Source organism: Hydrogenovibrio halophilus DSM 15072, from assembly GCF_000384235.1.
Classification (GTDB): domain Bacteria; phylum Pseudomonadota; class Gammaproteobacteria; order Thiomicrospirales; family Thiomicrospiraceae; genus Hydrogenovibrio; species Hydrogenovibrio halophilus.
Window position 1 is genome coordinate 1,321,926 of the sequence record NZ_KB913033.1, and the last position, 56,463, is coordinate 1,378,388.

Below are 56,463 nucleotides of genomic sequence, written 5' to 3' on the forward strand. Positions count from 1 at the left end.
GGTTTGGGCTCTGGCTTGGGTTCTGGCTTGGGTTCCGGTTTGGGCTCTGATTTGGGCTCTGATTTGGGCTCTGATTTGGGCTCTGATTTGGGTTCTGATTTGGGTTCTGATTTGGGTTCCGGCTTTGGCTCTGGTTCTGGCTCTGGTTCGGCGGTGTCGGTTGGGGTTTCAAACATGCTGAGTTCGACCGGCACTTCCCGTGCGGCTGTGTGATCGGTTGTCTGCGGTGGCCATGTCGTCCACAGGATCAGCGCCGTGATCATGGCGTAAAGTAAGGCTGTGCCGACAAAGGCTTTGAAGGTCCGGTTCTGCATGGTGAACGCGTCAGGGCGTGTTTTCGGTTAAAAATGTCAGGTTGGACAGGTCGTGCGATTTGAGCAGGTCCACCAGGCGGATAAAGTGGCCGAATTCGGCTTTTTGGTCAACCTTGACCACCAGTGGGGTCTCGGCATCAAGCGGTTGCAGACGGGCGTTGAGATCGTCAAATGGCAAAGGCGTTTCGTCAAAAAACAGCGCGCCCTGGGCATCAATGGCCAGATGCACCGGATCGGTCTCCGGCGGGGTGTAACTTTCGGTGTGCTCCGTTTCGGGCAGTGTGATGTCCAGCGAATCGGTGACAATGAAGCTGGCGGTGGTCAGGACCACGGCCAGCAGCACCAGCATCACATCAATCAGGGGAATGACGTTGATGTCGTCAAAGCGTTTCATGCCGACTCCGTTCCTCTGCGGTCATGGCCTTGAAATGGCCCATTTTGACGTCCACCTGACGCATCAGCAGGTTGTAGGCCATGATGCTGGGAATGGCGACGGCAATGCCGCCGGCGGTGGCTTTGAGCGCCATCGCCAGCCCCACCATGATCTGGCCGGTGTCGATGCTTTGCGACATGCCCAGATCGTAAAAGGTGACCAGAATGCCCAGTACCGTTCCCAGCAGCCCGACATAGGGCGCGTTGGCACCGACCGTTGAAATCAGGGTGAGGTTGCGGGTCAGGTCCACGTGCAGGGTGGCCGGATGGGTGTAGGTGTCCAGCGCCAACTGGCGGTAAAACAGAATGCGTTCCAGTGTGAACCAGGTGGCGATAAACGCCATCAGGCCCAACAGGCTGAACACGACCGGATCAAGGTAGGTTTTGAGCAGTTCCATAGACGTTCGCTTTTTCGCGTTTAGTTAAGAATGATTATTGTAATCAATACCAGTGATGTTTTAAATGTGCCAATGGCCTAAAACCGTTCTTTGAACCAGTTTTTCCATTGTTGCTCCAGACTTTTGCGGCTATTGCAGGGGCTGGCGGAGACCACTTTTGACCAGGCCTGGTGTTGCACCCCCTTTTTTAACCAGGCCTGCGCCATCGGCGAAAGTTCGGTCAGGGTGCCAAGGCTCAGTTGCGCCAGTGTCCAGTCACGCAGGGCCAGCGCGCAGCTTTCAAACGGTCGGCCTTGCAGATACGCCTTAATCACTGTGTCGTGGTCGAATGCGGCGTCTGGTGTGTTTCCGGCCCAGAGCGCGGGCAGCAACGCCGGGTCCAGATCGTTCAAAGGACCGGCCAATTGCCAGCTGAGTTCGCGATAAAAGCGGGTTTGCGCGCTTTGGTGGCTTGGGGTCGCATTGTCGGAAACGGGCCGAACCATCATCACCGAGTGCCGCCCGCTGGCGTGATCCTGTTTTAATCCCAGATGCTGGGGCGCAAACCCATGCCGTTTCCAGAATCGCAGCAATTCGGGGGTGGCGCCGAAACTGGTGCTCAGATAGGCCTTGTTTTGGGCGTCAGCGCTTTGCACAAACCGTTGCAGCAAGGCGCTGCCCAGCCCGTGGTTTTGCCAGTCCGGCGCAATGGCCAATCGCTGAATGCGCCAGCTGTCGGCGGTTTGCCAGTGATCGTCCCAGTTGATCTGGGCCAGTTTTTGCGCGACCAGATGGCCCTGAAAACGGCGACCGGGCTGGTGTGGCGGCAATTGGCCTTCGGGCAATGCCCAGAGCACGCCGAGCACGGTCCGATCCATTTCCAGCGTCCAGAGCGCTTGCTGGGGCAACGACAGCAGTCGCATCAAATCATTGGGGCGGTGCTGGTAATGCGCCTGTCCCAGCAGCGCCATGATCTGGCGTAAGTGGTCGGGCGCTTGCAACAATGTCGGAATCGACCAGGCCTGGTAATGGGGTTCGCATGCCGTGGTTTGGTGACTGGGGTGGCTTGGGTGTGACGGTGCGTCGCTTGGGTTGACGGGGGCGCCCGGCTCGTTTGCGTCGCCAAGGCACAGCAGATCGTTGATCGTCTGTTCCAGCGGGTCGCCGGGCGCCCAGCGTATCGGGGCTTGCAGGCGCTGGTGATATACTCGGTCAAACGTCTGTCGAAGACGCGGCAGCAGTTTGAGCACAAAGCCGCGTCCCGAACCTTCATAGCCTTCGGTGGTGGTGGCCGCGACCACTCTGGGGTAGCGCTGAAACAAGCGCCAGAGCAACGGTTGCGACAGGTGCGCGGCTTCGTCAATCAGCAGCAGATCCGGCGGGGCAGCGTCTGTGTTTGCCAACAGCGCATCCGGCGGCTGGTAATGCAGCCGATGGGTTTGGCCAGTTTGCGGGTGGGGCCAGCTGAGCGTATGCGGACCCGTTTCCGCACAGCCCGGTTGCTGTTGCAAAAATGACCAGGCCTGGTGAATCTGGGCCGGTCTGGCCGCGCTGATCACCAGTCGGGTTTTGCCGCGCTGCCATAATTGCCAGCAGGCCAGCCCCAGCAAAGTTGATTTGCCGCGTCCTCTGGGCGCTTCGATGATCAAGGGCCGTTTGCGGTGGCCGGTGGCCACGGTTTCAATGGTCTGGTACACCCTGGCCTGTTCCGGGGTAAAGCCCTGCTCGGTGAATTTGGCGGGCTGGCGGGCCGGTGCGGTTTGGGTCGATGACAATCCCAAGTCGTGCGGCCAATTGTCCGGCCAGGAAGGCAAACGATTCTGACCGGGCATCTGGGTCAGGGTCAAAGCGCTGGTTGTCGGGGTTTGCAGCCATTGCACAAAACCATGGTTTTCCGGGCCTTGGCCATGACTGATAAAAGGACGCATCGCCGGATTGGGTTCGTTCGAGTCCTGAGGTGGCAATCCCAGCAGACAAACGCCGCCGGCGCGGATCATGCCGCTGACAATGGCCAGGGCTTCGGCCTCAATCCCGTGTTGCAGGTCCAGTACGGCAAAATCGGTTTCCTGCCCCAGTGATTGCTTGAGCTGGGAAGCGGATCGGTGGGTAAGGTATTCGGATTCGTGCGCAGGGGGTGGGCCAATGCGCAGGCCTTTGCCTCCGGCTTCGCGCCAGGGCGTGAGCAAAGCATCGATCACTTCCGAGCGCCATTGGGGCGTGCCCTGAACTCGGATGAGGGCGCGATGACGCCGCTGGTGCAAGCCTTGAAAAAGGGTTTGGCAGCCTTGCAGAAAATCCGTACCATGAAAGTATCCTTGGGAGAATCCTGGGTCAGTGGAAGGGGTTGCAGGCATGGCACAGTCAAACCGGTTGAACAATCGAAGTGGACACTATAGCAAAAATCGTAAAAACACTTGGCAAAACCTGTCAGGCCGGTTCTGGGTGGCTTTGATTGGACTGACTCTGATGGGGTTTTTTGTGAGTACGCAGGCGCAATCCGAAACGCAGAGGCTGGATGCCTGGCAGTTGCAGCAAGCGCAGAACCTTGAGGCCATTGGGCAACAGGCCGCGCAGACCGGGCATCCGGTCATGCTGCTGTTTACCCGTTTGCACGGCGGCGGCTCCGGCACCTTGAAAGAGGAAGCGATTTTGCCGGTGGTGGAAAACGGCCTGCTGGACGGCTACGCAGTGATGCTTGAAGTCACCCTCAACTCCGGGGGAGAGGTGATCGATTTTTATGGCGAGCCGGTCAGCAAACAGACGCTGGCGGACTGGTACAACATCAGCAAATACCCGACCCTGATCACGCTGGACCCCTCCGGTGAGGAAGTCAGTGAGCGCATGGAAACCGCGGGGGCCTATGAGTATGTGCCGCATCGGATCAAGAAAATGGTCAATCAGGGCCTGCAGGCCATGGGCCAGAGCAAGCGCCTGGATTTTTAACCGGGCTTTAAACGGGTGTAAGGGAATTTTATGATGAAGCGCTGGATGGGCATTTTGCTGTTGTGGGCATTGGGGACGACGTTGGCCCTGGCCGAATCCTCGCGGGTTCAGTGGATCATGCTGGAAGGCAGCATCAACCCCGGCTCGGAGTCGTTTCTGCAGGAAGCACTGGGGACTGCGCAGAATGACGCGTTTGATGTGAGTGTGATTCAACTCAATACGCCCGGGGGATTGAGTACCTCAATGCGCGACATGGTGCAGAGCATTGCCAACGCCGATCGGCCGGTTGTGGTATGGGTCGGTCCCAGTGGAGCCCGGGCCACCAGTGCCGGCACCTTTCTGGTGTATGCCAGTCATTTGGCGGCGATGGCACCGGGCACGCATTTGGGATCGGCCACGCCGGTGTCTCTGGGCGAGGGAGAAACCCCTTCGGCCAAACAAACCAAAGCGATGGAAGACGCGGCGGCGCTGATTCGGGGGCTGGCCGAGCAGCGTGGGCGCAATGCCGACTGGGCCGAAAAAGCCATCACCGACGGCGTCAGTCTGACCGCCGAGCAGGCGCTTGAAAAGGGCGTGGTTGAATTGGCCGCCGCGTCACGCGCGCAACTGCTGCAAACACTGGATGGGCAAACGCTGGAGGTGAACGGTCGCAGCGTGACCCTGCACACCGCTCAGGCCCAGGTGGTTGAGCGTACCCCGGATTGGCAGGAGCAGTTTCTGAGTGTGATCACGCATCCGAATGTGGTGTATGTGCTGTTATTGATCGGATTTTATGGTCTGGTCTTTGAATTTCTGAATCCGGGGGTGGTGTTTTCCGGTGTCATCGGCGCGGTGGCGCTGGTGTTGGCGTTGTATGGTCTGAACTGGCTGCCGGTCAATTGGGCGGGGTTGTTGTTGATCGCATTGGGACTGGCGTTTATGGTGGCCGAAGCCTATCAGCCCAGTTTTGGCCTGCTGGGATTGGGCGGTGTGGCCTCGCTGGCGACCGGTTCCGTGTTGTTGCTGGACATTCAGGCGCCCGGCTATGGCATTGATGGCTCCCTGATCGCGGCCATGACCCTGCTTTCGCTTTTGCTGGTGGTGGGCGTGGCCTGGATGGCGGCCAAAGCCTATCAGCGCCAGCAGGTGTCAGGCAAGGAAGGTCTGCTGGGGGACACCGTGGTCGCATTGGAAGATTTTGAACAGGCTGGTTCGGTACTGGCGCAAGGCGAGCATTGGCAGGCGCAATCCGATTCGCCGGTCAAAAAAGGCCAAAAACTGAACGTGACCGGGCTGGATGGGTTAGTGTTAAAGGTGACAACGCAGGCCCGAAACAAATAGGCTTTGAACAGAGTCAATGAGGAGGCGATATGTTGGATTACGGTTGGATTGCATTGATTGTGCTGGTGGTGCTGTTTTTGGCCAGCGCGATTCGGATTCTGCGCGAGTATGAGCGTGGGGTGATTTTCATGCTGGGGCGGTTCTACAAAGTCAAAGGCCCCGGGTTGATTCTGTTGATTCCAGTGATTCAACAGATGGAAAAAGTGGACCTGCGCACCGTGGTGATGGATGTGCCCAGTCAGGATGTGATTTCCCGTGACAACGTGTCGGTGCATGTGAATGCCGTGGTGTATTTTCGGGTGATTGACCCGGAAAAAGCGATCATTCAGGTCGAGTTTTTTCACGATGCGATCAGTCAGTTGGCGCAGACCACCTTGCGTTCGGTGTTGGGTCAGCATGAGTTGGATGAAATGCTGTCCGAGCGCGAACGGCTCAATGCCGACATTCAGGCATCGCTGGATCAACAGACCGATGCCTGGGGGATCAAGGTCAGCAATGTGGAAATCAAGCATGTGGACTTGGACGAGAGCATGATCCGCGCGATTGCCAAGCAGGCCGAAGCCGAGCGTTCCCGCCGGGCCAAGGTGATTCATGCCGAGGGCGAAATGCAGGCCTCGCAAAAACTGCTGGAAGCGGCTGAAATTCTGTCGCAACAGCCGCAGGCATTGCAGTTGCGTTATATGCAAACGCTGACCGAAATCGCCAATGACCGCTCCAACACCATCGTGTTTCCGCTGGACATGATGGAAAACCTGATCAGGCAGTTTAAATCCTGATGGGTCTGCGTTGATGCGATTTTGACCAGGCCTGGTAAAAAAGGCATGTTTTCAAATCCGTGGCGGGCGTGGCGTCATTGGCGGCGTCAGCGTTTTCTGCGCCGTTATGCGATCGGGCACAGTCTGTGGGCGCAGATCATGCGTTTGCCAATGTTTGTCGGCTTGGATGCGGTCGAGCGGGCCCGATTACGGGAACTGGCCAGTGTGTTTGTGCACGACAAGGTATGGCATCCCAAAGAAACGCTGGTTCTGACCGACTGGCACCGGGCCTTGATTGCGGCCCAGGCCTGTTTGCCGGGGCTGAACCTGGACGAGAAACGATTGCAGGGCTGGCGCGACATCATTCTTTATCCGGCGCCTTTCTGGGCCGAACACGAACAGGTGGACGAAGCCGGTGTGGTCACGGCTGAGCGGGCTGTGCTGGATGGCGAGGCCTGGCTGGACGGTCCTCTGGTGCTGGAATGGCAGACGCTTGAGCACGAAGCGCAACGCCGTCATCCGCACCGAAGCGTGGTGATTCATGAAATGGCCCACAAACTGGACATGGGCAATGGTCGCGCCAATGGCATGCCGCCTTTGCACCCGGACCAATCCCGCCCGGAATGGACCGAGACGTTTTCACGCGCGTTTGAGAATTTGCAGACACGGGTCGAACACGGCGCCCGGCATCTGTCCCTGGATGCCTATGCGGCCACAAACCCCGCTGAATTTTTTGCCGTGGCCAGTGAGTTCTTTTTCTGCCAACCGCACGCGTTGCATCAGCACGAACCCGCCGTTTACGCGCAGTTAAGCGCGTTTTATCGTCAGGACCCCCGTCAACGACTGCCCCACCCAGTGTCATTTTGACCTTTCTTGCGTTTGCGCAAGTTTCTCCCAAAAAAAGACTTGTAAATGCCAATAATTAGCATTTACAATGTTTTTCATTGTTCGATTTGGCGCATGAGGCATTGGTCTTGTGCTGGTTGAGACAGTGAAAATACGACAGGAGATAGCCATGAGATTTTCACGCACGGTCACAATGTTGTTGGGGGTGGCGTTGGCCTGGCCGCTGAATATGGCCACCGCGTCCGCGGAAGAAGTCAACGTCTATTCGGCGCGCAAGGAGCAGTTGATCAAGCCGTTGCTGGAGGAGTTCAGCCGGGCAACCGGGATCGAAGTCAACCTGATCACTTCCAAAGCCGATGCGTTGCTCAAGCGTCTGGAGACCGAAGGCGAGAATACCCCGGCGGACGTGCTGATTACCACCGATGCCGGACGTTTGCACCGGGCGAAACAGGCAGGCGTGTTGCAGCCAGCCATCACCGAAGCTTTGCAAAAGCAAGTACCGGCCAACTTGCAGGACAAGGATCATTACTGGTTGGGGCTGACCACGCGGGCACGTGTGATTGTGTACGCCGAGGACCGGGTGGGCCCTTCTGAATTGAGTACCTATGAAGCCCTGGCCGATGACAAATGGCGCAATCGCATTTGCATTCGCTCGTCCAATAACATTTACAACCAGTCACTGGTGGCGTCGATGATCGCGCACAAGGGGGCGGAAGCCACGGAAGAATGGGCCAAAGGCCTGGTGAAGAACTTTGCGCGCAAACCCGCCGGGGGCGACCGCGATCAGGTCAAGGCGGTGGCAGCCGGACAATGCGACATTGCCGTGGTCAATACCTACTATCTGGGTCAGATGATTCACAGTTCCGACCCGGCCCAAAGAGAGGCGGCGGCTCAGATCGACATTTTCTGGCCCAATCAGGATGACCGTGGCGCACACGTGAATGTGAGCGGCATTGCCATTACCAAAGCGGCGGACAACAAAGCCAATGCACTGAAACTGGTCGATTTCATGTTGTCGCCTGAAGCCCAGGCCTGGTATGCCGAAGTCAATCATGAATACCCGGCTGTTGAAGGGGTCGCATGGAGCGACACTCTGAAAGACTGGGGTCAGTTCGAGTCCGATGCCTTGAACCTGAGCCGTCTGGGCGAACTCAATACTCAGGCGCTGCAGATCATGGACCGGGCCGGATGGCGCTGATCGAATGAGTCATTTCTGACCATGCGTCATTTCCTGCGCTTGAATCGCTGGGGTTGGCTGACCCTGGCGCTGGTGATTTTGATGAGCACCCCTCTGTGGGTGCTTTTCAGTTTTGTGTTTGAGCCCACAAATGCCAATTGGACGCATTTGTCTGAGACCCTGTTGCCGCAATATGTGGGCAATTCCATCTGGCTGATGCTGGGGGTGGGCTTCGGTACGTTGCTGCTGGGTGTGCCCACGGCCTGGTTTGTCAGTCAGTACGAATTTCGCGGGCGTCAGGTGTTGCAATGGGCGTTGTTGTTGCCCATGGCCATGCCCGCTTATATCATTGCCTATACCTATACCGGCCTGTTGGCGTTCGAAGGTCCGGTGCAAACCGGTCTGCGCGAATTTGTGCCCTTGGAAGTGATGCGGGCGTTTTTTCCGGAAATACGCTCGCTCGGCGGGGCGATTGTGATGTTTTCGCTGGTGCTTTACCCTTATGTGTACCTGCTCAGCCGTGCAGCCTTTGCCAATCACAGTCAGCAGGCGATGGACGCCAGCCGTCTGTTGGGGGCGGGGCCGGTGCGCAGCTTTTTTCAGGTGGCTTTGCCCATGGCACGTCCGGCGATCATTGCCGGGCTGACGCTGGCGCTGATGGAAACGCTGGCCGATTTTGGCACGGTGGAGCATTTTGGCGTCGCCGCCTTTACCACCGGGATTTACCGCACCTGGACCGGGTTTGGCGATACCGTGACCACCGCGCATCTGTCATTGCTGTTGCTGGCCTTTGTGCTGACGCTGATGGCGGTGGAGCTCTGGTCACGGCGTCAGGCCCGTTACTTTTCCTTGTCGACCCCAAAGTCGGCGGCGCATCTGCCGCGTCTGCAGGGCAAGTCGGCCTGGATGGCTCTGGGCTGGTGTGCGTTACCGGTGGTGTTCGGGTTTCTGGTGCCGGCGGGGCAATTGCTTTATTGGGCCGTGACCACGGCCGAAACCCGACTCAACGCCGAGTTTGCCCAGTTGGTCTGGAACAGTTTCTACCTGGCGCTGATTGCCGGTCTGGTGGTGGTGGCGCTGGCGACCTGGATGGCGTACGCCAAACGCCTGTTTGCGCATCCGCTGGTAAGGGGCACGGTGCGGGTGGCCATGCTGGGTTATGCGGTGCCTGGAACGGTGCTGGCGGTGGCGGTGATGATTCCGTTTGCCTGGATGGACCATCGCATCAATGACTGGATGCAGGCCCAGTTTGGTCTGTCGGTTGGGCTGTTGCTTTCGGGCACGTTGTTTGCCCTGGTGTTTGCCTATGCGTTCCGCTTTCTCTCGGTGGCGCTGCAAACCATGGATGCGGGACTCAGCCGGGTCAAACCCAGCATGGACGAATCGGCGCGCATGCTCGGTGCCGGTTCGGTGGAAATTCTGGGACGGATTCACTTGCCGCTATTGCGCACCAGTTTGCTGACCGCTTTTATTCTGGTGTTTGTCGAGGTCTTGAAAGAATTGCCCATGACCCTGATACTGCGCCCCTTTGATTTTAATACGCTGGCGGTCCGTGCCTATGAAATGGCCGCGGACGAACGTCTGGCCGATGCCGGACTGCCAGCACTTTTGATTGTGATCACCGGGATCATTCCGGTGGTGTACCTCAGTCGCTTGATTGGAAAATCCCATGCATGAACTGATGATTTCTCAGCTGTCGGTCGCCCACGGTGACGACAAGGTTCTGAAAGATGTGAATCTGCGCATCGATCCGGGCCAGATCGGCTGTCTGCTGGGCCCCAGTGGTTGCGGCAAAACCACACTCTTGCGCAGCATCGCCGGATTGCAATCGGTGCAAAGCGGTTCGGTGACGCTGGAGGGCGAAGAACTGACCCGCCCAGGTTTTCAGAAACCGCCGGAAAAACGTCACATCGGCATGGTGTTTCAGGATTTCGCTCTGTTCCCGCACCTGAGCGTGGCCGACAATGTGGCTTATGGCCTGCGTGATCTGAAAGGAAATCAACGCAACCAGAGAGTGCAGGAACTGTTGGCTTTGGTCGGGCTGCCGGACAGTGGCCGGCGTTATCCGCATCAGCTTTCCGGTGGGCAACAGCAACGGGTGGCACTGGCTCGGGCGCTGGCCCCCAAACCCGCTGTGCTGCTGTTGGACGAACCCTTTTCCGGTCTGGACGTGGAGTTGCGGGAATCCCTGGCGCGCGAAGTGCGCCACATTCTCAAATCAGAGGGCATGACCGCGCTGATGGTCACTCACAACCAGAACGAAGCCTTTGCCATGGCCGATCGGGTCGGGGTGATGCAGGAGGGACGTCTGCTGCAATGGGACACGCCCTATAATCTATACCACGAACCGCATCATGCCTTCATTGCCGACTTCATCGGTCAAGGCGTTCTGATTACCGGCTCGGTCTGTGACTGTCATCTGGTCCACACCGAGCTGGGTCTGCTCAAGGCGCATCTGCCGCTGGGGTCCCAACCGGGAGAAGCCGTGTCGGTGCTGGTGCGTCCGGACGACATCCTGCACGACGACGACAGTGACTGGCAGTTGGAAGTGGTCAATCGAGCCTTTCGCGGCTCGCATTTTCTCTACACTTTGAAATTGCCCAATGAAGAACTGGTGCTGTGCATGAGTCAATCGCATCACGATCACCCCATCGGCACCAAAATCGGCATTCGTCTGGAAATGGATCATGCGGTGGTGTTTCACCATCAGCGCAATTTCGAAAACGAGGTGGTGCAGGACCTGACTCTGGTAGATCCGTAGTCTATTTGCCTTCCTGCATCGCCTGCCAGGCAGCCTGGCTCTGCTCTTTGATTTCGTGATTCAAAATACGGTCGTTGTCGCTGTAATCGACCGGCACTTCGATCAGGTGGACGCCACCGGCTTCATAGCAAGCGTCAATGCGTGACTGCAATTCTTCTGCGGTGCTGATGCGATGGCCGTGTGCGCCATAGCTTTGCGCGTATTCAACAAAGTTGGCATTGCCCACATCCAGCCCGAAGTCGTCAAAGCCCATGTTGGCCTGTTTCCATTTGATCATGCCAAAGGCGTTGTCGTTCAGCACAATTACCACCAGATCCAGTTTCAGGCGCACGGCGGTTTCCATTTCCTGAGAATTCATCATAAAGCCGCCATCGCCGCATATGGCCATGACTTTGCGGTCCGGATGCACCAGTTTGGCGGCAATCGCCGAAGGCAGCCCGGCGCCCATGGAGGCCAAGGCGTTGTCGAGCAGCACGGTGTTGTGGTGATAGGCCAGATAGTTGCGGGCAAACCAGATTTTGTAGACGCCATTGTCGAGGGCGATCATGCCGGTGTCGGGCATGTAGCCGCGGATGTCGGCGACCACTCGCTGGGGCAGCATGGGAAAACGGTCGTCGTCGGCGTGTTTGACGATGTCTTTGTCGATGTAGCGTTTGGCTTGCATAAAGCAGTCAAAATCCCAGTGCATCTGGCGTTCGATCCGTTCTTTGATCTGGTAGATGGCATTGCCGATGTCGCCGACCACTTCGGCCTGAGGGAAGTAAACCGGATCGATTTCGGCATTGGTAAAGTTGATGTGAATCACTTTGGCACCGCCGTGCTGCATGAAAAATGGCGGTTTTTCGATCACGTCATGGCCCACATTGATGATCAGATCGGTATCGCGCAGCGCGCAGTGCACGAAATCGTGATCAGACAGAGCGGCACAGCCCAGATACAGGTGATGGCGCTCATCGACCACGCCTTTGCCCATCTGGGTGGTGAAAAACGGAATCCCGGTTTTGTCGATGAACTGACGCAGCATCTTGCCGGCGGTTTTGCGGTTGGCCCCGGCTCCGATCAGAATTAAGGGGCGTTTGGCTTTTTCGATCATTTGCACGGCGGTGCGTACGGCTTTTTCCTCGGCCAGCGGGCGGCGGTGCAGGCCCTGCTCAATCACCTGGGAATCGGTGATTTCGGCGGCGATGTCTTCCGGCAGCTCCATGTGTGTGGCGCCGGGGCGTTCGGTCATGGCAGAACGAAAGGCTTCCCGCACGCGTGAGGGAATGTTGTAGCCACTGTGAATCTGGCAGGTGTATTTGGTGATCGGATGCATCATGTCAACCACATCGATGATCTGAAACTGTCCCTGTTTGCTGGTTTTGATCGGCTTTTGCCCAGTGATCATCACCATCGGCATGCCGCCGAGTTGGGCATAGGCCGCGGCCGTGACCAGATTGGTGGCTCCCGGTCCCAGGGTCGACAGGCACACGCCGGCCATGCCGGTCAAACGCCCATAGGTCGCCGCCATAAAGCCTGCGGCCTGTTCGTGTCGGGTCAGGACCAGCTTGATTGAGGAATCTTTCAGGGAGTTGAGCAGGTCCAGATTTTCTTCACCGGGAATGCCAAAGATGTATTCAACGCCTTCGGCTTCCAGCGCTTGCACAAACAGGTCGGAGGCTTTTTGCAGAGCAGGGTGACTGGGCGATGACATGAGGGCTCCTTGAAACGGTTTTTGAGCATTCGTTAAATTACAATAAAATCCTAACAGGTTTGGCTGGCGTCTGCCATTCAAAGGACGCTCTTTAAATTTTTTCCGGCACAAATTCAGCAAAGTACAGGGGCATGACGATGTGCTGTGTTTCTTCAGGGGAAGAGCCCTGTGTGGCTGCGAGTTTAATGGTTTTGTTCGGCTGGCATTTGTTCTTGTAGGATTGCAGCGATTTCGCGCGCGTGCGTCGACCACTTTTCACTTCCACAGGGATCAGGTCTCCCTGATCGTTGCTTAAAATGAATTCGATTTCTGCTCTGGCATCCTGCCAGGAAAAACTCGGTTCAATGCCCTGGGCCGCAAATTCCTGCTGTACAAAGTTTTCGGCCAGGTACCCTTTGTATTCGTAGCTTTGTTGCTTGATTTCCTTGTAGTGACTGCCCAGCATGTGGTTGAGCAATCCGACATCAAGCATGAGCAGTTTGACTTTGTTCTCTTTTTTGTAGGCGGCCAGGGGCGATCTGGGTATGCCTTCGATCGGATAGTTCAAAAGCACCAGTCGGGTACGATGCAACCAGTGGATCGCACTTTCAAAATCCCCATAACGGGATTTTTTGGGATGCACCCCTTTGAATTTAAAACGCTTGACCGAACCGTCCACAATGGAAGAAAGCTGAGAGGGGATGTTGGTAAACACCGATTCAATCAACTGCGCATTCACTTTGCCAGCATACTTGCCAAAATCCCGGAGGTAGCCTTCGATGAGATTGGCATGAAAAGTGGTGACGTTTTCTATCCGTTCTATCAGGCGATGCGCATCCTTTTGGAACCATAGGCAAACGGCTTCCGGCATGCCGCCCGTAAAATAATAATCGGTGAGTTGATCCAGCAGGGCCTTATGAGCCACTTTGCTGCGCGATTGGGTTTCAAACGCCTTGATTAACATTGGGTCGCCCGACGCCCACAAAAATTCTCGAAAGGTGAGCGGTCGCAAATTGTATTGTGCCACCTTTCCCACTGGGAATGATTTGAGCAAACCAATATTGGAACCACTGGCCGCGACAAACAGGCCAGGGGCTTTTTCGGCAAAATATTTCAGCGATGTTACCGCTCTCTGGCACTCGCCAATTTCATCCAGAATCAACAGGTGGGTTTCAGGGTTGAACAACCGACCGGTAAACAGTTCTATGTTTGTGATGATGTCTTCCGGATCCAACGAGTCGGCAAAGATGTCTCCCAGCCCTGGATTTTCCAGAAAATCCAGATGCAGGACATCTTCAAATTCCCGCCCCAGTAATTCCTTGAGCAGATACGTTTTTCCGGTTTGGCGAGCGCCATCAATCAGCAAAGGTTTGCGAGTGGGTTGCTCTTTCCAGGCAATCAGTTGATCAAGCAGCTGTCGTTTCATGGTTTATTGGCCGTGACTTAAACGATTAATGCGATCATTTTACACTTTTACGCGCGTAAAAAAGTGAATATATGCATTTTTGTGCGCTTTTTTAGGTTTTCTTGGGAGCGGTTGTTTTCGATTTTGATTGAGACGCGGTTCGGCTTGGCGTAAGATAAATTCATCATAGACGGTCAAGTTGACTGCCTTGTTATGGAATGAAGGACAACGAATGTATCAGTTTCCGGGCAAGCGCCCGATCAATCGCAATTTGCTGGCGTTTCGTTTTCCGCTCAATGCGATTCTGTCGATTTTGCACCGTATTTCGGGTGTGTCCATGGTCGTGTTTGGGTTGCTCGCCTTTGTCTGGGGCGTGGCGCTGGTGTTGCAACCGCCGCGTTTTGAGGCGTTGATGGCGCTGGCGACGACGCCTTTGGCCAAAATCGGCTGGAGCCTGCTGGCATTGAGCCTGTGGTGGCATTGGCTGACCGGATTGCGGCATTTATTGCTCGAGCACAATGCGTTTGGCCTGCAAACCAACGCGCAAATGGGGCAGCGCTCGGCGGTAGGCACGATGGGCGCATTTGCGGTGGGCACGGTGCTGATTCTGTGGGGAGTCTGGGTATGAGCCGATTGTTGACGGGGCTCAAGGCCCATTTGTGGCAGCGTTTGAGCGCGTTCTGGCTGCTGATGTATTTTCCACTGGCCGGACTGTATCTGGCCAATCAAACGATTACCCAGCATGCGCAGTTGATGGCCGTACTGGCACAGCCTTTGTTTTGGGTGGCGACGCTGATCACCCTGGGGTTGATTGCGGTGCATGCCTGGGTGGGTGTGCGTGATATTCTGCTGGATTATCTGCCGCGCTCAAGCGTGGGCGTGGCGTTGTTGGCGCTGGGAGCCGGGCTGGGTGTCTGGCTTGGTTTTGCGATTTACACGGCCTGGTCGGTATTGGTGCAGGCTTAACCTTTTGAATGGGCATTTGGGAGCGCTATGACAACGCAAACGGACAATGAATCATCGCGCTTGAGTGACCCGGGTCAGTGGGACCTGTATCATTTTGATGCGGTGATTGTGGGCGCTGGCGGCGCCGGGCTGCGTTCGGCCCTGCAGTTGGCGCAAAGCGAGCAGAAAGTGGCGGTGGTGTCCAAGGTGTTTCCGACGCGTTCGCACACTGTGGCCGCGCAAGGCGGCATCAACGCCGCGCTGGGCAATGTCAGCGACGACAACTGGCACTGGCACATGTACGACACCGTCAAAGGCAGCGATTATCTGGGCGACCAGGACGCGATTGAATTCATGTGTCGCGAGGCGACCGAAATCGTCCGGGAACTCGAGCATTTCGGGGTGCCGTTTTCGCGCACCGACGCCGGTAAAATCTACCAACGTCCCTTTGGCGGACAAAGTCAGGACTTTGGCGCGTCTCAGGCCACGCGCACCTGCGCCGCCGCCGACCGCACCGGCCACGCCATTTTGCACACCCTGTATCAGCAGAACCTGCGCGCTGGTACCACCTTTTTCAACGAAGCCTTTGCCATCGATCTGGTCAAGGACACCACCGGTCAGATAGCAGGCCTGGTGATTTTGGACATTGCCAGCGGAGAGACCCGACTGTTGCGGGCGCGTTCGGTGGTGTTGGCCACCGGCGGGGCCTGTCAGTTGTTTGAAACCAACACCAATGCCAAAATCAATACCGGCGACGGGCTGTCCATGGTGCTGCGTGCCGGGTTGCCGTTGCAGGACATGGAGTTCTGGCAGTTTCACCCCACCGGCGTGGCGGGCAAAGGCATGTTGCTGTCCGAAGCCGCGCGGGGCGAGGGCGGTTTGCTCCGCAATGGCGATGGCAAAGCCTTTATGGTGGACTATGCGCCCAATGTCAAAGACCTGGCTTCGCGTGACGTGGTCGCCCGGGCGATTGCGGTGGAGGTCAAGGAAGGCCGTGGCTGCGGGCTGAAAAAAGATCATGTGCTGCTGGATCTGACCCATCTGGACGAGGAGGTGATCAAAAAGCGCCTGCCCGGCATTCGTGACATCGCGCTCACCTTTCTGGGGCTGGACATGTGTGACAGCCCGATTCCGGTGTATCCGACCGCGCACTATATGATGGGCGGCATCCCTACCAATTTTCACGGTCAGGTTTTGACCCAGACGGCGGCGGGCGAACCCACGCCGGTTGACGGGCTTTATGCGATTGGCGAATGCGCCTGCGTGTCGGTGCATGGGGCCAATCGTCTGGGCGGTAATTCATTGCTGGACATCGTGGTGTTCGGTCGTGCGGCGGCGCGGCATCTGCAAGCCACACTGGCCGAGCACAAGGCCAGCGACTTTTTTGACCCGGAACTGGAACTGACGCCCGTGGTGCAGCGTCTGGCGCATTGGACGCAAGCGGTTCAGGCGGAAAAACCCGACGCAAACGAGCCATCCGATGATGACAGCATCGCCGCGATTCGTCGGGATTTGCAGGCGGTGATGCAGCGTGACTGCGGCGTGTTTCGGACCGAACAGACCTTGTCCGAGTTGTGCGATACCTTGAACAACTTGCAGCAACGTCTGCACCGGGTCACGCTTCAGGACGCCGGGCTGGCGTTCAACCTGGAGCGGCTGGAAGCGATGGAACTGGAAAACCTGATGACGCTGGCGTTTGCCACCGCGCATTCGGCCAGAGCCCGTACCGAAAGCCGCGGCGCCCATTCGCGCATGGATTACCCGGAGCGAAATGACCAGGCCTGGTTAAAACACAGTCTGTATTTTCGGCAAGACCATGCCCTGACCTACAAACCGGTCAACCTGACACCGCTGACGGTGGACGGGTTTGAACCCAAAGCCCGCGTTTATTAACCGAGATCGCCTATGCAATTTTCCATTTATCGTTACCAGCCCCAGACGGATGCCGAGCCCTTTATGCAGACCTTTGAGCTGGACGAGGCGCAGGTCACCGACGACATGATGCTGCTCGGGGCGCTGGAGTTGCTGCGCGAACAGGACCCGACCCTGACTTTCCGCAGCTCCTGCAAAGAAGGCGTGTGCGGTTCCGATGGCATGAATGTGAACGGGCAGAACGTTTTAAGCTGCATCACCCGGGTCAGAACCCTGAAAGCGCCGGTGGTGATCCGCCCCATGCCCGGTCTGCCGGTGATCCGCGATCTGGTGATCGACATGGATTTGTTTTACCAGCAGTACGAAGCGGTCGATCCCTACTTGCAGCCGACCCAGCCCAATCAGACCATCGATCTCGATCACGAGTTGCTGCAAAGCCCGGAAGAACGTGAGCGTCTGGACGGCAGTTACGAATGCATCCTGTGTGGCTGTTGTGCCACCAGTTGCCCGTCTTTCTGGTGGAACCCGGATCAGTTTCACGGCCCGGCGGCTCTGTTGGCGGCACGGCGTTTTGTGGTCGACAGCCGCGACATCACCACCCGCGACCGGCTGGAAAAACTCGACGACGTTTACAAAACCTTCCGCTGTCGCAATATCCAGAACTGCACCGCCAGTTGTCCCAAAGGCCTCAACCCCAGCCAGGCCATCAACGAGCTCAAATCCCTGATGCTCAAAAAGCAAGTGGACTGAGGGATGGCGCTCAGCCATTTGGAACGGATCAAAATGCTCAAGCTGGCCTGTCGGCGCGGCAATGCCGAGACCGAAGCCCTGTTGCTCGCCTACTGGCAGGATTTGCGCCAACAGGCCCAGACAGGCGCTCTCAGCCACCCAGCCCTGGACAAAACCCTGACCCAGTTCGAACAACTGCTGCAAACCAATGATCAGGATTTAATGCAATGGTGCCTGCGTCCCGACACCGCTCCCGACGACTGGCAAGACTTGATTGAAAAGATCAGGGCGGTGTATTTGACCGATCGTTGAAGTAGCGTTTGGCTTCAGTTCGTACTCTTGGGGCGAGCAGCAGGGTGGCGGTCATGGTGGGGATGGCCATCAGGCCGTAAAAACCGATGAGGAAGTAGAATACGATTTCAATCGACAGCACCGCGCCCAGAAAGACTGTGGTCAGGTAAAAGTATTTAAAAATGGCCGCTTTGTCTGCGCCGAACAGATAACCAAAACATTTGTGACCGTAGTACCAGAAGGTAAACACGGTGGTGAGGCTCAAAACCACCACCATCAGCGACACGCCCATGGTGCCGAATACGCCGATGCCTTCGCCAAATGCGCTCAGGGTCAGGTCAATGCCACTGAGTTCGGTGTCGGGGGTGAGCACGCCGGTGGCCAGGATCACCAGTGCGGTGGCGGTGCAGATGATCAGGGTATCGATCACCGGCCCCAAGCTGGCGACCAGTCCTTCGCGGATCGGTTCGTCGGTTTTGGCCGCGCCGTGCGCCATCACTTCGGTGCCGATCCCGGCTTCATTGGAAAAGGCGCCGCGACTGATGCCAACGATCATCACCCCCAACAGCCCGCCATACATCGCATCGGGTGACCAGGCCTGGTCAAAAATGGTCATGACAATGCCCGGTAACTCGCCCACAAATTGCGCCAGCACACTGACCGTCATCAGCAGATACAGCGCCACCATGGCCGGCACCAATGTGACCGCCACTCTGGCCAGTCGTTGCAGCCCGCCCCAGATCACGCTGGCGACCAGTCCCACCAGCATCAGGCCCAGAAGGCTTTGCCAGATCAGGTCCGGTTGCGAAGACGGTGCGAGCGGGAGTTGGCTGGTAATGACCTGGCTCAGCTGATTGATCTGAAAAGCGGGCAGGGTGCCGAGCAAACCGGCGATGGCAAAAAACACCGCCAGCGGTTTCCATTGGCGTCCCAACCCCTGTTCGATGACGTACATGGGGCCGCCTTGCAGTTGCCCATTGGAGTCATGACCGCGGTACATGACCGCCAGAGAGCCGGTAAAGAATTTGGTGGAAATGCCCACCAGTGCCGACAGCCACATCCAGAAAATCGCGCCCGGGCCGCCGGCCGACAAAGCCAGAGCGACCCCGGCCAGATTGCCCAGCCCCAGTGTCCCGGCCAAAGCCGCTGACAGGGCCTGACGATGGGAAATGTCCCCCGCGGCATTGGGGCGGTCATAGCGCCCGGTGAGCACCGCCAGTGAATGGCGCGCATAACGGAACGGATAGAAACGCCCCTGCAAGGTCAGCCAGAGGCCACCACCGACCAGCAGCACCAGCATGGGCGGGCCCCAGATAAAGCCAACGGCGTCTTGCAGAAATTGTGACAGGGTTTGCATGGCATGGCCTGAATGATGAGTGATTCAAGCCTGTATGCTAACGGTTTTTGCCGTTCGTTGGAATGCGAACGTGGGTTAAGTGTGATGTCTTTGAACGTCAGATCACCTTGAACTGGCGCGAATAGTTTTCCACGTCTTTGGACATCTGGTTCAAGCGCTCGCCCGATTCGTTGACCGACTCATTGCCTTTGACCACCTGATTGGCTTCGTGTGTGATCTGTTCGACCTTGTCGCCGATCATGGAGACCGCCTGTTCGTGCTCTTTCAAAAAGCTCTGAATCTGTTCGATGGCGCGGGTCACATCCTGCGATTTGCTTTCCAGATCCGCGACCGCATCGCCTGCCGTGTGAGCCAGATCCACGCCCTGTTGCATCTGCTCAATGCTGGTTTGCATGTCGTCGCCCACTTTGCCGATCATGGTCTGAATGTGACCGATCACTTTGGAAATTTCTTCGGTGGATTGCGAGGTACGCTGCGACAGGCCACGCACTTCGTCGGCCACCACCGCAAAGCCTCGACCGTGTTCGCCGGCGCGGGCCGCTTCGATCGCCGCATTCAACGCCAGCAGGTTGGTCTGTTCGGCAATGTCTTCGATGGTGTTCACAATGCCGCCCACATCCTGCGACATGGTTTTGAGCTGATCAAAGTTTTCGGTGGCGTTGGACACGCGCTGGGCCATTTCGTTTAAACTGTCGGCCGACTTGTGCACGGTCCGTGAGCTTTCCACGGCCGCGTTGCGGGAATCTTCGGCCAGATGATGCACCTGATCGGATTGATCCGAAATCTGCTCCATGGCCCGGGTCAGTTCTTCCACCGCCACGGCCACGTTTTCGGTGGCGGCCTTCTGGTTGACCGCCGTCTGGGTGACCGTATCGCTTTGCTCATCCAGATTGCGGGCCGCATCGCTCAGATGCTGGGCATCGTATCCCAGATCATAAATCAGTTCCCGCAAACGGGTCTGCAACTTGGTCAGCGCATTCATCATGCGTCCGGACTCGTCCTGCGCCATCACCGGGGTTTCAAAGTCCAGATCGCCTTCGGCCATGCGCTCGGCCACGGCCACCGAACTTTCCAGCCGTCGGGACAGACCCGTGGCCAGGAACCAGACCGCAATCAGTGACGCGCCGATCAATACCAGCATTGCGCCCTGAACGATCCAGAAATGATGGGTAATGGTGCTGGCCACTTTGCTCAGTGGCACCGACACTTCCAGCGCGCCGCGCACGTCACCCAGCTGCCAGTCGGTTTTGGGCGAATCCGGGTGGCTGTTGTGGCAGGTGACACACGACTGATCGCTCATGATGTCGGCCACCGCATAGCGAAACACCGGCTCGCCCTGCTGTTGTTCAATCTGGTAAAACGGGGTTTCGGGTTCGGCCTTCAAAGCCTCCAGCGCGGTCTGCTCAAACGCATCCAGCCGGGTTTCGTCTTTGGTTCGGAAATTGAACGGGTCCTGGCTGAACAGGCGCAGTTGACCGCCGTTGTCGCCCATATTGCCCAGCGCGCGCATAAAGCTGGCGGGCAGCGGCAAGCTCAGGCCGTCCTGCTCATGGCTGATGCCAACGCCCGCTTTCTGGCCCACCGGAATCACATGCTCTGAATAAAACTGGCGCGCGTTCTGCGCGTTTTGAATACTGGATTTGGCCGCCGCCTTGCCCGCCTCGACAATCACCTGATCACGCAGCGTCAGCCCCTGTTGCCACAGCAACGCCAGCACCAGAAGCCAGATGAGAATCAGTGGGAAAAAGATTTTGGTTTTGAGCGGCAGGGCAGACAGTTTCTGGCCCCAATGCCAGAACCGACCTTTGACACCATTGGGTACCACGCGTCCCTGCTCCAGAGTCACGTCGTTTTCTCGATTCATTCGCGCATACAAACGTTCGGCGGCACGAATTTCCGCTTCGGAAGGTTGTACCCGAAAAGACAGATAACCGTTTTTGATCGGCACAGCGGTGGCTTTGACCCAATAGTAATCGCCATTCTTTCGACGATTTTTGACCAGACCGCGCCAGAATTTCCCAGCCTTCAGTGTCGTCCAGAAATCACGAAACGCCTCTTTGGGCATAAACGGGTGGCGAACCATATTATGCGGGTTGCCCAGCAATTCATCGGACTCATAGCCGGAGGCTTTCTCAAAATCCGGGTTGACCCGGTTGATGGTACCCACCTTGTCTGTGCGGGTAATAATGGCCTTGTGATCGCCTAATTTATATTCGTGTTCGTTTGTGCTTTGGCTCATGGTTTCGTTCCTGCCACTTCGCGGAATTGTCATAAAAACCACACTTTTGTGGTGTTTTTGAAAGCAAAGCAAAGGCCGGGCCAAGTCACAGAAAAATCACATGCGAAAACCTGCGAAGTGTTTTTGACCAGGCCTGGTTAAAAATCAGTGGGCGTGAAATGCTTGATGGTCAGGGGTAGAGGCAATATGTGAAAACTATGGTTTCACATATTGATTAAAAGTGAATCTATAGTTTCACTCCATGTCGTGTTGTTGTAAAATCGTATCCACAATTCAATGAGCAGGCTGGCAATACAGTGGATAAGCGATCAGCAACCTTGTTTCCAAAGCAAAAAGCGATTTTGACGCAACTGGGTGAGAACATTCGGCTGGCGACCAAACGTCGAAAATTGACACAAACGCAGATGTCCGAACGGACCGGCCTGTCGAAACCAACGCTTAGAAAAATTGAGCGCGGTGAAGGTTCTGTGTCCATTGGACATTATCTTCAGGTCTTGGCTGTATTGGGCTTGGCGGACGATCTATCAAAAGTGGCGAGTGACGATGAGTTGGGACGAAAACTACAGGATATTGAACTGCTCAAAGGTCAGTCATCATGAGGCGTAACATTTTTGTCTACGCCCATTGGCAAGGCATGGATGCACCGCACAAGGTCGGTGTGCTCCATGCAGACCTTGTGCGTGGAGACGAGCATTTCAGCTTTGCTTATGATCCGGACTGGTTGGCCTCGCCTTACGCACAACAGATTGATCCGGATCTCAAGCTTTTTCATGGGGAGCAGCACAGTCAGAATGATCGAAATTTCCGTGCATTTCTGGACTCGTGTCCGGATCGCTGGGGGCGTTTGATTATGCAACGCAGAGAGGCCATCCATGCCCGTCAGGAAAGTAGAAAGCCAAAAAAGCTGATGGAAACCGATTACCTGCTTGGTGTGCATGATGTTCATCGAATGGGAGCGTTACGCTTTAAGTTGGACGAGGCTGGCCCTTTTCTGGATGACAGTCGAGAGCTGGCTGCCCCGCCCATGGAATCGTTGCAAGCTTTAGAGAATGCGGCCTCAAAAGTCGAAAAGCCCGGGATCGATACATCACCTGATTATTCAAAATGGCTGAATATGCTGATTTCTCCCGGTTCGTCATTGGGCGGAGCCAGACCGAAAGCCAGTGTGATGGATGATAATAGAGATTTGTGGATTGCCAAGTTTCCCAGTCGTTACGACGACCACGATGTCGCGGCGTGGGAAATGCTGGTGTATAAGCTGGCAATGGCTGCCGGTGTTCAAATGGCGATTTGCAAAATGACGCGTTTGAACAGCGAACAGCATACATTTCTGACACAACGTTTTGATCGCGTTGCTGGGCAGCGCCTGCATTTTTCATCCGCCATGACACAGCTCGGATATTTTGATGGCGAAGCCGGCGCCAGCTATTTGGAATTAGCTGAGTTTTTGATACAGCATGGCGCAAACACCAAGGAAGACTTGGCGCAGTTATGGCGGCGGATTGTCTTTTATATTGCGGTGTCCAACACGGACGACCATCTTAGAAATCACGGCTTTATCCATACCCCAAAAGGCTGGATTCTTTCGCCTGCGTTCGACATAAACCCTGTGGTCGAAGGGGTCGGTCTGCATTTGAATATTGATGATGTGGACAATCGCCTGGATTTTGAACTGGCTTTTTCAGTGATTGATTATTTTCAGTTGAACCAGGCAACGGCAGAAACCATTTATCGACAGGTTATTGACGCCGTTGATCAGTGGCCGACCATTGCCGAAAAGCTAAAAATCAGTCGGCAACAGCAAGAAAGCATGGCCCCCGCGTTTATGGCAGAGCGGTTGTCCCTTTCATAACACGGTTTCAGCACAATATCTACTTGATCTACTTCCATACGTCATCTTCCTCTGATGCAAGCCAGCCTTCAACTTGTTGAGCGCTGTGATTGGAAAACGCCAGGGTTGACCAGAACATCTTGTATCGCTTCAGGTGAAACAACAAGTTGGGGCAATGCGTTTGCCATCTGTTAAATCTGCTTAATTTTTTGGAAAAAAGTGTCCAGCTCTTGGGTGGATGAAATCGTTTTTCCTTCCCCGTTATCCAGTTGTTGAAGACCGACATTAAGCTTTTGGCGTAAGGCGGATAGTTTGATTTCGTTGACCCAATCTTCATGTAATTCTACAAAACGCAGCGCCTCGCGCACCACTTCACTGGCATTGTTATATAGACCGGTTTCCACTTTCGATTTAATGCGGTTTTCGAGTTCTGGTGTCAGAGAAATATTCATAATTCCTTCTCCAAAAATGCAGCGTTTTGCTAAAGAATCACATTAAAAATAAAGATTGTCAATCTTTGTTTTTGGGGTGTTGGCCCAAAAGCTGTAATGTCCCCTTTTGCTCTCAAGCGGACTGCGCTGTAGCGTAGATCGCTTATGCAGATACAGCTGAAGAAACATGGGTGTCCTTTTTCTAATGTTTTTCTAACATAAACTCCGCCACTGCCCGAAAATACTGCCCGCGCTCTAGGCCGCCGCGATTCTTTCAATCCCCTTAAATTCTGAGGAACTGGACAAACTGGCCGCTTCCAGATCGTAAGCCGCTTGCAGGTTGGTCCAAAACTGCGGCGTGGTTCCCAAAGCCAGGCTTAAACGAATCGCCGTATCCGCCGTAACCGAGCGTTTGCCATGCACAATCTCATTAATGCGTCGTGGCGACACCTGCATCGCTTTGGCCAGCTTGTTTTGCGAAATCGCCAAAGGCTCCAAAAACTCTTCCAGCAAAACTTCACCCGGGTGAATGTTTTCGACTCTATCCATCTTGTCCTCCTAGTGGTAATCCACAATTTCAATGTTTTCGACACGGCCATCGTTCCAGACAAAGCACAACCGCCATTGCTGATTGATGCGGATGCTGTGCTGCCCCTGTCTTTCACCGCTCAAGGCTTCCAGCCGGTTGGCCGGAGGCACCAATAAATCCTCCAGGCACATAGCCGCATCCAGCATTCTTAACTTCATTCGCGCTTTGCGCTGAATAGTCTGGGGCAGTTTTTTAGAAAACCGCCCTTTAAACACCTTTTCGGCTTCTTTGTCTTTGAACGTATTGATCATGATTGGAGTATAACGCATCGCGTTATATAACGCAAAGCGTTATGGGTAAGTGCAGAGGTGATGGGACAAGCCGGGGGTTAGGCTAAAATAATCTGGGTGTCCTTTTACTTAAACCAATAGTCGGTCACGGCTTGAGTGGTCAAGCAAGCGGTCTGCTGCTGATCCTGCTCGGTGACCTCACAGCCCAATGCGGAAAACACGTTGAATTCGGCTTGTTTCCAAAGCGGTTCGGAATCGACAATCAAACCGTCCATATCGAATATCACCGCTTGCAGTTGGTCAGCACTCAAACATTCTTCTCCATAATGTGGCTGGGCAGGCCGTCCAAACTGGTTTGGTTTTTCTGTTCCCAGTATTGCTCAATGCCATCCTCGCCTTTTTTGAGCGCCCATTCGTTCAGATGGTCGCGCTCATCGACGTAATCGAAAAATGGCACGCCCATACCGCAAGACGTCTGCACCAAGTCAATGTCCAGCACAAACAACTGGCGCGCGCCCGGCAGCGGCTGAAACAGACGGTAGAGTTCGTCCCACTGCGGGTCCTTGTGATGCACAACTTTGGCGGAGCCATACAAACGCAAAATCAAAGGCGCACCATCGAACGCACAGAACATCAACGTCATACGCGGCTGTTGCTGCACATGGGCGGCGGTTTCATTGCCGCTGCCGGTCACATTCAACCAAACCACCTGATTCGGCGAAAGCACCCGCAACGAATCCATGCCTTTGGGCGAAAGGTTCACGCGGCTGTCTTGGGTCGCCGTGCCGACAAAATAGACTTTCTGCTGTCGGATGAAATCCGTCAGCTTGTCGTTTAATGCCTCAAGTTTTTGTCCCATCATGTCATCCTTTAATCGGCGCGAAAGGAGTTAAGCCCGACGCCATTAAGTTAGGAAACGCCGTCCATTAGCGAAGCCAAAGCCACATCTTCATTATAAACACGATAAAGTGTCAACGGCGGCTCATGCACCGTAATATGAAAAGTGCGGCCTACGCCATCACCCAACCGCGCATAGTGCGGTGACCCAATATTCTGGAGGCTTTTTACCAAAAAGAGCACTTCTAACCAGGCCTGGTCAAAAGTGAGTCATGCTGACAAAGTGCTGGTGTTGTGGTGTTGGGAAGATTCTTTTTTGATTTGTGCCGAACTGAAATATTTGCGTATATTGCCGATTTATTTTACATTCTTCCTAGAAGAAACATGGGTGTCCTTTTTCTGAGTTCTTTTCTCTTAGCAACTAACAGCTAATCAGCTTCCAATTGCTTAACAACATCTAAAATACTAATCTCATATTTAGCCTCTAATTGAGCAACAAATTGTTTATCAACTCCCCAAATGTAAGCCAAATACCCACGAAGGTAAGGATGTCTTTCATCTTCCAGAGAGTGGTTTAGATAACGATGCACTAAACTCTTAATCTCTCTCTTTTTCTTTCTACCTATACCAACACCTCCGTCATTATTTATAACTAAGCCAGTCACATGCCTATTTACTCTCTTCGACAGGAAAGTTGTTTTGTTAGTATTTAACGCAAGTTTAGGGTATTGAAGACTACTTAAGATGGATTCCATCGCATTATGAAGGTTTATCAAACTTTGCTTGTCATTGCTTGAAAAAGTTAAGTCATCGGCATATCTAGTGTACTTAACGCCGGTACTGTCACACTCAGCGGCAATCGTGACATCAAAATCATAAAGAACAGTATTAGAAATGTATGGAGAACTAGGAGCTCCGATACTCAAAACTATCTCTTCCTTTCTGCTTTGTGAGTAAAAGAACAGACGCGACAAATAGTCTTTTTCATCATCATCAAGAGAAACCCTTTTATGTTTTTCAATATGCTCAATAAGGTCTGACGGCTTAATGGATGGAAAAAAGTCTTTAAAATCCATCTTTAACAAATAAGAACTATCCTTGTGAACCAAAGCATTGTCTCTTATGCTTTTACCTTTAACATATGACATGACACAAGGATGTATCGGTAAATTTATCAAAAATTCATATTCGGACACTACTAGGTTTTGAATTTTTTTCAACAACCTAGACGGCTGAGCTATCAGGCGCTTTTTATCACTATTCCGTTTATCAATAGGAAAAGTTTTATACCTATGAGGTGCACTTCGAACAAAGCTCTTAAGAGTTGATTTATGAACCCCTGTTTTCTCTTTAAGAAAATCAATTAAACTCACTGTCCTTCTCCCTTGAGTGCGAATAATCTTTTTCCATCATTTATGTCTGTGTAGAAAGACATCACTTCCATTTCAACAGTGGGTCTATCAAACTTCCCATCTAAAAAAGAGAATCTGATGCGTGACTGCATTTCGCTACTAATGTAATACTTTGTAGAACCAACTTGCTTAACAAATATTAAGTCTATTTTTTCCATCACAAACAACAACCTTTTTAAACTCTTCTGGCTGTGAGGAATTTCCAATGCGTTCAAGTAGTCCACTATTTCTTGAAACGTTAGTGCGTAAAACAAAGCTACTAACTCTTTAATCAGAAATGCTACATGCCCCTTATGATTCCTATCCAGAGCTTCTGATTTATTAATCCCCTCCAAAAAGGCTTTAATGGTTGAAAAAATATCATCCAAAGCGAAATCGTTCTGAGTGTTGTCATCTAAAACTTTAAAGTCAACATCATAGACAAGGACTTTGTCTGGTTGCAATTTTCTAAGAGGCCCCATCTGGATATACGAAATGGCATTTTCTGGGCAATGGGTACTTTCAACAACAACAAAGAACCTTGGAATGATTGAATTATCCATGACGAAAGTCCCCAGCTCTGCTAGTGAACCTGGGCCTTCAAGAATAACAATGATAACTGACGACAGGAGAGATAAGTCTGTCTGAAACTCAATCAAATCGTCATATATGGCATCGTGTAGCCAGTCCTGAAAGGATTCAGGGTAAATCGTAAGAAAAGAAGGCCCTTGAGTAGTTAAAACCCCGTTAAGCTTTTCTCTAAAACTTCTAGGGCCAGCTTCATCTGTTTGAGTTTTAGCTTTACCGCCAAAAAGTAAAATATGATAAGGCTCAAAGAATACTTGAGATTTATCTAAATTCAGAGAATCGATGAACTGATTTCTTGGGTCTATATTTGCGTCTGACACGGTTATGGTATGCACTTTACCTCAACGGCAGCGCTGAAGGCTTTTTAGCCTTCTAGCGACGTAGGAGCGTAATGAAGGCTAAAAAGCCTTCAGCGCAGCCTAATGCCAATCAATAAACTAAAGTCTGGCTAAACACCTGACTAAATGAATTCGTTAACTCATTTAACACGTAAAGAGCACTTAAAAACTTATCACTTAACGTTAAAAAATGCAACCTGAATCACTAGAAGTTGCTCATCCTAACCTTGTTAATAACATTTTCGCTTGACTTTCTGTAGCTAGGCTCCCATTCTTAATAATGCGAACTGAAATAGACCTCTCCGGCAAAAACATCTCCATCCTACAAAATCATTTTTACCTAGAAAAAGGACACCCATATTTCTTTCAAATAACAAGAGGGCACTGGCTGCGGCTGGAACATGTGGTAGAAGTCGTCCCACTGTGGGTTCTCGCTAGGCACAATTTTCGCGGAGCCATAACAAGCGCAAAATCAAAAGCGCGCCATAATAATCGGGGTTGGATCATGTCACAAAAAGGCTTTGCTACTCCCCTTTGTCTTTAAAAACCACCAGGCCTGGTCAAAAGTGGGTTAGGTTGACAGCTCCCCGATGTAGCGCTGGAACTTTTTGGGTTTGATTTGTTGGATGTCGACCAGGATCAGGGCGTCGATGCAGTCGCCGAAGTCGGGGTCGACGCTGAAGTCGATGAAGCGCATGCCGCCTGGTTCGCACAGTTCGGCGTATTGTTTGAACAGGGTCGGTACTTTGACCTGGTATTGTTCCAACAGCCGGTTGAGTTTTTTGTAGGCCTCTTTGTAGTCGTCCTGAAAGTTTTCTTTGGCCAGTTGCTTGACCTCGTCGGAGGCACGGAACGGTCTCTTGCCCACGGCCATGTTGGCATCGTCGCCAAACTGTTCGCTGAAAAAGGCGACGATCAGTTCCTTGGCCACTTGCGGGTAGGCGTCGGACAGGGTGACCGGCCCGTAAAAGTAACGGATCTCGGGGTGGCGTTTGATGTAGGCGCCGATGCCGTACCACAGATAATCCAGACTGCGTTTGCCCCAGTAGCGGGGTTGCACAAAGCTGCGGCCCATTTCCAGTGATTGTGGCAGCCGCTCGATCAATGGCGGGTTGAAGTCAAACAGGCTGGGGGTATAGAGCCCTTCCATGCCCGAGCGTTCCAGAATTTGCGCGCATTCGCCAATGCGATAAGCGCCCACGATTTCCAGTTCCTGATCGTCCCACAATACCAAATGCCGAAATTCGGCATCAAACGCATCCAGATCGTAGGATTCGCCGGTGCCTTCCTCGACGGTGCGAAAGGTCAGTTCGCGCAGTCGACCGATTTCGCGCATCACCGGGGAATCGGCTTCGTAAGCAAACAACACGATTTTTTTGCCATCGGCGGTTTCGCCCAGCAATTCGCCTTTTTTCAGGTCTTCGCGCAGGGCGCGGCGATCCATTGGATGCGCCAGGGTGTTTTCGGTTTCAAACGGGGTTTTGGCCGCCGCCTTTTTGGGATTGGTCAGACGGTACACGTGCTTGCGCATCAGCTTGGCGATTTTTTTGTCGGGCAGGTCGAGCGCGGCAATGGATTTGAACGGAATCAGGCGGCCAATGTGAAACGCAATCTGCTGGTCGTTTTTATTGAACATTTCCTGCACCAGCATCAAGGTGCCCAGCGGTTTGTAGACGGAGGAAAGGCCGTAAAACAGGGCCGAATTGCGCGCATCGATGTTGATGGGCAAAACCGGGGCGCTGGTTTTTTTGGCCAGTTTCAGAAAGCCGCTTTTCCATTCGCCGTCGCGCACGCCATTGGGTCGGATGCGCGAGACTTCGCCCGCCGGAAAGATGATCACCGCTTCTTCGTTTTCCAGCGCCTGAACCATGGCCTTGAATTGCTGTTTGTAGCTGGCTTTGGCCGAGAGGTTGTCCACCGACAGAAACAGCGATTCAAACGGTTCGACTTTGGAAAGCAGTTCGTTGGCGACGATGCGCACGTCCGGGCGCACGCTGCGCACCAGTTTCAGAATCGCCAGTCCGTCGAGCGAGCCGATGGGGTGATTGGCGACAATGACCACACGTCCGTCGGAGGGAATGTTGTCGAGCTGGCGGTGGTTCACCTGGTAGGAAAAGTTAAAATGCTCTAAACTCTTGTCCAAAAACGCAAAGCCGCGCAGGTGCCGGTTCTGTTCGATGAAGCCATTGATCTGGTCTTCGTGGGTGAGTTTTTTCAGAAACCCCAGCAGGGCACCCGAACCGGGCTTTTGTTTGAAGTCGGGGTATTTGTCGAGAATGGTGGCTTCGATGTCGAGCATAAAAATAACCAGGCCTGGTAGTTGCCAATCAATTGGATGATTTTGGATCACGCACATGACCGGCGCGTGACGAATCAATGAGACTTTTATGAATGTGATCAGAAAAGAGGACTCCCATAGATGGAAATGATTACCCTCACGTATTGGGATTTAGCGGGTCTGTCGGTGATCACGTTGCTGGCCGGTGGCTTGTTGTTTTTAAACGGCTTTGACCACACGCGTCAGTTGGCCGTGGCCGCGGTGCGCATGGTGGTGCAGTTGCTGCTGATGGGCGTGTGGCTGAGCTGGGTGTTTTACTCGGAAAGTCTCCTGCTGGTGGTGCTGGTGTCACTCATTATGATGCTGTTTGCCGGTTACGAGATTCTGAAGCGTCAGACCTGGCGCTTTCGCAAACTGGGCTCCTTCTGGGTGGGATTGATGTCGCTGTCGATGACCGCGCTGGTGCTGACGCTGGGCACGCTGACCCTGATCATCGAACCCGACCCCTGGTTTCAGCCGCAGTATGCGATTCCGCTGTTGGGGATGATTCTGGGCAACAGCATGACCGCGATTGGTCTGGGGCTGAATACTTTGACCCAGAATGCGGTGCAGCAAAAAGACGCGATTGAAGCCCAGCTGGCGCTGGGCAAATCGGCCAAGGAATCGATGGCGTTTTTAAAGCGCCAAAGCCTGCACACCGCCTTGATTCCGGTGGTGAACATGCTGGCCGCCGCCGGGGTGGTGTCTCTGCCGGGGATGATGACCGGGCAGATTCTGGCGGGCGTGGACCCGATCGAAGCGGTCAAATACCAGATCATGATCATGTTTCTGGTGGCCACGTCCACCGCCACCGGGGTGATGATCGCGCTCTGGCTGGCACAAAAACGCCTGTTTGACCCGCGTGAACGCTTGCTGACGGCGCATCTGGTCAAAAATCACTGAATCATTTCAACCGTATCTGACCTTTGGCAAAGGACGCAACAGGATTGAGTCTGGGGCGCGTTAGGCGTAAACTAATTCCTGAGTGTTTTACTCAGGAATTGTCGGGAGCCTCATGCCGTTTCAGTCGCGTTTTACCCAATTGCCGTCGGATTTTTATCAGTTCAATGCCCCGGAGCCGATGCAGGATGCGCATCTGGTCGCGGTCAATGAGGCCCTGCGCACGCAACTGGGTCTGACTTTGAAAGATGAAGCGTTGCTGGCTCTGACTTCGGGGCAGCTGACGCATCCGCAATTGGCCGAGCTGGGATTGCGTCCGTTGGCACAGAAATACACCGGGCATCAGTTTGGCTACTACAATCCGCATTTGGGCGATGGGCGCGGGGTGCTGCTGGGCGAGTGGCAAGCGCCGGACGGCAAGGTATGGGATTTGCATCTCAAGGGGGCAGGACGCACCCGGTTTTCGCGCAATGGCGATGGCCGGGCGGTGCTGCGTTCCAGCATCCGTGAATTTCTGGCCTCCGAGGCGCTTTACGGTCTGGGCGTGCCCACCACCCGTGCGCTGGCGATTGCGACCAGTGACGAGATGGTGCAACGTGAAATTCTGGAGCCACGGGCGACCCTGTTGCGGCTGACGCCTACGCACATCCGTTTCGGCCATTTTGAATGGGCGGCGCGACAAAGCGCGACCGCTCGCGATGCGTTGCTGGGCTATGTGATCGATCATTATTTTCCTGAGGCGCAGGGGCAGTCCTTAAAGCACCAGGCCTGGTACTTTCTGCATTCAGTGTGTCAGCGTACCGCGCGTTTGATCGCGCATTGGCAGGCGGTCGGGTTCAATCACGGGGTGATGAATTCCGACAATATGTCGATTTTGGGTGAGACTTTCGATTTCGGGCCCTACGCGTTTTTTGACGATTTTCAGATCGGATTTGTGTGCAATCACTCGGACACGGACGGGCGCTATGCTTACAGCGAACAGCCGCTCATCGGCCATTTCAACTGCGCCTTGCTGGCCGATGCTCTGGGCGCGTATTTGAGTGAGGACGAGCAGAAAAAAGCGCTGGAGAGTTACGTGGACGAATACAACCGCGTGGCGCTGGCACAGATGCTGGTCAAACTGGGACTGGCGGAGCCACCAAAAGAGCGCAATCAGCCCGAAGCCGAGGTGCAGAAAGGCGACCGGGCGCTGGTGGCCGATGTGTTTATTATGATGGATCAGCAGCGTGTGGATCACAGCCTGTTTTTCCGGCGGCTGGCGTGGCTGGGCACCGAACGCGAACCGGAATTGATGGCGCTGCTGGCCGAGCCGGACGCTTTTGCTGACTGGTTTGAATCGCTGCAACAGCGGATCTCTGAGGCAGGTTTGTCCCAGACCGACTGGCAGGCACGGATTCGAGCGGCCAACCCGTCGATTGTGTTGCGCAGCTACATCGCTCAGGAAATCATTGATGCCGCCGAAAAGGGCGATTACGCGCCTTTGACACAATGGACCCAGGCGCTGCAACGCCCGTTTGACGACCATCCCGAACTGGCCGAGTATCAGCAACCGCCCAAGCCAGCCCAAAAAAGCATGGTGCTCAGTTGTTCGTCGTGAGTCAGGCGAGCTAGGTTTCTTTGTGGTGCTGGATTTTTAAAACCAGAATTTTTTCAGACTGGGGTAACCAGCGGTAGTAAATCCGGTAACCGGCTTTGCCAAAAGGCTTGTGTAAGATTCGCATGCCTTTGAGTTGCGGCACCTCTTTGCCCATTTCCGGGAATAAAGCCAGGTGATCGATTGACGTCGTCAAAGTACGGATGGCTTTGCTGGCGTAGACCTCGCTTTCCTCTGCCAAAAAGCCCCGTAAGCGTATCAGGTCCTCACGGGCATGGGCTGTTAAAACGATCCGAACCATTTATGAGTTCAATTCTGGGGCCGGTTTTTCATCTTCGGTGAACCAGGATTCCACCCAAGGTTTGATCTGGTTGTCCCAGTCAAACTGCTCACCGGTTTCTTCAAACGCTTTCCAAGATAGCAGAGCGTCTTTCAGGTCGTCATCCAGATCGTCGCTTTTGGGCAGATAGTGCGCTTCGAGCACATCAAGGTGCATCGTCAACGCTTCTCGTGCATAAAAAGTTTTGGTTCGTCCGGTCAGTTTGGCCATGGTTTCCAACCGTGATTCGATGTCTTCAGGCAGGCGAATGGCAAGCATAAGGGCCTCCTTTTTCAGTAATGAAGATAAACTGCTATACAAAGTATAGCAAGCCAAGGCTGGCGTTTGCTATTTTTTTAACCCGATAACGCCGCCGTGACGATGGCCTGAGCTTCTTTGAGAATTTCATCCAAATGCGCTTGGCCTTTGAAGCTTTCGGCGTAGATTTTGTAGATGTCTTCGGTGCCGGACGGGCGGGCGGCGAACCAGCCGTTTTCGGTGGTGATCTTGAGTCCGCCGATGGCCGCGCCATTGCCCGGTGCGTGGGTCAGTTTGTCCACAATCGGTTCGCCTGCCAGGGTGTTGGCCTTGACCATGCCGGGCGACAGGTTTTTGAGAATGGCTTTCTGTTCGCGGTTGGCGGGGGCATCAATGCGGCTGTAGACCGGGTGGCCGAATTGTTCGGTCAGCGCCTGATAAAGCTGCCCAGGGTCCTTGCCGGTGACCGCGGTGATCTCGGCGGCCAGCAGGTTCATGATAATGCCGTCCTTGTCGGTGCTCCAGACGGTGCCGTCGCGTCGCAAAAAGGACGCCCCGGCGGATTCTTCGCCGCCGAATCCGAATTCGCCCGAGACCAGTCCGTCGACAAACCATTTGAAGCCGACCGGGACTTCGGACAGGATTTTGCCCAGGCTGGCGACCACGCGATCGATCATGGAACTGGAGACCAGGGTTTTGCCGATTTTGACATCGGCGGCCCAGTCTTTGCGGTGGGTCAGCAGGTATTGAATCGCGACCGCCAGATAATGGTTGGGGTTCATCAGGCCGCTTGACGGGGTGACGATGCCGTGGCGGTCCACATCCGGGTCATTGCCAAAGGCGATGTCAAAACGGTCCTTGAGTTCAATCAGCCCAGCCATGGCGAAAGGCGACGAGCAATCCATGCGGATTTTGCCGTCCTTGTCGACGTGCATAAAGCCAAAGGTGGGATCGACGCGGTCGTTGACCACCTCGATGTTGAGGCCGTAATGCTCGGCAATCGGCTGCCAGAAATCCACGGCGGCACCGCCCATCGGATCGACGCCGATGCGAAGCCCGGCCTGTTTGATCGCGGCCATGTCGATCACGTTTTCCAGATCCTTGACATAGGGCATGATCAGATCCGCTTCGGTGACATGGGCGCAAGCCATCGCTTCGCTCAGTGGCATGCGGTTGATCGCGTTCATGTCGGATTGCAGAATCGCATTGGCGCGATTCTGAATCACATCGGTGGCATCGGTGTCGGCCGGACCGCCATTGGGCGGATTGTATTTGAAGCCGCCGTCCTGTGGCGGGTTGTGGGACGGGGTGATGATCACGCCATCGGCCAGATTGTCCGAGATGTCGGCATTGTGGGTGAGGATGGCGTGCGAAATCACCGGCGTGGGCGTATAGCGGCCATTGCCCTGAATGATCACGTCCAGTCCGTTGCCGACAAAAACCTCAATGGCGGTGGCATGTGCCGCTTCGGAGAGTGCATGGGTGTCCATGCCGATGTAGATGGGGCCGGTGATGCCTTGCTGATCCCGGTATTCGACAATCGCCTGGGCGATGGCGGCGATGTGGTTTTCGTTGAACGCACAGGCGCTGGCGCAGCCTCGATGGCCGGAGGTGCCGAAACTGACCGCCTGATCGGGTTGGCTCACGTCCGGGGTCAGGGTGTAGTAGTCGCTGACCAGTTTGGGGATGTTTTCCAGCAGAGAATGCGGGGCCAGTTTGCCAGCCAGTTCGGAGTGCGCCATGTGTGAGTCCTTTTTTGTGCAATGGTTTGGTTTCATCTTAGCGGATTCTTGTGGGGATTTTAAGCGGAGTAAGGGCAGCGGAGGTGACAAGTCGATGAAGCCGTCGTCTGAATCAGTGATTGCTTGTGTTATACTATAACACTTGAATCGACTGACTTAAGTTCAACAGGTTGCCAGGAATTTGCCCCGATTTTAGTATGAACACGGATCGCTGCTATCACCGCTTTCTTCTGACCGGACCGCGCTTTGCGCTGGTGCTGGGGATTCTGGCTGTGTTCTGGCTGGGGCAAACGTTGGCTTTGGTGCATGAAACCGAGCACCCGTTTCATGAGCACAGTGTTGAATGCGATCTGTATCAAGGCCTGTCACAGCCACTGAGCACGGACGGCATCGGTCCGCCGCCGGTGTTTGCTCTGCTGGGGGCGGAAACCGTCTCCGTTACCCCGGTTCTTTCCCGTCTGTTTTCTGAACTCCCCGTTTTTCAAGGCCGTGCGCCGCCGTTTTCCTGAACGTTGTTTCTTTTGTGTTTTTTGTCATTGTCTACCGGCCTGAACCCGAATGGGTTTTTTACCAGGCCTGGTGGTTCTTGCATGTATTGAGTTCTTCGTTTCGCGCCAAGAGCTCGTTATCAATTTTGTTCAGGAAAATAATATGAGCGTATTGAGAAAGAAAGTCTTAGCTCAGGCCATTGCTGTGGTCATGATTCAGGCCGCCGCGAGCAATGCGGCGGTATTAGCCGCGCAAGCCGAGCCAAGCGGACAGGTTGCGTCCAGCCAGACGGAACTGGCCCCTGTGACCGTTTCCGCCTCCCCCATTCATCCGCATCAGGCGTTTGATGTGCCTTCGCAAATCAACGGTCTGGATGGCGATCACAAACGCGCCGAGCAAAGCGGCTCTCTGGGCGACACGCTGGATGGCATTGCCGGGGTCAATAATCTGGGCACCGGCGCACAGTCCGGCAAACCGGTGATTCGAGGCATGTCCGGCAATCGGGTGAAAGTGCTGTCCAACGGTCAGGCCACCGATTTTCAGACCTATGGCGTGCGTCATCCCGCCAACATCGATCCGTTTCTGGCGGAGCGTCTGGAGGTAGTGCGCGGCCCGCAAAGCGTGTTGTATGGTTCCGAAGCGTTGGGCGGTGTGGTCAATGTGCTGTCACCCGCGATTCCGTACGAGCGTGATACCCACGGCGAAGTGATGGGTGAATACAACTCGCAGAACCGTGAAAAAGTGGCCGGGGCCAAGCTCGGCGCTGGGGGCGACAACTTTGGTATTACCGCTGGGTATGTGCAGCGCAAAGCGGACAATATGACCGTGCCGGATGAAAAAGACCGCGCGCTGTTGACCGGAGAGGTGCCGCATACCAACTACGATAACCGTTCGACGCATATTGGCCTGGGGTATGACGACGATTGGGGCTATGTCGAGTTGCGTCACACTCAGTGGATTGCCAAACAGAATTTTGTGGGCATTCACAAGGAAGGTGACCACTTTCATGCCGAGGCCACAGGGCAGCGTTTGCAAAACGACGAAACCCAGTTGAAAACCGGGCTGTATCTGGACGACTGGACCTTGAAGGCCGATTGGAGTCATACCCAAAATCGACGGGAATCGGCACACGATCTGCCGTATGAAACCATGGCCGCCGACAAGGGCACGGACGACTATCTGGACCTTCGGGTCAAACGCGACGATGTGACCCTGGCGCTGGCGCACCCGAAACTGGGCGATTTTGAAGGCGAAGTCGGCGTGAGTCTGACCGAAAAGGCGCAGACGCTGAAATCCGGTCACTTGGCGCCCGGTGCCGATGTCAGCCAGCAGGCGGTGTATCTGTTTGAAGAGGCCGACTACGATCGCTGGCTGGTGCAGTTCGGTGCCCGTTACGATCGCCACGAGGTCAAAGCGCCGATCAATGAGGCCAATCATCATTTTGTCGAAGACGGTTTTTTTGACGACAGCAATAACGAGCGCACCTTTGAGGTCTTTAGCGGCTCCGTGGGCGCGACCTATCAGCTGGCGGACAATTGGGCACTGGCCGGGTCGCTGGCACGCGGCTATCGCGCACCGAGCATTTTTGAACTTTATGCAGGCGGCGAACACGGCGGGGTGCAGGCGTTTCAGATCGGCAACCCGGATTTGAAGGAAGAAACCTCCATCAACACCGACTTGTCGCTGCGTTGGCAGGGTGAACAGGCGCAAGCCAGCGCCACCGTGTATCAGAACTGGGTCGACAATTACATTTATCTGGAGCGCACCGGCAACACCGTGACCGGCGAATCGGGCAATTCTCTGGATGAAATGCAGGCTCAACAGACCGATGCGCAAATCCGAGGGCTGGAGTTGGCCTATCAGCAGCAATTCACCCAGCACTGGTCGGCCGATGCCGCACTGGAAATCATTGATGGGCGCGACACCGACAACAGCCGTGACTTGCCTCTTATTCCCGCCAATAACCTGCGTTTGGGCGGGAAGTTTCACCCAGCCGATGGCGATGCGCTGAAAAATCAGACCTTGTCGCTGGGGGTGAAACTGGTGGCGGCCAAAGACGCTGCCGGACAATACGAACCCTTCTCCCAGTTTGACGACAGTGCTACCGGCACCGCCTCAACCGATGCCTACAGTGTGTGGGATCTGGGGTATCAGGCGGATGTGAAATGGGACAAACGCACGCTGAAACTGGGGGCCAAAGTCGAAAACCTGTTCGACACCGCCTATGTGGACTTCCTGAATACTTACAAAGGCTACTCGCTTAACCCCGGACGGAACTTTCAGTTAAACGCAGCGTTGCAGTTCTAGCCAGCCAGACGTTCCTTTCTGCCCCGGCGTTCTGTCGGGGTGGTTTCTTATACTTGTTTTTTGCTGTTTGGTAGACTACTATCAGGTACGTTAAAACGTACGTTTGGAGTAGGTCATGACAACATTAAACAGCACCGAAGCGCGATCTAACTTGTACGGCTTGATTTCACAAGTGAATGAATCGCACGAACCGATCACCATTACCGGTAAAAAGGGCAATGCGGTTTTGCTTTCCGAATCGGATTGGCAGTCCATCAATGAAACCCTTTTTCTGTTGAGCGTGCCGGGGATGCGTGAGTCGATTTCCGAGGGACTCAAAACGCCATCCAGCGAATGTTCGGAACAACTGGATTGGTAATGACGTGGAAAATCATCTACACCAAACAAGCGCAAAAAGATGCGAAAAAACTTGCGGCCAGCGGCTTGAAGCCAAAAGCGGAAAAGCTGTTAAAGCGGATGACGGATGATCCTTTTTTCACGCCGCCTCGATTCGAGAAACTGGTCGGGGATTTGACGGGTGCTTATTCACGCCGAATCAACATTCAGCATCGAATCGCCTATCAAGTGTTGGACGATGAAAGAATCATCAAAGTGATTCGGTTGTGGACGCAATACGAATAACAGGGCTACGGAAAAGAAGACCCCCTTCCTCTTTGGCTTAACCTTTGTCTGCCCCGGCGTTCTGCCGGGGTGTTTTTTACCAGGTCTGGTAAAAAACACTTCTCTCTCTTGAAAAAAAATCGCCTGACACCATAAAGCTTGACAGCTTTGGAGCAATTCATAAAATGATTAGCACTCTCAGTAGTGGAGTGCTAATTTTTGATGGCGCGGTTGGCTGGTTTTCAGCCGCCGTGCCATTCTGACAAACGTCAGACACTGGACCCTAACGTGATAAATCAGGAGATAAATCGATGAAGATCAAACCATTACATGACCGTGTGGTTGTACGCCAGAAAGAAGAAGAGAAAGAAACTTCTGGAGGCATTTTGCTGCCCGGTTCGGCGCAGGAAAAAGAGAACATGGGCGAAGTGGTTGCTGTGGGGCCTGGCAAAATGGCCGACAATGGCACGCGCATGGAAATGACCGTGAAGGTCGGCGATCAGGTGTTGTTTGGCCAGTTTTCCGGTCAGGAAGTCAAAGACGCCGAAGGCCAGCCCCTGAAAGTGATGCGTGAAGACGACATCATCGCAATCATCGACTAATTACCAGATTTAAGAGAGGACGAATTAAGATGGCAAAAGACGTACGCTTTGGATTGGAATCGCGTGAAAAGATGGTCGAAGGGATCAATGTCCTGGCCGACGCGGTCAAAGTCACGCTGGGGCCAAAAGGCCGTAATGTGGTACTGGAAAAATCGTTCGGTGCCCCGACCATCACCAAGGATGGTGTGACCGTAGCCCGTGAGATCGAACTGGAAGACAAGTTCATGAATATGGGTGCACAGATGGTGAAGGAAGTGTCTTCCAAAACCAACGATGTGGCCGGTGATGGCACCACGACCGCGACCGTTCTGGCGCAGTCGATTGTGCGCGAAGGCATGAAAGCCGTGGCCGCAGGCATGAATCCGATGGATTTGAACCGCGGGATTCACAAGGCGGTGGAAGCCGTGGTCAAAGAAATTCAGAAAATGTCTGTGCCGTGTGATTCCTATGATTCGATTGCTCAGGTGGGCACGATTTCTGCGAACTCCGATTCTGCTGTGGGCAAGATGATCGCCGACGCGATGGACAAGGTCAGCACCGAGGGTGTGATCACCGTGGAAGAAGGGTCTTCACTGCAGGACGAGCTGGTGGTCGTGGAAGGCATGGAGTTCGACCGTGGTTACCTGTCGCCTTACTTTGTGACCGATCAGGAAAAAATGGTCGCGGAACTGGAAAACCCATACATCCTGTTGTTCGACAAGAAAATCTCCAACATCCGTGAACTGCTGCCGACTCTGGAAGCGGTGTCCAAAACCGGTCGTCCGTTGCTGATTGTGGCGGAAGACGTGGACGGCGAAGCGCTGGCCACCCTGGTGATCAACAACATGCGCGGCGTGATGAAAGTGGCGGCGGTCAAAGCGCCCGGCTTTGGTGAGCGTCGCAAAGCCATGTTGCAGGATATGGCGGTGCTGACAGGCGGCAGCGTGATTTCGGAAGAAGTGGGTCTGACTCTGGAAAACGTCGAGCTGGACATGCTGGGCGAAACCAAGTCGGCCGTTGTGGGCAAAGACAGCACCAAGCTGATCGATGGCACCGGTTCCAAGGACGACATCGAAGGCCGTTGCGCGCAGATCAAAGCTCAGATGGAAAATACCACTTCCGAGTACGACAATGAGAAGTTGCAGGAACGTCTGGCCAAGCTGGCTGGCGGTGTCGCCGTCATCAAAATGGGTGCGGCCACTGAAATGGAAATGAAAGAGCGTAAAGACCGTGTGGACGATGCGTTGCATGCGACCCGTGCGGCGGTTCAGGAAGGCATTGTGGCCGGTGGTGGTACCGCGCTGGTACGTGCCCGCGCCAATGTGTCGGTCAAAGGCGACAACGACGACCAGCAGGTTGGCATCGAAATCGCGCTGCGCGCCATGGAAGAACCCATGCGTCAGATCGCGTCCAACTGTGGTCTGGAAGGCTCTGTGATTGTGAACAAGGTGATGGAAGCCAAGCCTGAAATCGGGTTTGATGCCACTTCTGAAACCTATGTGGACATGATCAAGCAGGGCATCATCGATCCGGCCAAAGTGACCCGTTCTGCCTTGCAGAATGCGGCTTCGATTGCCGGGCTGGTGCTGACCACAGGCGCGGCGATTGCCGACCTGCCATCCAAGGACGACGGCGCTGATGCTGCCGGAGGCGGTGGCATGGGCGGAATGGGCGGCATGGGCGGCATGATGTAAGCCCTGGCTCTCAAACGTCTGAGAAAGACCGAACCCGCGTCAACGTTGTTGGCGCGGGTTTTTTTGTTTATTTATGGGTAAGGTGGCTCGTGCTAAAATGCGGTTTTACCCAACAAATTGAAATATGGATGGCTGGATGACACAGGCAAAAATCAAAATCGGGATTGTCGGCGGCACCGGGTTTACCGGCGTTGAATTGCTGCGTATGTTGAGCACGCACGATCAGGTGCAGGTAGATGTGATCACCGCGCGTTCCGAAGCCGGGATGCCGGTGGCGGAGATGTTTCCCAATCTGCGCGGGGTGACCGATCTGGTGTTCCGTGAACCCGAGCTGGAAAGTCTGAGCCAGTGTGATCTGGTGTTTTTTGCAACGCCGCATGGCGTGGCCATGGAGATGGCTCCGGCGCTGGTCGAAGCCGGGGTGCGCGTGATCGATCTGGGCGCGGATTTCCGTCTGGAGGATCTGGACGTCTGGTCGCAGTGGTATGGGATGGAACACAGTGCCGAAATTCTGATGAGACGGGTGGCATACGGCTTGCCGGAATGGTATCGACAGGCCATCAGTCAGGCCAGAGTCATCGCCAATCCGGGCTGTTATCCCACCGCCATTCTGCTGGGGGCGCTGCCGTTTCTCAAAGCAGGCCTGGTCAAAAGCGACGGCATTGTGGCCGATGGCAAATCCGGCGTCAGCGGGGGCGGCCGCGGAGCCAAGGTGGCGATGCTGGGCGCGGAAATGAGCGAAAGCTTCAAGGCCTATGGCATCAGCGGCCATCGTCATCTGCCGGAAATTCAGGAGAAGGCGTCGCAGGTGGCGGAAAAACCGGTGTCTGTGACCTTTGTGCCGCATCTGGTGCCGATGGTACGGGGCATGGAAACGACCCTGTATCTGCCGCTGACCGACCCCGATTCGCCGCAGTCGGAGGTGGCTGCGCTGCAGTCGCTGCTGGAGGCGACCTATGCCGACGAACCGTTTGTGGACGTGATGCCGCCGGACTCTTTGCCGGAAACCCGCAGCGTGCGTGGCTCCAATCTGTGTCGGCTGAGTCTGTCTCGGCCGCAAAACGGGAATACACTGGTGGTGACGTCGGTGATCGACAATCTGGTCAAGGGCGCGGCCGGGCAGGCGATTCAGAATATGAACATTCTGTTTGGCTGGCCCGAAGACAAAGGCCTGCAACAGATCGGGCTGATGCCTTAACCCGGAAATTTACCTTCGGTTTCTTCGATTCATAAATTTGCGCCAATATCGCGCAGGCAATTGTTTTCACAAGGAAATTTCTGAAGGAGCGTCGTATCAACGATTACGACCGACTGAAGAAACGAAGAACTCGACGCCCGAAGGGGTAAGTCGAGCAATATTTCTTGTGGAATCAAGGGGCAAGCGAGATGCTGCATCATTTATGAATTTTCCGGGTTAACGCCGTGTCGCAGGGCGTTTGCCATGCCGGAACTTACCAGGCCTGGTAAAAAGTGACCCGTCTGCAGGGTTTTGTTACAATAAAATGATTCAGAGGCCTTTGTTTCGTGCAAAGGTCTCTCACGCTGGGGTTTGCCAGCGCGAATCACAAAGGAGGCAGATATGTCTGCAATGCCGGAACCTGTAAAATTTACCGACGCCGCGGCCCAGAAGGTCAGTGGCCTGATTGCCGATGAAGGCAACCCGGAGTTGAAACTGCGGGTGTATATCACCGGTGGCGGCTGTTCGGGCTTTCAGTATGGGTTTACCTTTGATGAAGCCCAGGCCGAAGACGACACAGTGGTGGAAAAAGAGGGCGTCAAACTGATGATTGACCCGATGAGTTTCCAGTATCTGATGGGCGCGCGCATTGATTATCTGGAGGATCTTCAGGGCGCGCGTTTTGTGATCGAAAACCCCAACGCTTCCACCACCTGTGGTTGCGGGTCGTCTTTCGGCGTGTGACCAACCGGCCCGTTCATCGGGCAAAACAGTCTATTTCCCATCAACACGGACAGCGCGGCACGCCTGATTCCGTGTTTTTATTTTCGCGTTAGGAAAACCACTATGGATTACATTCCCGGTCTGGCCGGCGTCCCGGCCACTGAATCAGAAATTTCATATATCGACGGCGAAAAAGGGCTTTTGACCTATCGCGGTTACGACATCATGGAACTGGCCGAACACTCGTCGTTTGAAGAGACCACTTTGTTGTTGCTGTTCGGCAAGCTGCCTGCCTACAAGGAACTGTATGATTTTGATGTGAAGCTGCGCAAGGCCAGACGGGTCAAATACAATCTGCGCGAAATCATGAAAAACCTGCCGCCGACCACACACCCGATGCACATGCTGCAGGTGGCAGTGGCGAGTCTGGCCAGTTTTTATCCCAGCACCGAATACATGAAAGGCGGCACCGAAAACCAGGATTACATCAACCAGGTCACGGTCAACATCATCTCGCACATGGGCACGCTGGTGGCGATGTGGGAACACATGCGCAACGGCTTTGATCCGGTCGAACCCCGCACCGATCTGACTTATGCGGAAAACTTTCTGTACATGGTCAACGGGGAAGAGCCGGACAAGGATTGGGCCCGTCTGCTGGATGCCTGTCTGATTCTGCACGCCGAGCACACCATCAATGCCTCCACTTTCACCACCATGGTCACCGGCTCCACGCTGGCCAACCCCTGTTCGGTGATTTCCTCGGCCATTGCGTCCCTGTCCGGGCCTCTGCATGGCGGGGCCAATCAGAAAGTGATCGAAATGCTGGAGGAAATCGGTCATCCCGAAAACGCGCGCGCCTACATCGAGAAGCGTCTGAGCGAGAAAAAAGTGATCTGGGGCATGGGCCACCGCGAATACAAAACCAAGGACCCGCGCGCCACGATCCTGCAGAAGCTGTCTTCCGAATTGCTGGAAAAGAAAAGCGACGAAGGTTCGCTCAGTCATTCGTTTGCCACGGCGATGGAAGTCGAGCGGGTGTGCGAAGAACTGCTCGGGCACAAAGGGGTCTACCCCAATGTGGATTTTTATTCGGGCATTCTGTACAAGGAAATGGGCTTTGATTCCGGCCTGTTTACGCCGATTTTCGCGGTGGCGCGTTCCGCTGGCTGGATGGCGCACTGGCGTGAGCAGTTGCAGAACAACAAGATTTTCCGTCCTACCCAGATTTACACCGGGGCCGGTGAGGCCTGCTATGTGCCCATTGAGCAACGCTGAGGCAGTGCGTCTGCTCTAGTGAAAGGACTTTTAGGGTAGCCACACCCCGCCGAGCACCGCATTGCGCTGAGCGCCGGTGACACTGGCCAGCGCAATCGGGCGCTGGGCCAGCCGTTCCCGGGCCAGCCAGGCCATCATGGTCGCTTCCACGGCTTCGGGCGGTACGCCCAGTTGCTCAGAGGTGCCAATCTCCGTCCCGTCACCGGCCGCCTTTTGCAATCGCTGCATCAGGGTGGCATTGCGGCTGCCGCCGCCCATCACATACATTTTCTTCGGCCATGCGCCACCGTTTTCCTGTTTCAGGGCGTTGCTCAGGCTCTGCACCGTCAGCTGGTTGAGGGTGCTCAACAGCGTCAAAGGCGAAGGCGCGGGGCGGGAATAGGTGTTCAGGCGTTCGGCCACCCACTGGGTATGGAAGGCATCGCGCCCCGTGCTTTTGGGGGCCGGACCGGCAAAATACGGGTCCTGCAGAAAATGTGCCAGCAGGTCCGGGTCGGGTGAGGTACTGGCAGCCAATTGGCCGTCGGCATCGTAGGGTTTTTGAAAATGCTGCTGGCAGAGTTCGTCCATCAGGCCATTGCCGGGACCGGTGTCCCAGCCCAGAACCGGCTGTCCTGGCCGAAACAGACTGATGTTGGCAATGCCGCCGATATTGATCAGTGCGCAACCGGCCGCGCAATCGGTTTCGCTTAATAAGGTTTGATGAAACGCCGGTGCCAGTGGCGCGCCCTCGCCACCCAATGCCATGTCGTCCACGCGGAAGTCGGCCACGGTGGGAATGCCGGTGCGTTTGGCAATGATGGCCGGATGACCGATCTGCAGGCTCATACCGGCTTCCGGGGCGTGAAAAATCGTTTGGCCGTGACTGCCGATGGCAGAGACTCGGTCCGGGTGAAGGGACTGGTTGGCCAGCAGGGCATTGGCCGCCGCCGCAAGCTGTTCTCCCAGAGTGCGCGAAAGTTCGGCAAACTCGGACAGAGCCAGTTGCGGGGCGCGGTTCAGGGCCATCAGTTTGTCGCGCAAGGGTTGGGGATAGGGCAGGCTGACGTGGGCCAGCAGTTGGGGCCGCTCATCAAAACGGACCAGCACCGCATCGGTAGCATCCAGGCTGGTGCCAGTCATCAGGCCGATGTAAAGCGGTTTGTCGTTCATGTCACACTCGCTTTGGGTCACCCCGCATTGATAGATGGCGTCGTGCGGCTGTGTTTCAGTCGAAGCGACGGGCCAGCTGGGTGTGAGGGTTGAGTCGTTCCAGTTGCGCCATCATCAGACCGGCCTGTTGCTGAAAGCGGTGACGGTGTTTTTCCGGCACCGGATTCGCGTCCGGCAGTTTCACTTTCAGCGGGTCCACATGGCGGCCATTTTTTCGGAATTCGTAATGCAGGTGCGGGCCGGTGGCCAGGCCGGACTGGCCGATGTAGCCGATGACATCGCCCTGTTTGACCCAGCTGCCTTTCTTGTATTTGCCAAACCGGGACATGTGGGCATAAACGGTGGTGAAACGGTTGGCGTGTTTGATGTACATCACCCGCCCGTAACTGCGGCTCCATTCCCGTTTGACGATCTGGCCGTCGCCGGTGGCCCGGATCGGCGTGCCGGTGGGTCCACCGTAGTCGACACCGCGATGGGCGCGCCATTTTTTGAGCACCGGGTGATAGCGTTTGGGTTTGTAGCGCGAGGTGATGCGCACATAGTCCACCGGGTTGCGCAGAAAGGCTTTGCGCAGGTTGGCACCGTCCATGTCGTAATAGCCGATGTTCTGTTTGCCCGCCTCGTCCCTTAGCAGAAAGGCGGTGTGGGTGCTGTCACGGCCGGTGTTGATCTGGGCGGCAATGATGTCGCCGTCCCCGATGTATTCGCCGTCAATATAGCGTTTCTCGTAAATCACGCGGAAGGGATCCCCAGAGCGTAATTGACGGATAAAATCGATTTCCCAGGCAAACACGTCCGCCAGATTCATAATGGTCCTGGGACTCAGGTCCTGGGCTTCGGCGCTGAGGTAAAACGAATCGTTGATTTCGCCGGAAGCCGTGGCCAGCCGAATCTCAACCGGGTGCTCGAGCTTTTTCAGCTGAAAAACGCTGTCGGCGTTGTTGTCGGCGCGGGTCAGGCGGTAGGTGATCGCTTTGCTGGGATGGCGTTCGATTTTCTGCACACGGTTGGCCTGGTCCAGCCAGACGTGCAAGGTGTCGCCCTGCCGCAACCGGGTCAGCCAGCCGCTGTTTTCGGTCTGACCGATCTGCCAGCTCAGGCGGGAGGAAAGCCCCAGTTCATCCAGCGCTTCAGACAGGGAGCCGTTGGCGGGAATGGTGACGCTGTGATGGGTCCATTGTTCGGGGCTGGCATCGGTTTGCGACGCTTCGGACGCATTGCTTGTGGCGGCATTGGGCGGCGGCAAAGGCAAGCTGGCGACATGCTGAGTGGTGGCTTGCTCCGTGGCCGAAGCGGCGGCCAGCTGGACCAGAAACAGGAACACCAGCGCCATGAGAAGCGTGAATTGTAAAATTGTTCGTGTGGCCGTCACAATTGTGCTCTCACCTTGTTGATCGTTATTCGATGCCTTGCGATGGTGTGATTCCGACCATCGGCAGGCCCTTGATGCGCCGTTTCTGGCATTCTAGCCGAAACCGGCGCGATGACGCCAGACTAAGCCCCAAAAATTTTCACTCGAATCCGGCAGGTGTGACCCCCGTCATGCGCTTCGCAGCCCAGAAATTCGTGGCGGTTGACCCGACACCAGTTTTCCATGTCTTTGGGCGCACCCGGGTCCGTGGACTGGACCTCAATGACCCAGTCTGGTTGCACGCGGTTTTGGTCGTGGCTTTGGTCGTTTGGATCGGTGTTTTTACAAGCAAGGTTGGTGCCGTTTTTCAATTGACGAATGGTTTGTTGCAACTTGATCACCGGCATTGGGCACTTTAGGCCGCTGACATCCAGAGGAATGGTTTCAGAAGAAGGTGCGTCGATTTTGTCTGTCTCCATTGCCTTGCCGCACCAGTTGGGGGGTGCTTAGGGGGAATTGCCGCCGTGTCACGGCGCAGCCTGTCTGCTATAATACGGGCATTTTTCGCGACAGGCAATCCTGGGAAGCGTTTTGACGCGGTTTTAATGCTGTTTTAACTAGCCCGAATGTTTTATGAATTTGTGCAGAGGTCACGCAGGAACTTGTTTCCACAAGGCAATTTTTGAGGAAGTGCCGTATCGGCGATTACGGCCGACTGAGAAAATATGCCTTGTGGAATCAAGGGGCAAGCGAGATCGGCGCAAATTTATGAAATATTCGGGCCAAGCCTGGTAGGTTTTGCCATTGCTTTCAACCATCGAACATAGGAAACCATTGTGTCAGATCAAGCCAATTCCGCTGCCACGGATGTGACCACGTTTCAGGGACTGATTCAAACCCTGCAGGCCTTCTGGGCATCGCACGGGTGTGTGGTGATGCAGCCTTACGACAATGAAATGGGCGCCGGGACTTTTCATCCGGCCACCTTTTTGCGTTCCATCGGTCCTGAGCCTTGGCGGGCGGCGTATGTGCAGCCCTGCCGGCGGCCAACCGACGGACGTTACGGCGACAATCCCAACCGTCTGCAACATTATTACCAGTTTCAGGTGGTGCTCAAGCCTTCCCCGGAAAACATTCAGGAACTCTATCTGGATTCGTTGCGCGCACTGGGCATTGACCCGCTGGAGCACGACATCCGTTTTGTCGAAGACAACTGGGAATCGCCGACGCTCGGTGCCTGGGGTCTGGGCTGGGAAGTGTGGATGAATGGCATGGAAGTCACGCAGTTCACCTATTTTCAGCAGGTCGGCGGTCTGGAATGCCGCCCGGTCACCGGCGAGATCACCTACGGTCTGGAGCGCATTGCCATGTATCTGCAGAAGGTCAACAGCGTGTACGACCTGACCTGGGTCGACGGGCCTGACAGCAAAGTGACATATGGCGATGTGTTTCACCAGAACGAAGTGGAAATGTCGACCTACAATTTCGAGAAAGCCAATACCGATCACCTTTTCCGTCAATTTGACGAGTGCGAAGCCGTGTTTGCCACGCTGGTGGAAGATCGGTTGCCGCTGCCGGCCTATGAGCAGGTTCTCAAGGCCTCGCATGCGTTCAACCTGCTGGACGCGCGTCATGCGATCAGTGTGACCGAGCGGGCCCGCTTTATCGGCCGGGTTCGGGACATGGCCCGGCAGATTGCGCAGGCCTATTACGACGGTCGCGAGGCTCTGGGCTTCCCATTGGTGAAGTCGGCAAAAAACACGGACAAGGACGCGTGAGATGACGGAAAAACGAGAAGATTTTTTGTTGGAAATCGGCACGGAAGAGCTGCCGCCCAATGCACTGAAAACGCTTTCCGAAGCCCTGGGAAAAGGACTGGAGTCGGCGTTGCAGGACGCCGAGCTGGCGTACGAATCGGCCGAGGTGTTTGCCAGTCCCAGACGCTTGGCCGTGCGCATCAATCAGTGTCAGGTGCGTCAGGCCGACAAACAGGTCGAGCGCAAAGGCCCGGCCAAAAAAGCGGCGTTTGACGATCAGGGTCAGCCGACCAAGGCGGCGGAAGGCTTTGCCCGCAGTTGCGGCTTGTCGGTGAATCAGCTTGAGGAAGTGGATACCCCCAAAGGCGTTTGGCTGGTGGCCCGTCTGACCGAAACCGGCCAGGACACCCCGGCGCTGTTGCCGGCGATGATCGAGTCGGCCGTACAACGTCTGCCCATTCCCAAGCGGATGCGCTGGGGCGACTCCGACGTGAGTTTTGTGCGTCCGGTGCACTGGGTGGTGATGCTCTGGGGCACCGAGACCTTGCCGGTGACACTGTTGGGAAAACAGGCAGGCAACCAGACCTATGGTCACCGTTTTCATGCGCCGGGGGCGATTGCCTTGCCGCAGCCACGTGATTACGAGCTGGCTTTGCGTCATCAGGGCTTTGTGGAACCGGATTTTGCGCACCGCCGCGCCCGGATCGAAACCATGGTCACGGAAGCGGCAGAGACCGAAGGTGGTCGCGCTGAAATCGATCCGGCGCTGTTGAATGAGGTGACGGCGCTGAACGAATGGCCCAGTGCGGTGGTCGGCGACTTTGACACACGCTTTCTGGCGGTGCCGCCGGAAGCGTTGATTTCGGCGATGAAAGGCCATCAGAAATACTTTCACCTGCTCGACGCCGACGACCGGTTGATGGCCAAATTCATTACCATCACCAACATTGAAAGCCGTCGGCCCGAATCGGTTAAGGAAGGCAATGAGCGGGTGATTCGTCCGCGTCTGAGCGACGCCCGTTTTTTCTGGGATCAGGACCGCAAACAGCCGCTGGACGATTTTCTGCCCCGTCTCAAAACCGTGGTGTTTCAGCAGAAGCTGGGCACTTTGTTTGACAAGGTGGAGCGTCTGGAAACGCTGACGGTCAAAATCGGGCGTCCTTTGCTGGGCGAAGGCCTGTCGGCGGCACAGCTGGAACGGGCCGCGCGCCTGAGCAAATGCGATCTGATGACCGAAATGGTGGACGAATTTCCCGATCTTCAGGGGGTGATGGGCCGTTATTATGCCCAGGCACAGCAGGAAGAACCGGCGGTGGCCGATGCGATTGAAAGTCAGTATCGGCCCCGTTTTGCCGGGGACGCCTTGCCGGATCATCCGGTGGGGCAGGCCCTGGCGATTGCCGACAAGCTGGACACCATCACCGGCATTTACGGCATCGGTCAGATTCCGAAGGGCGACAAGGATCCGTTTGCTCTGCGTCGTTCGGCCTTGGGCCTGTTGCGGATCATGATCGAGAAGCAACTGGATCTGGATTTGATGGCCTTGATCCGGGCCAGCCTGTCGCTGCACCCGCAAGTCACCGACAGCGAGGACACGGTCGAAGCGATTTACGATTTTCTGATCGGTCGCCTCAAAGCTTATTACGCCGATCAGGGCGTGACCCCGGAACAGTTCGAAGCGGTCCGGGTTTGCCGTCCGGCGCACCCGCTGGATTTCGATCACCGGATCGAAGCGGTGCGCCACTTTGCCGACATGGACGAGGCGGGGGCACTTTCGGCGGCCAACAAGCGCATTGCCAACATTCTGAAAAAAGTGGATCAGTCTTTGCCGGAAGAGGTTGATACCCGCCTTTTTGAACAGAACGAAGAAAAAGCCCTGTTTGATGCGCTGGATGCCTTGCGCGAATCGGTCAGCGAGTCCATTGCCTCGCAGAATTACCGTGAAGCCCTGATTCGATTGGCGGCGATTCGCCAGCCGGTGGACGCGTTTTTTGATCAGGTGATGGTCATGGCCAAGGACGAAGCGGTCAAACAGAACCGTCTGGCATTGCTGCGTCAGATTTATGACCTTTTCGGGCAGGTGGCCGATATTTCCCGGCTGTCGAACTGAAGGGTGTGCAAATTCGATTCGGTTTCAAGCGCCCCTCTGCGGGCGTTTTTTGTTGGTTGGTTTTGTTGGTTCACAGGGAGTGTCAAAGTCGTTAAATGACCCGTTTTCGCGATATGATTGTGTTGGACCGAGACGGCGTGGTGAACGAGGATTCGGACGCCTTTATCAAACACCCGGATGAGTGGCGCGCGATTCCCCGCAGCCTGGAAGCCATTGCCCGATTGAAACAGGCCGGTTTCTATGTGGCGCTGGCGACCAACCAGTCCGGCATCCGGCGTGGCTATTATGACCGGGCCACCTTTTACGCCATGCAGCAAAAGCTGCAAAGACTGTTGCGTGCGCAGGCTTCGGGCGCTTCGGTGGACTGGGTCGGTTTCAGTCCTTATCTGGGCGAGGATGCCAGCCCGGCCCGAAAACCGGGGGTGGGCATGTTGCAGGCAATTGAACTGGCGACCGGGCGTGCATTGGCGGGCCGGGCATTTGTCGGCGACAGTCTGGGCGACATTCAGGCGGCGCAGCGATTTGGCATGCGTCCGATTCTGGTGCGCACCGGCAAGGGCGAGCGCACCCTGAAAACCGGCGATCCGGCCCTGACCTCGGTGCCGGTCTATGCCGACTTGTTTGAGGCCGTGGACGCATTGCTGGCCGAACCCGAATCATAAACCAGACCTGGTCAATTTAGGAGTACAACATCATGTCAAACATTGTGTTAAAAGGGCAATACAGCGTCTGGTTTGTGCGTTCGGTGTTCTACACCCTGGGCGAGGTGACCAGTATGGTGCTGTTTTCGGTGCTCGGGCAGGTGTTGCAGCCTTTTTCGGCGTCCATCAAGTACCGTTTTATCCATTACTGGGCCCGGTTTTGCGTGCTCTGGCTGCGCTGGACCTGCGGGGTGCATTATCGCGTGCATGGGCGTGAACACATCGATCCGAAACAGGCTGGTCTGATCCTTGCTAGACACGAGTCTACCTGGGAAACCTTTGCGTTTCAGGCGATTTTTCCCCAGCAAACGTTTGTGCTGAAGCGGGAGCTGTTGAAAGTGCCTTTTTTTGGCTGGGGACTGTCGTTGCTGGAACCGATTGCGATCGATCGGGGATCGGGGCGTCAGGCAATCAAACAGGTGGTAGAGAAAGGCACGGACCGGCTGGATCGCGGCATCTGGGTGGTGGTGTTTCCGGAAGGCACCCGGATGCCGCCCGGCGAGGCCGGAAAGATCAAGCCCGGCGCGGCCATGCTGGCCACCAAGGCGCAGAAACCGGTGTATCTGGTGGGGCACAATGCCGGTCAGTGCTGGCCGAAAGGGCGGTTTGTCAAACGTCCCGGTGTGATTGATGTGTACATCAGTCCGCCGATGGACGTGACGGGCAAGTCCGTCAGTGAAATCAACCAATTAACCGAGGAGTGGCTTCACTCGCATTCTGCGATTGACCTGATCAGCGAAGAGGGTGAAGTGCCATGACGTAATATGAGCAAAATTGCAACACTTGTTGGTGTGCTTACAGGGTTACTGATCGTGGTGCTGAATATGTTTGATTTCAGTACGGGACAGTTCCTGAGCGCTTTTGTGAATCCACAAGGGTTGCTGGTGGTTCTGGGAGGAACATTGGCAGCAACGCTGATCAATTACCCCCTGAATGACTTTCGGTGCGTCGGCAGTGGTTTGAAAAGGGTGTTTGTTGCTGAACCGCCTTCAGCCACGGACGCCATCACTGAAATCAACGAACTGAGCTACATTGCATTTCGTCATGGAACTCTGCAGTTGGAGAAAGAGATTGAACTGGTTGAAGACGGTTTTCTGCAATTTGCCTTGAATGAATTACTGGTTTATCGCGACTATGAGCAGCTGAAGCTGAGTCTTGACAATCACTTCAATACGATCCGACTGCGTCATCTCAACTGTCAGGAAATGTTTCACAATATGGCCTCTTATGCGCCGGCTTTTGGCATGATGGGAACGGTGATGGGGCTGATTATCATGATGACGACGCAAGTTGCCACCGGCGAAGCGACAGCGGTCGGAGCCGATTCAGAGAATATGCTAAACAGCTTGCTTCAGGGGATGGGGCTGGCATTGGTGACGACCTTCTACGGTGTGTTGTTTGCCAATTTTGTTTTTGTGCCGGTGGCTGGAAAACTCAAGGTGCTGTCGGATGCGGAGGCATTGAAGAATGAAATACTCATGCACGGCGTGCTGGGAATACATAAAAACGTGTCCCCCGCCATGCTCAAAGAGACATTGACTGCCTTTGTCAATGAGCGCAATAAAGCCAGATTGGCGCAGGACCTGAATGGTTCGGTTGATAGCTGAACCAATCAGGACAGGAGTCTGTCAGTGGGAAATTCGGTAGACAAAGCGTCAAAAAAACTGCTTCTGAACCGACTGAAACGGACAGAAAGCTGGCAACTCGTGTTTGTCGGTCTGTTTACTTCTCTGTTGGCGTTTTTTGTTTTGCTGATCTCACTGGTTGAAATCGAAGGTGTGCGGCCAGAACGGGATTATCAGCGCCTGATTCATACCCTGACCGAGGAAGTGCTGCACTCGAAAGAGTCTTTGGGGTTGTCCTGGCTGCACGTTGAAAACACCTTTTCCAAAGGCATCAAACTGACGATGTCACCCTCTCTTTTTGAAAACAAAAGTCTGTTTGAACCGGCAAGAGGCAAAATCAATCCCCGCTTTCTGCCCTACCTTAACCGTATTTCGGATTTACTGGTTGAACTCGATCTGCCAGGCGTCCCTGATCGCTATCGTAAATGGGTCAGCAGTCAGCACCGGTCAGACGAGCGTTTTCAGATCAGTGTTCGGGTTGAAGGGCATACCGATGCGCACCCTCTGGCACCCACGGCTATGTATCGGGACAATATCGCCTTGAGCAGTGTGCGTGCCTGGGCCATAATGAACTACGTTCGCATACGAAGCCGTCTGCCGGAAAGTCAGTTTGTGATTGCCGGTTACGGTGCGCAGGAACCTGTGGTGAATGATCCATATTCGCCGGTTAACCGTCGTGTGGAAATTTATTTGCAGCCGGAAAATGTGCCGGTCCCGACTACGTCGAAAGAGGTCCGTTGATGCAACTCAGTGCCATGAAAGCGCGCAGTGGCTGGTTGTTTTCGTTTGCCGATATGGTCACTTTGCTGATCACGTTTTTTATTATGATGATTGTGCTCAATAAGGGAGAGATTACCCGTCTGCAGAAATGGAGTGAAGTGCAACTGGACCGGTCTTATGATCACCTTTCGCAGCAGCTGAACGCGACAGCACTGGATGACATGTTTGTGCTTCAACGCGAGACAAAGGGTTTGACTCTGGATTTGCGGCATCCTGAAGCTTTTGTTCGCGGAGGGTATGCCCTTGAAAAACCGGTTGCAGATGGGTTTGAAAAACTGGCAGGACTTCTGGAAAATCTGCCTGTTCTGGCTTCCCCTCACGACGATCTGCCTCCGGCCATTCGTCGATATGTTGAAAAAGAACATTATAAGTGGGTTGCAGCCATACGGATTGAAGGGCACACAGACCAAAGCCGTATTGACCCTCGTTCGGCTTTGCGCAATAACTGGTTTCTGAGCAGTATGAGAGCGCAGTCCGTTCGAACTGTCATGGCGGAGAACTCAACATTGGCACCATGGCTGGCCATTTCCGGGTACGGTGCCCAGCGTCCCATCCGTTTTGAGAAAAGCGCGGAAGCTCAAGCGCTTAATCGGCGGGTGACTTTAACGATTTCAGCCGGGTTTGAAAAGGAAAGAGGCAAAGAGCCAAACCCGGAATCGGACTAATCCCCCCGAATGTGTCAGGAAGTGGTACCGACCTGCATGGTTTCTTTCCGGTACTGAGAAAAGTATTTCCCTCGCCTGTTGAACAGGCCCTTCGTTGGCGCGAAAGATCCATTGAAAAAGTTTCTGGATAAGTTTTGTCTTATTGGCAGAGTTTCAATGCGTAAAATACGTGATTGACTTGAATGAAGGACGCATTATCGCCCATTAATGCAAAGCCGTGTCTGTCCAAGAGTTTTTAAGCTTTTGAAAGTAAAGGAAAAATATTTTTTTTGATTCAGGTTGCTTTGATTTTCTCTTTTTGTTGGTCGAGAGCGAATCGAAGCGTTACCGGGATGAGTTGTGCTCATCAGTCTGTGGATAACTTTGTGAACAATGTTGGACTCAGTGACGTGTATCAGGGAGTCAGGACGTGGACGTCGGCAATTGCCAGTCAATCGGCGTCTGCCCCTGTTGCTGCAGCCAGGTGTTGGCCTGGGAGAAAGGGCGACTGCCGAAAAATCCCCGATAGGCGGAAAGCGGCGACGGGTGAGGGCTTTGCAGAACCAGATGGCGGCTGGCATCAATCAGGCGCCCTTTTTTCTGAGCGTAGCCGCCCCAGAGAAAAAAGACCAGGCCACTTCGTTCTTGGTTTAAGGTCTCGATCACCTTGTCGGTAAAGCGCTCCCAGCCTTTGTTTTGGTGTGAGCCGGGCTTGCCGGCTTCCACCGTCAGAACGGCGTTGAGCAACAACACGCCCTGATCGGCCCAGGGTTGCAAATAACCACAGTGACGGTTGTCGACGCCCAGATCCTGCAACAACTCTTTATTGATGTTTTGCAGTGATTTAGGCAGTGGCAGAACGTGGGGCTGAACCGAAAAACACAGCCCGTGTGCGTGGCCGGGTGTGGGGTAGGGGTCCTGACCGAGGATCACCACCTTGACCTGGTCAAAGGGGGTGGAATTGAGCGCCTGAAACCATTGATGGCCTTTGGGCAGGATCTGTTTGTGTTGTTTTTCCGCCTTCAGAAAGGCCTTGAGCTCGGCCATGTAGGGTTGATCGAATTGGTCGCCTATCCGCTGTAACCAACTGGGATCAAGTTGAATGCTTGCCTGATTCATAACGTTATTTGAGGTTGGGTTCGACTGATTAGGGGCTTAACCTTGTTAATGACCAGGCCTGGTTAAAATGGCCTCCCTGATCCTGGGTGCACTCATACCGAAAACGGTCGTGCAGACGGTTTTCACGTCCTTGCCAGAATTCGAATCGCTGCGGGCGCAGGTTGTAACCGCCCCAGTGTTCCGGGCAATCGATCTCCAGCCCCTGTTCGCTGTCGGCGATTTGAACGTTTTGTTCCAGGGTTCTGCGTCCCGGCAGGGGCTGGCTTTGCTCGGACACCAGTGCGACCAGCTGGCTGTCGCGCGGACGGGTCTGAAAGTAAGCCTGATTGGTGGCGGCATCGGTTTTTTCAACCACGCCTTCAATCCGAATCTGGCGTTCCAGTTCCGGCCAGTAAAACAGCAGCGCGGCTTTGGGTTGCTGTGCCAGCTCGTGTCCTTTGTCGCTGTTGTAATGGGTGTAGAACACGAACCCTTTGGTGTCCATCGATTTGAGCAGCACGATGCGACTGTGCGGTTGGCCCTCGGCATCGACCGTGGCCAGGCTCATCGCGGTCGGATCTTTGACCCCTTCGCCGATGGCGGCTTGAAGCCATTCGTCAAACTGTTGGAAAGGGTCCAGGTGCAGTTGACCGCGTTCCAGCGAGCCGCGCTGATAGTCACGGCGTTCGTGATGAAAGTTACCGGATGGCGGCGTGTTGTCATCGTCCATGTTCGAGTCCTGTCGTTACCGGGTCGCTGTGGTTTGAAACCACCCCGGTTAGGGGGTAATATAACTCGCGCTTGCCGAAAGGAGCGATCCAACAACGGAATCCCTCAACGGTAAGCAGACAGAGTCCCATGCCTGTTTTGAACGCTTGAGGAAAGGACTCTGTAAGCATCTTAACCTAATTGTCGGTGCCTTGCCAATCTACGGACAGGCCATCAGAAGGAGTGACCGAGGTGAGTCAGGATTACAACGCCGCAGAAATCGAGGTTTTGACCGGATTGGACCCGGTGCGCAAGCGCCCGGGCATGTACACCGATACGGCCAGGCCCAATCATCTTGCGCAAGAGGTGATCGATAACAGCGTGGACGAAGCGCTGGCCGGGCATGCCGACACCATTGAGGTGGTGCATCACGCCGATGGCTCCATGTCGGTGTCCGATAACGGTCGAGGCATGCCGGTGGACGAACACCCGGAACAGAAAAAACCGGGGGTGGAAGTGATTCTGAGCACCCTGCATGCCGGGGGCAAGTTTTCCAATAAATCCTATCAGTTTGCCGGCGGCCTTCACGGGGTCGGGGTTTCGGTGGTCAATGCTCTGTCGACGCGGGTTGAAATTGAGATCAAGCGGGGCGGCCAGCGCCATCAGACGGCGTTCGAAGCCGGTGAATGTGTGGAACCGCTGCAGGCGGTGGGCAAGGTGGGCAAGAAAAACACCGGCACCCGGCTGCGATTCTGGCCGGAGGCGCAGTTTTTCGATACCACCAAATTTGCGCTGGGCAAACTCAAGCATTTGATGCGGGCCAAGGCGGTGCTTTGTTCCGGTCTGACCATCCACTTTACCGACGAAGTCAGTGATGAAACCGTCACC

At 54.9% G+C, this 56,463-nt stretch carries 57 protein-coding genes (2 of these 57 running past the window's edge); 33 read left to right on the plus strand and 24 right to left on the minus strand.

The annotated features are described in order from the left end of the window. From A377_RS13205 to A377_RS0106400, 4 genes are all read right to left on the minus strand, one after another. On the minus strand, positions 1–314 hold the start of the coding sequence (locus A377_RS13205; protein WP_028485322.1) for an energy transducer TonB. Its footprint begins 556 nt before the window's first position; the window shows 314 of its 870 coding nt (coding positions 1–314); the start codon lies at positions 312–314; the stop codon falls past the left edge of the window. A gap of 10 nt (positions 315–324) precedes the next feature. Next, complete coding sequence (locus A377_RS0106390) at positions 325–708, minus strand: biopolymer transporter ExbD (protein WP_019895407.1); 384 nt, start codon at positions 706–708, stop codon at positions 325–327. After that, a complete protein-coding gene (gene exbB, locus A377_RS0106395) occupies positions 695–1,144 on the minus strand; it encodes a TonB-system energizer ExbB (RefSeq protein WP_019895408.1) in 450 nt (149 codons plus the stop codon). Before exbB ends, A377_RS0106390 begins: the two co-directional genes overlap by 14 nt. A 77-nt stretch (positions 1,145–1,221) precedes the next feature. Further along, a complete protein-coding gene (locus A377_RS0106400) occupies positions 1,222–3,321 on the minus strand; it encodes a GNAT family N-acetyltransferase (RefSeq protein ID WP_019895409.1) in 2,100 nt (699 codons plus the stop codon). A gap of 244 nt (positions 3,322–3,565) precedes the next feature. Here A377_RS0106400 and A377_RS0106405 point away from each other — a divergent pair, with 244 nt between their 5' ends. The 7 genes from A377_RS0106405 to A377_RS12090 all read left to right on the plus strand — a co-directional run bounded on the left by A377_RS0106405 (position 3,566) and on the right by A377_RS12090 (position 10,925). Then, positions 3,566–4,066, plus strand: a complete 501-nt coding sequence (locus A377_RS0106405; RefSeq protein ID WP_033422845.1) for a thioredoxin domain-containing protein — start codon at positions 3,566–3,568, stop codon at positions 4,064–4,066. Positions 4,067–4,096: 30 nt separating this feature from the next. After that, positions 4,097–5,386, plus strand: a complete 1,290-nt coding sequence (locus tag A377_RS0106410) for an NfeD family protein (protein ID WP_019895411.1) — start codon at positions 4,097–4,099, stop codon at positions 5,384–5,386. 29 nt (positions 5,387–5,415) lie between these two features. After that, positions 5,416–6,162: a slipin family protein gene (locus A377_RS0106415; RefSeq protein ID WP_019895412.1), complete on the plus strand. Its 747-nt coding sequence runs from the start codon at positions 5,416–5,418 to the stop codon at positions 6,160–6,162. 45 nt (positions 6,163–6,207) lie between these two features. After that, the gene (locus tag A377_RS0106420) at positions 6,208–7,008 is read left to right on the plus strand and encodes a M90 family metallopeptidase (protein WP_019895413.1); all 801 of its coding nucleotides are present in this window, start codon (positions 6,208–6,210) and stop codon (positions 7,006–7,008) included. 148 nt (positions 7,009–7,156) lie between these two features. Further along, entirely contained in the window at positions 7,157–8,185 is a 1,029-nt protein-coding gene (locus A377_RS0106425) for a Fe(3+) ABC transporter substrate-binding protein (protein ID WP_028485323.1), read from the plus strand. Between the two features lie 21 nt (positions 8,186–8,206). Next, positions 8,207–9,841, plus strand: a complete 1,635-nt coding sequence (locus A377_RS0106430) for an ABC transporter permease (RefSeq protein WP_019895415.1) — start codon at positions 8,207–8,209, stop codon at positions 9,839–9,841. Further along, positions 9,834–10,925, plus strand: coding sequence for an ABC transporter ATP-binding protein (locus tag A377_RS12090; protein ID WP_019895416.1), 1,092 nt, complete (start codon positions 9,834–9,836; stop codon positions 10,923–10,925). Before A377_RS0106430 ends, A377_RS12090 begins: the two co-directional genes overlap by 8 nt. Position 10,926: 1 nt before the next feature. Here A377_RS12090 and A377_RS0106440 read toward each other — a convergent pair whose 3' ends face one another. Together A377_RS0106440 and A377_RS0106445 are read right to left on the minus strand one after the other, a co-directional pair. Beyond that, the gene (locus tag A377_RS0106440; RefSeq protein ID WP_019895419.1) at positions 10,927–12,618 is read right to left on the minus strand and encodes an acetolactate synthase large subunit; all 1,692 of its coding nucleotides are present in this window, start codon (positions 12,616–12,618) and stop codon (positions 10,927–10,929) included. A gap of 91 nt (positions 12,619–12,709) precedes the next feature. Further along, positions 12,710–14,023, minus strand: coding sequence for an ATP-binding protein (locus A377_RS0106445; RefSeq protein ID WP_019895420.1), 1,314 nt, complete (start codon positions 14,021–14,023; stop codon positions 12,710–12,712). A 211-nt stretch (positions 14,024–14,234) separates the two neighbouring features. Between A377_RS0106445 and sdhC the strand changes: the two genes are divergently transcribed. From sdhC to A377_RS0106470, 5 genes are read left to right on the plus strand one after another with little or no spacing between them, the layout of a single operon-like run. Further along, positions 14,235–14,630 (plus strand): succinate dehydrogenase, cytochrome b556 subunit, encoded by a 396-nt coding sequence (gene sdhC, locus A377_RS0106450; protein WP_019895421.1) that lies wholly within the window; start codon positions 14,235–14,237, stop codon positions 14,628–14,630. Further along, entirely contained in the window at positions 14,627–14,968 is a 342-nt protein-coding gene (sdhD, locus tag A377_RS12095; RefSeq protein ID WP_051083148.1) for a succinate dehydrogenase, hydrophobic membrane anchor protein, read from the plus strand. The genes sdhC and sdhD overlap by 4 nt, the downstream gene beginning before the upstream one ends. Before the next feature lie 27 nt (positions 14,969–14,995). Further along, complete coding sequence (sdhA, locus tag A377_RS0106460; protein ID WP_019895423.1) at positions 14,996–16,840, plus strand: succinate dehydrogenase flavoprotein subunit; 1,845 nt, start codon at positions 14,996–14,998, stop codon at positions 16,838–16,840. Between the two features lie 12 nt (positions 16,841–16,852). Next, a complete protein-coding gene (locus tag A377_RS0106465) occupies positions 16,853–17,569 on the plus strand; it encodes a succinate dehydrogenase iron-sulfur subunit (protein WP_019895424.1) in 717 nt (238 codons plus the stop codon). Positions 17,570–17,572: 3 nt separating this feature from the next. Beyond that, a complete protein-coding gene (locus A377_RS0106470) occupies positions 17,573–17,860 on the plus strand; it encodes a succinate dehydrogenase assembly factor 2 (RefSeq protein WP_019895425.1) in 288 nt (95 codons plus the stop codon). On the opposite strand, the gene A377_RS0106475 is transcribed toward A377_RS0106470, so the two are convergent. Both A377_RS0106475 and A377_RS0106480 read right to left on the minus strand, forming a co-directional pair. Beyond that, positions 17,832–19,196, minus strand: coding sequence for an alanine/glycine:cation symporter family protein (locus tag A377_RS0106475; protein WP_019895426.1), 1,365 nt, complete (start codon positions 19,194–19,196; stop codon positions 17,832–17,834). The genes A377_RS0106470 and A377_RS0106475 overlap by 29 nt on opposite strands. 97 nt (positions 19,197–19,293) lie before the next feature. Beyond that, positions 19,294–21,435 (minus strand): methyl-accepting chemotaxis protein, encoded by a 2,142-nt coding sequence (locus A377_RS0106480; RefSeq protein WP_019895427.1) that lies wholly within the window; start codon positions 21,433–21,435, stop codon positions 19,294–19,296. A 296-nt stretch (positions 21,436–21,731) separates the two neighbouring features. Between A377_RS0106480 and A377_RS0106485 the strand changes: the two genes are divergently transcribed. Continuing rightward, on the plus strand, positions 21,732–22,034 hold the full coding sequence (locus A377_RS0106485; RefSeq protein ID WP_019895428.1) for a helix-turn-helix domain-containing protein: 303 nt from the start codon (positions 21,732–21,734) through the stop codon (positions 22,032–22,034). After that, positions 22,031–23,287 (plus strand): type II toxin-antitoxin system HipA family toxin, encoded by a 1,257-nt coding sequence (locus A377_RS0106490; protein ID WP_019895429.1) that lies wholly within the window; start codon positions 22,031–22,033, stop codon positions 23,285–23,287. Before A377_RS0106485 ends, A377_RS0106490 begins: the two co-directional genes overlap by 4 nt. Before the next feature lie 170 nt (positions 23,288–23,457). On the opposite strand, the gene A377_RS0106495 is transcribed toward A377_RS0106490, so the two are convergent. From A377_RS0106495 to A377_RS0106535, 8 genes are all read right to left on the minus strand, one after another. Further along, positions 23,458–23,718 (minus strand): type II toxin-antitoxin system ParD family antitoxin, encoded by a 261-nt coding sequence (locus A377_RS0106495; protein ID WP_019895431.1) that lies wholly within the window; start codon positions 23,716–23,718, stop codon positions 23,458–23,460. Positions 23,719–23,952: 234 nt separating this feature from the next. After that, positions 23,953–24,246 carry a HigA family addiction module antitoxin gene (locus A377_RS0106500; protein WP_019895432.1) on the minus strand — a complete coding sequence of 98 codons (294 nt, stop codon included), beginning with the start codon at positions 24,244–24,246 and terminating at the stop codon, positions 23,953–23,955. Between the two features lie 9 nt (positions 24,247–24,255). Beyond that, positions 24,256–24,555 carry a type II toxin-antitoxin system RelE/ParE family toxin gene (locus A377_RS0106505; protein ID WP_322785807.1) on the minus strand — a complete coding sequence of 100 codons (300 nt, stop codon included), beginning with the start codon at positions 24,553–24,555 and terminating at the stop codon, positions 24,256–24,258. Between the two features lie 86 nt (positions 24,556–24,641). Next, complete coding sequence (locus tag A377_RS13115) at positions 24,642–24,827, minus strand: HAD hydrolase-like protein (RefSeq protein ID WP_157760778.1); 186 nt, start codon at positions 24,825–24,827, stop codon at positions 24,642–24,644. After that, positions 24,824–25,378 (minus strand): pyridoxamine 5'-phosphate oxidase family protein, encoded by a 555-nt coding sequence (locus tag A377_RS0106515; RefSeq protein WP_245546796.1) that lies wholly within the window; start codon positions 25,376–25,378, stop codon positions 24,824–24,826. The genes A377_RS13115 and A377_RS0106515 overlap by 4 nt, the downstream gene beginning before the upstream one ends. 403 nt (positions 25,379–25,781) lie before the next feature. Further along, positions 25,782–26,726 (minus strand): retron St85 family RNA-directed DNA polymerase, encoded by a 945-nt coding sequence (locus tag A377_RS0106525; protein WP_019895437.1) that lies wholly within the window; start codon positions 26,724–26,726, stop codon positions 25,782–25,784. Continuing rightward, positions 26,723–27,652 carry a retron St85 family effector protein gene (locus A377_RS0106530; RefSeq protein WP_157760780.1) on the minus strand — a complete coding sequence of 310 codons (930 nt, stop codon included), beginning with the start codon at positions 27,650–27,652 and terminating at the stop codon, positions 26,723–26,725. The genes A377_RS0106525 and A377_RS0106530 overlap by 4 nt, the downstream gene beginning before the upstream one ends. A 589-nt stretch (positions 27,653–28,241) precedes the next feature. Then, positions 28,242–29,969: a GNAT family N-acyltransferase gene (locus A377_RS0106535; protein ID WP_019895440.1), complete on the minus strand. Its 1,728-nt coding sequence runs from the start codon at positions 29,967–29,969 to the stop codon at positions 28,242–28,244. A 126-nt stretch (positions 29,970–30,095) separates the two neighbouring features. Between A377_RS0106535 and A377_RS0106540 the strand changes: the two genes are divergently transcribed. Together A377_RS0106540 and A377_RS0106545 are read left to right on the plus strand one after the other, a co-directional pair. Continuing rightward, positions 30,096–30,890: an ABC transporter permease gene (locus A377_RS0106540; protein WP_051083172.1), complete on the plus strand. Its 795-nt coding sequence runs from the start codon at positions 30,096–30,098 to the stop codon at positions 30,888–30,890. 112 nt (positions 30,891–31,002) lie between these two features. Then, entirely contained in the window at positions 31,003–32,484 is a 1,482-nt protein-coding gene (locus A377_RS0106545; RefSeq protein ID WP_019895442.1) for a protein adenylyltransferase SelO, read from the plus strand. 10 nt (positions 32,485–32,494) lie between these two features. Here A377_RS0106545 and A377_RS12100 read toward each other — a convergent pair whose 3' ends face one another. The 3 genes from A377_RS12100 to pgm all read right to left on the minus strand — a co-directional run bounded on the left by A377_RS12100 (position 32,495) and on the right by pgm (position 34,800). Beyond that, positions 32,495–32,782 carry a type II toxin-antitoxin system RelE/ParE family toxin gene (locus tag A377_RS12100; RefSeq protein WP_019895443.1) on the minus strand — a complete coding sequence of 96 codons (288 nt, stop codon included), beginning with the start codon at positions 32,780–32,782 and terminating at the stop codon, positions 32,495–32,497. Then, on the minus strand, positions 32,783–33,079 hold the full coding sequence (gene relB / locus A377_RS12985) for a type II toxin-antitoxin system RelB family antitoxin (RefSeq protein WP_019895445.1): 297 nt from the start codon (positions 33,077–33,079) through the stop codon (positions 32,783–32,785). A gap of 77 nt (positions 33,080–33,156) precedes the next feature. Continuing rightward, positions 33,157–34,800 (minus strand): phosphoglucomutase (alpha-D-glucose-1,6-bisphosphate-dependent), encoded by a 1,644-nt coding sequence (gene pgm / locus A377_RS0106560; RefSeq protein WP_019895447.1) that lies wholly within the window; start codon positions 34,798–34,800, stop codon positions 33,157–33,159. A 197-nt stretch (positions 34,801–34,997) separates the two neighbouring features. Between pgm and A377_RS0106565 the strand changes: the two genes are divergently transcribed. The 9 genes from A377_RS0106565 to A377_RS0106605 all read left to right on the plus strand — a co-directional run bounded on the left by A377_RS0106565 (position 34,998) and on the right by A377_RS0106605 (position 43,649). After that, the gene (locus tag A377_RS0106565; RefSeq protein WP_019895448.1) at positions 34,998–35,309 is read left to right on the plus strand and encodes a hypothetical protein; all 312 of its coding nucleotides are present in this window, start codon (positions 34,998–35,000) and stop codon (positions 35,307–35,309) included. A 142-nt stretch (positions 35,310–35,451) separates the two neighbouring features. After that, a complete protein-coding gene (locus tag A377_RS0106570; RefSeq protein WP_033422846.1) occupies positions 35,452–37,596 on the plus strand; it encodes a TonB-dependent receptor in 2,145 nt (714 codons plus the stop codon). 115 nt (positions 37,597–37,711) lie between these two features. Beyond that, a complete protein-coding gene (locus A377_RS0106575; protein ID WP_028485327.1) occupies positions 37,712–37,954 on the plus strand; it encodes a type II toxin-antitoxin system Phd/YefM family antitoxin in 243 nt (80 codons plus the stop codon). After that, on the plus strand, positions 37,930–38,217 hold the full coding sequence (locus tag A377_RS0106580; protein WP_245546798.1) for a Txe/YoeB family addiction module toxin: 288 nt from the start codon (positions 37,930–37,932) through the stop codon (positions 38,215–38,217). Before A377_RS0106575 ends, A377_RS0106580 begins: the two co-directional genes overlap by 25 nt. A 290-nt stretch (positions 38,218–38,507) precedes the next feature. Further along, complete coding sequence (locus A377_RS0106585; protein ID WP_019895452.1) at positions 38,508–38,798, plus strand: co-chaperone GroES; 291 nt, start codon at positions 38,508–38,510, stop codon at positions 38,796–38,798. A gap of 29 nt (positions 38,799–38,827) precedes the next feature. Beyond that, the gene (gene groL, locus A377_RS0106590; RefSeq protein ID WP_028485328.1) at positions 38,828–40,471 is read left to right on the plus strand and encodes a chaperonin GroEL; all 1,644 of its coding nucleotides are present in this window, start codon (positions 38,828–38,830) and stop codon (positions 40,469–40,471) included. 136 nt (positions 40,472–40,607) lie between these two features. Next, positions 40,608–41,669: an N-acetyl-gamma-glutamyl-phosphate reductase gene (gene argC / locus A377_RS0106595; protein ID WP_033423083.1), complete on the plus strand. Its 1,062-nt coding sequence runs from the start codon at positions 40,608–40,610 to the stop codon at positions 41,667–41,669. 381 nt (positions 41,670–42,050) lie between these two features. Next, complete coding sequence (erpA, locus tag A377_RS0106600; protein WP_028485329.1) at positions 42,051–42,392, plus strand: iron-sulfur cluster insertion protein ErpA; 342 nt, start codon at positions 42,051–42,053, stop codon at positions 42,390–42,392. Between the two features lie 102 nt (positions 42,393–42,494). Further along, the gene (locus A377_RS0106605; protein ID WP_019895458.1) at positions 42,495–43,649 is read left to right on the plus strand and encodes a citrate synthase; all 1,155 of its coding nucleotides are present in this window, start codon (positions 42,495–42,497) and stop codon (positions 43,647–43,649) included. Between the two features lie 30 nt (positions 43,650–43,679). Here the strand turns inward: A377_RS0106605 and A377_RS0106610 are convergent, their stop codons facing one another. The 3 genes from A377_RS0106610 to A377_RS12110 all read right to left on the minus strand — a co-directional run bounded on the left by A377_RS0106610 (position 43,680) and on the right by A377_RS12110 (position 46,631). Continuing rightward, on the minus strand, positions 43,680–44,801 hold the full coding sequence (locus A377_RS0106610) for an anhydro-N-acetylmuramic acid kinase (RefSeq protein WP_019895459.1): 1,122 nt from the start codon (positions 44,799–44,801) through the stop codon (positions 43,680–43,682). A 55-nt stretch (positions 44,802–44,856) separates the two neighbouring features. Continuing rightward, entirely contained in the window at positions 44,857–46,134 is a 1,278-nt protein-coding gene (locus A377_RS0106615; protein ID WP_019895461.1) for a M23 family metallopeptidase, read from the minus strand. Positions 46,135–46,295: 161 nt separating this feature from the next. Beyond that, positions 46,296–46,631 (minus strand): sulfurtransferase TusA family protein, encoded by a 336-nt coding sequence (locus A377_RS12110; RefSeq protein WP_083919121.1) that lies wholly within the window; start codon positions 46,629–46,631, stop codon positions 46,296–46,298. A gap of 357 nt (positions 46,632–46,988) precedes the next feature. Here A377_RS12110 and glyQ point away from each other — a divergent pair, with 357 nt between their 5' ends. From glyQ to A377_RS0106655, 7 genes are all read left to right on the plus strand, one after another. Next, entirely contained in the window at positions 46,989–47,930 is a 942-nt protein-coding gene (glyQ, locus tag A377_RS0106625; RefSeq protein ID WP_019895463.1) for a glycine--tRNA ligase subunit alpha, read from the plus strand. Between the two features lies 1 nt (position 47,931). Further along, positions 47,932–50,019, plus strand: a complete 2,088-nt coding sequence (glyS, locus tag A377_RS0106630) for a glycine--tRNA ligase subunit beta (protein WP_019895464.1) — start codon at positions 47,932–47,934, stop codon at positions 50,017–50,019. Positions 50,020–50,114: 95 nt separating this feature from the next. Then, positions 50,115–50,681: an HAD-IIIA family hydrolase gene (locus A377_RS0106635; protein WP_028485331.1), complete on the plus strand. Its 567-nt coding sequence runs from the start codon at positions 50,115–50,117 to the stop codon at positions 50,679–50,681. A 32-nt stretch (positions 50,682–50,713) separates the two neighbouring features. After that, positions 50,714–51,478, plus strand: coding sequence for a lysophospholipid acyltransferase family protein (locus A377_RS0106640; RefSeq protein ID WP_019895467.1), 765 nt, complete (start codon positions 50,714–50,716; stop codon positions 51,476–51,478). Between the two features lie 6 nt (positions 51,479–51,484). After that, entirely contained in the window at positions 51,485–52,327 is an 843-nt protein-coding gene (locus A377_RS0106645) for a motility protein A (RefSeq protein WP_019895468.1), read from the plus strand. Between the two features lie 24 nt (positions 52,328–52,351). Further along, complete coding sequence (locus A377_RS0106650; protein ID WP_019895469.1) at positions 52,352–53,086, plus strand: OmpA/MotB family protein; 735 nt, start codon at positions 52,352–52,354, stop codon at positions 53,084–53,086. A gap of 14 nt (positions 53,087–53,100) precedes the next feature. Then, positions 53,101–53,790: an OmpA/MotB family protein gene (locus tag A377_RS0106655; protein ID WP_169338011.1), complete on the plus strand. Its 690-nt coding sequence runs from the start codon at positions 53,101–53,103 to the stop codon at positions 53,788–53,790. A 402-nt stretch (positions 53,791–54,192) separates the two neighbouring features. On the opposite strand, the gene ung is transcribed toward A377_RS0106655, so the two are convergent. Then, positions 54,193–54,888: a uracil-DNA glycosylase gene (gene ung / locus A377_RS0106660; protein ID WP_019895473.1), complete on the minus strand. Its 696-nt coding sequence runs from the start codon at positions 54,886–54,888 to the stop codon at positions 54,193–54,195. A gap of 28 nt (positions 54,889–54,916) precedes the next feature. Further along, positions 54,917–55,597, minus strand: a complete 681-nt coding sequence (gene pdxH, locus A377_RS0106665; RefSeq protein WP_019895474.1) for a pyridoxamine 5'-phosphate oxidase — start codon at positions 55,595–55,597, stop codon at positions 54,917–54,919. A gap of 230 nt (positions 55,598–55,827) precedes the next feature. On the opposite strand from pdxH, the gene parE reads away from it, so the two are divergent. Beyond that, a protein-coding gene (gene parE, locus A377_RS0106670) for a DNA topoisomerase IV subunit B (protein WP_028485332.1) crosses the window boundary here: on the plus strand, positions 55,828–56,463 show its start. Its footprint extends 1,251 nt past the window's final position; only the first 636 of its 1,887 coding nucleotides appear in the window; the start codon lies at positions 55,828–55,830; the stop codon falls past the right edge of the window.

Bases quoted from the DNA above. Each gene is read 5' to 3' on its own strand.
- A377_RS0106390 (WP_019895407.1), bottom strand. From the start codon at position 708: ATGAAACGCTTTGACGACATCAACGTCATTCCCCTGATTGATGTGATG.
- exbB (WP_019895408.1), bottom strand. From the start codon at position 1,144: ATGGAACTGCTCAAAACCTACCTTGATCCGGTCGTGTTCAGCCTGTTG.
- A377_RS0106410 (WP_019895411.1), top strand. From the start codon at position 4,097: ATGATGAAGCGCTGGATGGGCATTTTGCTGTTGTGGGCATTGGGGACG.
- A377_RS0106415 (WP_019895412.1), top strand. From the start codon at position 5,416: ATGTTGGATTACGGTTGGATTGCATTGATTGTGCTGGTGGTGCTGTTT.
- A377_RS0106420 (WP_019895413.1), top strand. From the start codon at position 6,208: ATGTTTTCAAATCCGTGGCGGGCGTGGCGTCATTGGCGGCGTCAGCGT.
- A377_RS0106425 (WP_028485323.1), top strand. From the start codon at position 7,157: ATGAGATTTTCACGCACGGTCACAATGTTGTTGGGGGTGGCGTTGGCC.
- A377_RS0106430 (WP_019895415.1), top strand. From the start codon at position 8,207: ATGCGTCATTTCCTGCGCTTGAATCGCTGGGGTTGGCTGACCCTGGCG.
- A377_RS12090 (WP_019895416.1), top strand. From the start codon at position 9,834: ATGCATGAACTGATGATTTCTCAGCTGTCGGTCGCCCACGGTGACGAC.
- A377_RS0106440 (WP_019895419.1), bottom strand. From the start codon at position 12,618: ATGTCATCGCCCAGTCACCCTGCTCTGCAAAAAGCCTCCGACCTGTTT.
- A377_RS0106445 (WP_019895420.1), bottom strand. From the start codon at position 14,023: ATGAAACGACAGCTGCTTGATCAACTGATTGCCTGGAAAGAGCAACCC.
- sdhC (WP_019895421.1), top strand. From the start codon at position 14,235: ATGTATCAGTTTCCGGGCAAGCGCCCGATCAATCGCAATTTGCTGGCG.
- sdhD (WP_051083148.1), top strand. From the start codon at position 14,627: ATGAGCCGATTGTTGACGGGGCTCAAGGCCCATTTGTGGCAGCGTTTG.
- sdhA (WP_019895423.1), top strand. From the start codon at position 14,996: ATGACAACGCAAACGGACAATGAATCATCGCGCTTGAGTGACCCGGGT.
- A377_RS0106465 (WP_019895424.1), top strand. From the start codon at position 16,853: ATGCAATTTTCCATTTATCGTTACCAGCCCCAGACGGATGCCGAGCCC.
- A377_RS0106470 (WP_019895425.1), top strand. From the start codon at position 17,573: ATGGCGCTCAGCCATTTGGAACGGATCAAAATGCTCAAGCTGGCCTGT.
- A377_RS0106475 (WP_019895426.1), bottom strand. From the start codon at position 19,196: ATGCAAACCCTGTCACAATTTCTGCAAGACGCCGTTGGCTTTATCTGG.
- A377_RS0106480 (WP_019895427.1), bottom strand. From the start codon at position 21,435: ATGAGCCAAAGCACAAACGAACACGAATATAAATTAGGCGATCACAAG.
- A377_RS0106490 (WP_019895429.1), top strand. From the start codon at position 22,031: ATGAGGCGTAACATTTTTGTCTACGCCCATTGGCAAGGCATGGATGCA.
- A377_RS0106495 (WP_019895431.1), bottom strand. From the start codon at position 23,718: ATGAATATTTCTCTGACACCAGAACTCGAAAACCGCATTAAATCGAAA.
- A377_RS0106500 (WP_019895432.1), bottom strand. From the start codon at position 24,246: ATGGATAGAGTCGAAAACATTCACCCGGGTGAAGTTTTGCTGGAAGAG.
- A377_RS0106505 (WP_322785807.1), bottom strand. From the start codon at position 24,555: ATGCGTTATACTCCAATCATGATCAATACGTTCAAAGACAAAGAAGCC.
- A377_RS0106515 (WP_245546796.1), bottom strand. From the start codon at position 25,378: ATGATGGGACAAAAACTTGAGGCATTAAACGACAAGCTGACGGATTTC.
- A377_RS0106535 (WP_019895440.1), bottom strand. From the start codon at position 29,969: ATGCTCGACATCGAAGCCACCATTCTCGACAAATACCCCGACTTCAAA.
- A377_RS0106540 (WP_051083172.1), top strand. From the start codon at position 30,096: ATGATTACCCTCACGTATTGGGATTTAGCGGGTCTGTCGGTGATCACG.
- A377_RS0106545 (WP_019895442.1), top strand. From the start codon at position 31,003: ATGCCGTTTCAGTCGCGTTTTACCCAATTGCCGTCGGATTTTTATCAG.
- A377_RS12100 (WP_019895443.1), bottom strand. From the start codon at position 32,782: ATGGTTCGGATCGTTTTAACAGCCCATGCCCGTGAGGACCTGATACGC.
- relB (WP_019895445.1), bottom strand. From the start codon at position 33,079: ATGCTTGCCATTCGCCTGCCTGAAGACATCGAATCACGGTTGGAAACC.
- pgm (WP_019895447.1), bottom strand. From the start codon at position 34,800: ATGGCGCACTCCGAACTGGCTGGCAAACTGGCCCCGCATTCTCTGCTG.
- A377_RS0106565 (WP_019895448.1), top strand. From the start codon at position 34,998: ATGAACACGGATCGCTGCTATCACCGCTTTCTTCTGACCGGACCGCGC.
- A377_RS0106570 (WP_033422846.1), top strand. From the start codon at position 35,452: ATGAGCGTATTGAGAAAGAAAGTCTTAGCTCAGGCCATTGCTGTGGTC.
- A377_RS0106575 (WP_028485327.1), top strand. From the start codon at position 37,712: ATGACAACATTAAACAGCACCGAAGCGCGATCTAACTTGTACGGCTTG.
- A377_RS0106580 (WP_245546798.1), top strand. From the start codon at position 37,930: ATGTTCGGAACAACTGGATTGGTAATGACGTGGAAAATCATCTACACC.
- A377_RS0106585 (WP_019895452.1), top strand. From the start codon at position 38,508: ATGAAGATCAAACCATTACATGACCGTGTGGTTGTACGCCAGAAAGAA.
- groL (WP_028485328.1), top strand. From the start codon at position 38,828: ATGGCAAAAGACGTACGCTTTGGATTGGAATCGCGTGAAAAGATGGTC.
- argC (WP_033423083.1), top strand. From the start codon at position 40,608: ATGACACAGGCAAAAATCAAAATCGGGATTGTCGGCGGCACCGGGTTT.
- erpA (WP_028485329.1), top strand. From the start codon at position 42,051: ATGTCTGCAATGCCGGAACCTGTAAAATTTACCGACGCCGCGGCCCAG.
- A377_RS0106605 (WP_019895458.1), top strand. From the start codon at position 42,495: ATGGATTACATTCCCGGTCTGGCCGGCGTCCCGGCCACTGAATCAGAA.
- A377_RS0106610 (WP_019895459.1), bottom strand. From the start codon at position 44,801: ATGAACGACAAACCGCTTTACATCGGCCTGATGACTGGCACCAGCCTG.
- A377_RS0106615 (WP_019895461.1), bottom strand. From the start codon at position 46,134: ATGGCGCTGGTGTTCCTGTTTCTGGTCCAGCTGGCCGCCGCTTCGGCC.
- A377_RS12110 (WP_083919121.1), bottom strand. From the start codon at position 46,631: ATGGAGACAGACAAAATCGACGCACCTTCTTCTGAAACCATTCCTCTG.
- glyS (WP_019895464.1), top strand. From the start codon at position 47,932: ATGACGGAAAAACGAGAAGATTTTTTGTTGGAAATCGGCACGGAAGAG.
- A377_RS0106635 (WP_028485331.1), top strand. From the start codon at position 50,115: ATGACCCGTTTTCGCGATATGATTGTGTTGGACCGAGACGGCGTGGTG.
- A377_RS0106640 (WP_019895467.1), top strand. From the start codon at position 50,714: ATGTCAAACATTGTGTTAAAAGGGCAATACAGCGTCTGGTTTGTGCGT.
- A377_RS0106645 (WP_019895468.1), top strand. From the start codon at position 51,485: ATGAGCAAAATTGCAACACTTGTTGGTGTGCTTACAGGGTTACTGATC.
- A377_RS0106655 (WP_169338011.1), top strand. From the start codon at position 53,101: ATGAAAGCGCGCAGTGGCTGGTTGTTTTCGTTTGCCGATATGGTCACT.
- ung (WP_019895473.1), bottom strand. From the start codon at position 54,888: ATGAATCAGGCAAGCATTCAACTTGATCCCAGTTGGTTACAGCGGATA.
- pdxH (WP_019895474.1), bottom strand. From the start codon at position 55,597: ATGGACGATGACAACACGCCGCCATCCGGTAACTTTCATCACGAACGC.